At 70.1% G+C, this 57037-nt stretch carries 47 protein-coding genes (1 of these 47 cut by a window edge); 25 read left to right on the top strand and 22 right to left on the bottom strand.

The window, feature by feature from the left end:
- Positions 1-530 carry the 3' portion of an oxidoreductase gene (locus tag D7X96_RS18215; RefSeq protein WP_121770301.1) on the top strand. Its footprint begins 310 nt before the window's first position, so only the last 530 of its 840 coding nucleotides appear in the window; its start codon lies beyond the left edge, outside the window; it ends in the stop codon at positions 528-530.
- Here D7X96_RS18215 and D7X96_RS18210 read toward each other — a convergent pair.
- The 3 genes from D7X96_RS18210 to D7X96_RS18200 form a co-directional block, all read right to left on the bottom strand.
- Positions 469-1521, bottom strand: a complete 1053-nt coding sequence (locus tag D7X96_RS18210) for a FadR/GntR family transcriptional regulator (protein ID WP_233610097.1) — start codon at positions 1519-1521, stop codon at positions 469-471. The genes D7X96_RS18215 and D7X96_RS18210 overlap by 62 nt on opposite strands.
- Before the next feature lie 314 nt (positions 1522-1835).
- Positions 1836-2288, bottom strand: coding sequence for a DUF2381 family protein (locus D7X96_RS18205; protein WP_158616325.1), 453 nt, complete (start codon positions 2286-2288; stop codon positions 1836-1838).
- A gap of 8 nt (positions 2289-2296) precedes the next feature.
- On the bottom strand, positions 2297-4072 hold the full coding sequence (locus D7X96_RS18200; RefSeq protein ID WP_158626432.1) for a serine/threonine protein kinase: 1776 nt from the start codon (positions 4070-4072) through the stop codon (positions 2297-2299).
- A gap of 257 nt (positions 4073-4329) precedes the next feature.
- Here D7X96_RS18200 and D7X96_RS18195 point away from each other — a divergent pair, with 257 nt between their 5' ends.
- The 3 genes from D7X96_RS18195 (at position 4330) to map (ending at position 6759) form a co-directional block, all read left to right on the top strand.
- On the top strand, positions 4330-5361 hold the full coding sequence (locus D7X96_RS18195; protein WP_120552756.1) for a helix-hairpin-helix domain-containing protein: 1032 nt from the start codon (positions 4330-4332) through the stop codon (positions 5359-5361).
- 160 nt (positions 5362-5521) lie between these two features.
- Positions 5522-5761: a hypothetical protein gene (locus tag D7X96_RS18190; RefSeq protein WP_120552755.1), complete on the top strand. Its 240-nt coding sequence runs from the start codon at positions 5522-5524 to the stop codon at positions 5759-5761.
- Positions 5758-6759 carry a type I methionyl aminopeptidase gene (gene map, locus D7X96_RS18185; RefSeq protein ID WP_121770299.1) on the top strand — a complete coding sequence of 334 codons (1002 nt, stop codon included), beginning with the start codon at positions 5758-5760 and terminating at the stop codon, positions 6757-6759. Before D7X96_RS18190 ends, map begins: the two co-directional genes overlap by 4 nt.
- A gap of 83 nt (positions 6760-6842) precedes the next feature.
- Here the strand turns inward: map and pulA are convergent, their stop codons facing one another.
- Complete coding sequence (pulA, locus tag D7X96_RS18180; protein ID WP_121770298.1) at positions 6843-10301, bottom strand: pullulanase-type alpha-1,6-glucosidase; 3459 nt, start codon at positions 10299-10301, stop codon at positions 6843-6845.
- Positions 10302-10719: 418 nt separating this feature from the next.
- Between pulA and D7X96_RS18175 the strand changes: the two genes are divergently transcribed.
- From D7X96_RS18175 to D7X96_RS18130, 10 genes are all read left to right on the top strand, one after another.
- Positions 10720-12297 carry an alpha-amylase family glycosyl hydrolase gene (locus D7X96_RS18175; protein ID WP_120548893.1) on the top strand — a complete coding sequence of 526 codons (1578 nt, stop codon included), beginning with the start codon at positions 10720-10722 and terminating at the stop codon, positions 12295-12297.
- 82 nt (positions 12298-12379) lie between these two features.
- Positions 12380-13474 (top strand): ABC transporter ATP-binding protein, encoded by a 1095-nt coding sequence (locus tag D7X96_RS18170; protein WP_121770297.1) that lies wholly within the window; start codon positions 12380-12382, stop codon positions 13472-13474.
- A 20-nt stretch (positions 13475-13494) separates the two neighbouring features.
- A complete protein-coding gene (locus D7X96_RS18165; RefSeq protein WP_121770296.1) occupies positions 13495-14718 on the top strand; it encodes an extracellular solute-binding protein in 1224 nt (407 codons plus the stop codon).
- A 13-nt stretch (positions 14719-14731) separates the two neighbouring features.
- Positions 14732-16780, top strand: coding sequence for a carbohydrate ABC transporter permease (locus tag D7X96_RS18160; protein WP_121770295.1), 2049 nt, complete (start codon positions 14732-14734; stop codon positions 16778-16780).
- A 3-nt stretch (positions 16781-16783) separates the two neighbouring features.
- A complete protein-coding gene (locus D7X96_RS18155; RefSeq protein WP_121722852.1) occupies positions 16784-17671 on the top strand; it encodes a sugar ABC transporter permease in 888 nt (295 codons plus the stop codon).
- A 44-nt stretch (positions 17672-17715) separates the two neighbouring features.
- Positions 17716-18690 (top strand): glucodextranase DOMON-like domain-containing protein, encoded by a 975-nt coding sequence (locus D7X96_RS18150; protein ID WP_121770294.1) that lies wholly within the window; start codon positions 17716-17718, stop codon positions 18688-18690.
- A gap of 143 nt (positions 18691-18833) precedes the next feature.
- The gene (locus D7X96_RS18145; RefSeq protein ID WP_121770293.1) at positions 18834-21035 is read left to right on the top strand and encodes a hypothetical protein; all 2202 of its coding nucleotides are present in this window, start codon (positions 18834-18836) and stop codon (positions 21033-21035) included.
- Positions 21036-21181: 146 nt separating this feature from the next.
- Positions 21182-22219 carry a glucodextranase DOMON-like domain-containing protein gene (locus D7X96_RS18140; protein ID WP_158616226.1) on the top strand — a complete coding sequence of 346 codons (1038 nt, stop codon included), beginning with the start codon at positions 21182-21184 and terminating at the stop codon, positions 22217-22219.
- A gap of 81 nt (positions 22220-22300) precedes the next feature.
- Positions 22301-23599: an AHH domain-containing protein gene (locus D7X96_RS18135; protein ID WP_121770304.1), complete on the top strand. Its 1299-nt coding sequence runs from the start codon at positions 22301-22303 to the stop codon at positions 23597-23599.
- A 21-nt stretch (positions 23600-23620) separates the two neighbouring features.
- Complete coding sequence (locus D7X96_RS18130; RefSeq protein ID WP_121770292.1) at positions 23621-24865, top strand: imm11 family protein; 1245 nt, start codon at positions 23621-23623, stop codon at positions 24863-24865.
- Here D7X96_RS18130 and D7X96_RS18125 read toward each other — a convergent pair.
- Positions 24862-26526, bottom strand: a complete 1665-nt coding sequence (locus D7X96_RS18125; RefSeq protein ID WP_121770291.1) for an alpha-amylase family glycosyl hydrolase — start codon at positions 26524-26526, stop codon at positions 24862-24864. The two genes, D7X96_RS18130 and D7X96_RS18125, sit on opposite strands and share 4 nt — an antisense overlap.
- A gap of 79 nt (positions 26527-26605) precedes the next feature.
- On the opposite strand from D7X96_RS18125, the gene D7X96_RS18120 reads away from it, so the two are divergent.
- Both D7X96_RS18120 and D7X96_RS18115 read left to right on the top strand, forming a co-directional pair.
- On the top strand, positions 26606-27892 hold the full coding sequence (locus D7X96_RS18120; RefSeq protein WP_120548885.1) for a DUF4032 domain-containing protein: 1287 nt from the start codon (positions 26606-26608) through the stop codon (positions 27890-27892).
- Positions 27893-28049: 157 nt separating this feature from the next.
- Positions 28050-28877, top strand: coding sequence for a hypothetical protein (locus D7X96_RS18115; RefSeq protein WP_120548884.1), 828 nt, complete (start codon positions 28050-28052; stop codon positions 28875-28877).
- A gap of 44 nt (positions 28878-28921) precedes the next feature.
- On the opposite strand, the gene D7X96_RS18110 is transcribed toward D7X96_RS18115, so the two are convergent.
- Entirely contained in the window at positions 28922-30754 is a 1833-nt protein-coding gene (locus tag D7X96_RS18110; RefSeq protein ID WP_208647336.1) for a metallophosphoesterase, read from the bottom strand.
- 150 nt (positions 30755-30904) lie between these two features.
- Between D7X96_RS18110 and D7X96_RS18105 the strand changes: the two genes are divergently transcribed.
- Together D7X96_RS18105 and D7X96_RS18100 are read left to right on the top strand one after the other, a co-directional pair.
- On the top strand, positions 30905-31360 hold the full coding sequence (locus D7X96_RS18105; RefSeq protein ID WP_121770290.1) for an acyl-CoA thioesterase: 456 nt from the start codon (positions 30905-30907) through the stop codon (positions 31358-31360).
- Between the two features lie 91 nt (positions 31361-31451).
- On the top strand, positions 31452-32669 hold the full coding sequence (locus tag D7X96_RS18100) for a GAF domain-containing sensor histidine kinase (RefSeq protein ID WP_120548882.1): 1218 nt from the start codon (positions 31452-31454) through the stop codon (positions 32667-32669).
- Here D7X96_RS18100 and pfkB read toward each other — a convergent pair whose 3' ends face one another.
- A complete protein-coding gene (gene pfkB, locus D7X96_RS18095; RefSeq protein ID WP_120548881.1) occupies positions 32670-33626 on the bottom strand; it encodes a 1-phosphofructokinase in 957 nt (318 codons plus the stop codon). It abuts the gene before it with no gap.
- Positions 33623-36112, bottom strand: a complete 2490-nt coding sequence (gene ptsP, locus D7X96_RS18090) for a phosphoenolpyruvate--protein phosphotransferase (RefSeq protein WP_121770289.1) — start codon at positions 36110-36112, stop codon at positions 33623-33625. The genes pfkB and ptsP overlap by 4 nt, the downstream gene beginning before the upstream one ends.
- 228 nt (positions 36113-36340) lie before the next feature.
- Here ptsP and D7X96_RS18085 point away from each other — a divergent pair, with 228 nt between their 5' ends.
- Positions 36341-37111, top strand: a complete 771-nt coding sequence (locus D7X96_RS18085) for a class I SAM-dependent methyltransferase (protein WP_121722860.1) — start codon at positions 36341-36343, stop codon at positions 37109-37111.
- Between the two features lie 117 nt (positions 37112-37228).
- Here D7X96_RS18085 and D7X96_RS18080 read toward each other — a convergent pair whose 3' ends face one another.
- Positions 37229-37954, bottom strand: a complete 726-nt coding sequence (locus D7X96_RS18080; protein WP_244219629.1) for a hypothetical protein — start codon at positions 37952-37954, stop codon at positions 37229-37231.
- A 6-nt stretch (positions 37955-37960) separates the two neighbouring features.
- Positions 37961-38995 carry a hypothetical protein gene (locus D7X96_RS18075; protein ID WP_208647335.1) on the bottom strand — a complete coding sequence of 345 codons (1035 nt, stop codon included), beginning with the start codon at positions 38993-38995 and terminating at the stop codon, positions 37961-37963.
- Between the two features lie 229 nt (positions 38996-39224).
- Here D7X96_RS18075 and D7X96_RS18070 point away from each other — a divergent pair, with 229 nt between their 5' ends.
- A complete protein-coding gene (locus D7X96_RS18070; protein WP_121722863.1) occupies positions 39225-39599 on the top strand; it encodes an Mpo1-like protein in 375 nt (124 codons plus the stop codon).
- A gap of 1 nt (position 39600) precedes the next feature.
- On the opposite strand, the gene D7X96_RS18065 is transcribed toward D7X96_RS18070, so the two are convergent.
- Together D7X96_RS18065 and D7X96_RS18060 are read right to left on the bottom strand one after the other, a co-directional pair.
- Positions 39601-40464: a pirin family protein gene (locus D7X96_RS18065; RefSeq protein ID WP_121770288.1), complete on the bottom strand. Its 864-nt coding sequence runs from the start codon at positions 40462-40464 to the stop codon at positions 39601-39603.
- A gap of 21 nt (positions 40465-40485) precedes the next feature.
- Positions 40486-41574 carry an alkene reductase gene (locus D7X96_RS18060; RefSeq protein WP_121770287.1) on the bottom strand — a complete coding sequence of 363 codons (1089 nt, stop codon included), beginning with the start codon at positions 41572-41574 and terminating at the stop codon, positions 40486-40488.
- 55 nt (positions 41575-41629) lie between these two features.
- On the opposite strand from D7X96_RS18060, the gene D7X96_RS18055 reads away from it, so the two are divergent.
- Positions 41630-42598 (top strand): AraC family transcriptional regulator, encoded by a 969-nt coding sequence (locus tag D7X96_RS18055; RefSeq protein WP_244219628.1) that lies wholly within the window; start codon positions 41630-41632, stop codon positions 42596-42598.
- A 69-nt stretch (positions 42599-42667) separates the two neighbouring features.
- Here D7X96_RS18055 and msrA read toward each other — a convergent pair whose 3' ends face one another.
- A complete protein-coding gene (msrA, locus tag D7X96_RS18050) occupies positions 42668-43324 on the bottom strand; it encodes a peptide-methionine (S)-S-oxide reductase MsrA (RefSeq protein WP_120548864.1) in 657 nt (218 codons plus the stop codon).
- A 112-nt stretch (positions 43325-43436) separates the two neighbouring features.
- Between msrA and D7X96_RS18045 the strand changes: the two genes are divergently transcribed.
- Positions 43437-45047, top strand: a complete 1611-nt coding sequence (locus D7X96_RS18045) for a Sapep family Mn(2+)-dependent dipeptidase (RefSeq protein ID WP_121770285.1) — start codon at positions 43437-43439, stop codon at positions 45045-45047.
- A gap of 7 nt (positions 45048-45054) precedes the next feature.
- Here D7X96_RS18045 and D7X96_RS18040 read toward each other — a convergent pair whose 3' ends face one another.
- Complete coding sequence (locus tag D7X96_RS18040) at positions 45055-47088, bottom strand: sensor histidine kinase (RefSeq protein ID WP_244219627.1); 2034 nt, start codon at positions 47086-47088, stop codon at positions 45055-45057.
- Positions 47089-47355: 267 nt separating this feature from the next.
- On the opposite strand from D7X96_RS18040, the gene D7X96_RS18035 reads away from it, so the two are divergent.
- Positions 47356-48318: an ornithine cyclodeaminase family protein gene (locus D7X96_RS18035; RefSeq protein ID WP_120552478.1), complete on the top strand. Its 963-nt coding sequence runs from the start codon at positions 47356-47358 to the stop codon at positions 48316-48318.
- A 26-nt stretch (positions 48319-48344) separates the two neighbouring features.
- Here D7X96_RS18035 and D7X96_RS18030 read toward each other — a convergent pair whose 3' ends face one another.
- The 3 genes from D7X96_RS18030 to D7X96_RS18020 form a co-directional block, all read right to left on the bottom strand.
- The gene (locus tag D7X96_RS18030; protein ID WP_120552479.1) at positions 48345-49532 is read right to left on the bottom strand and encodes a tetratricopeptide repeat protein; all 1188 of its coding nucleotides are present in this window, start codon (positions 49530-49532) and stop codon (positions 48345-48347) included.
- A gap of 113 nt (positions 49533-49645) precedes the next feature.
- Entirely contained in the window at positions 49646-50563 is a 918-nt protein-coding gene (locus D7X96_RS18025; RefSeq protein ID WP_120552480.1) for a hypothetical protein, read from the bottom strand.
- Positions 50564-50680: 117 nt separating this feature from the next.
- A complete protein-coding gene (locus D7X96_RS18020; RefSeq protein ID WP_121770283.1) occupies positions 50681-52210 on the bottom strand; it encodes an FAD-binding oxidoreductase in 1530 nt (509 codons plus the stop codon).
- Positions 52211-52359: 149 nt separating this feature from the next.
- On the opposite strand from D7X96_RS18020, the gene D7X96_RS18015 reads away from it, so the two are divergent.
- Positions 52360-52659: a hypothetical protein gene (locus tag D7X96_RS18015; protein ID WP_199747298.1), complete on the top strand. Its 300-nt coding sequence runs from the start codon at positions 52360-52362 to the stop codon at positions 52657-52659.
- On the opposite strand, the gene D7X96_RS18010 is transcribed toward D7X96_RS18015, so the two are convergent.
- Together D7X96_RS18010 and D7X96_RS18005 are read right to left on the bottom strand one after the other, a co-directional pair.
- Positions 52660-53382 carry a putative periplasmic lipoprotein gene (locus D7X96_RS18010; protein ID WP_233610267.1) on the bottom strand — a complete coding sequence of 241 codons (723 nt, stop codon included), beginning with the start codon at positions 53380-53382 and terminating at the stop codon, positions 52660-52662.
- A gap of 100 nt (positions 53383-53482) precedes the next feature.
- Positions 53483-54409, bottom strand: a complete 927-nt coding sequence (locus D7X96_RS18005; RefSeq protein WP_199747299.1) for an NmrA/HSCARG family protein — start codon at positions 54407-54409, stop codon at positions 53483-53485.
- A gap of 159 nt (positions 54410-54568) precedes the next feature.
- Here D7X96_RS18005 and D7X96_RS18000 point away from each other — a divergent pair, with 159 nt between their 5' ends.
- Positions 54569-55174, top strand: coding sequence for a hypothetical protein (locus D7X96_RS18000; protein ID WP_121770282.1), 606 nt, complete (start codon positions 54569-54571; stop codon positions 55172-55174).
- A 9-nt stretch (positions 55175-55183) separates the two neighbouring features.
- Here D7X96_RS18000 and D7X96_RS17995 read toward each other — a convergent pair whose 3' ends face one another.
- The 3 genes from D7X96_RS17995 to D7X96_RS17985 all read right to left on the bottom strand — a co-directional run.
- Positions 55184-55588 carry a DUF2203 domain-containing protein gene (locus D7X96_RS17995; protein ID WP_120552485.1) on the bottom strand — a complete coding sequence of 135 codons (405 nt, stop codon included), beginning with the start codon at positions 55586-55588 and terminating at the stop codon, positions 55184-55186.
- 97 nt (positions 55589-55685) lie between these two features.
- Positions 55686-56438, bottom strand: a complete 753-nt coding sequence (locus D7X96_RS17990; protein WP_120552488.1) for a hypothetical protein — start codon at positions 56436-56438, stop codon at positions 55686-55688.
- A gap of 145 nt (positions 56439-56583) precedes the next feature.
- The coding region (locus D7X96_RS17985) for a response regulator (RefSeq protein ID WP_147468343.1) at positions 56584-57037 on the bottom strand (454 nt) is incomplete at its 5' end.

Raw genomic sequence — 57037 nt, 5'->3', positions numbered from 1 at the left:
AGCTGCGCGCGGTGTTCGAGCCGCTCTTCTTCGGAGCGGTGGAGATGACGCGAGCGGTGCTGCCGCACCTGCGCGAGCGGCGGACGGGCATCATCGTGCAGGTCTCGAGTCTGACCGGACTGGTCGGGTACCCGGGTGCGGGGGCGTACAGCGCGGCGAAGCACGCGCTGGAAGGCATCTCCGAAGCGCTGGCGAAGGAGGTCGCGCCCTTCGGAGTGAAGGTGCTCCTCGTGGAGCCGGGCATGTTCCGCACGAAGCTGCTGGACACCGGCTTCCGGTCGATGCCGGAGCTGCCTGCCTACGCGGAGTCGATGGGCCCCACGCGAGCCTGGGTGGCGCAGTCCGCCGGCACGCAGCCCGGGGACCCCGTGAAGGCCGCGAAGGCCATCGTGGACGCGGTGGCCGCCGGAGCCCCGACGCTGCGCCTGTTCCTGGGGCCGGACGCCCCGGCGCCCATCCGCGAAAAGCTCACGCAGGTGACGGAGGACCTGAACCGCACGGAGCGGATCGCACTGTCGACCGGCTTCTGAAGAAGACCCGAAGAGCCCAGCCGCTCACGAGTCCCCAGATGCCACGAAGCATCCCACCCTCCTTGAGATTCACAGCATGGTCGCAGGCAGTCGGCTCCGCGGGCTGAAGGCCCTTCTCCGCGCATGTCTCACCGGATTCGGATGGGACGTGCTCCGGGATGGCCTGCGTCTCAGGGCAAGGAGGGTTCCCAGAGTCAGGCGCAAGGACCTCAAGTCCACGCTCCTCCGAGCAGGGGCGTGCCTCCTGGGCGCGATGAACCTCGGGAGCGGCAGGCTCCTTGGGACCAGGAGCAAAGGCATCCAGCACACGGTCATCGTGTGCCTTCATCAGCACCGGCAGGTCGTTCTGGATGGCCCGTGTATCGCGATCATGCAGGGCATCCTTCGCGCAGTTCACCCACTGGCGCAGCGGCTCACCTCCCAGGAGGGGCAGCAGTTGGGCCGCGCCGACCATGAAGGCCCGCTGAAGGGATTGCACGAGAAGCACGTGCCCGGGCCGGTCCGCCACCCGGGCCGCCAGCCGCAGCAACTCGAACTCCACCTGGGCGCAGGAAGCCCCCGACCCCCAGCGCGCCGCGTCCCAGAGTCCGAAGCAGATGCTCCCCAGTTGGTCCAGGTCCCGCTTGGATGCCCGTGCGCAGCAGTCGGACAGGAGTTCCACCAGCACCTGCCGCCGGAGGCTGAAGTAGCCCTCCAAGAGCCATCGGGCTTGCGCGGAGCGCACGTCATGCAGCGCCAGCCCCAGGTTCTCCAGCGTCAGCGACTCATCCAACGGCACCGCGCGCGTCTTGCGTCCAGGCCGCTGCACCACCACGCCCCGCGCCGCCAGCCGCCGCAGCGCCTCACGGATGGTGCCCCGGCAGACGTCATAGTGACGCGCCAGCTTCGCCTCCGAGCCGAACTGCCCGCTCGGGTGAATCCGTCCCAGCGCGATGTCGCGCTCAATCTGTGCTTCCACGTACGCCACGAGCCCACCGTGTCCCATCCCCATTCCCCTTCCTCGTTCCAGCATCGCCATCCAACCACAGGGGTCTGACACGGACGCGTGAGGGCCCCCCTCCGAAGCCGGACGAAAAAAACCTGTCCGACTGTCGGACAAGTTCGAGGGGACGGGCCCCATGCGGCGAAACCAGTCGGACAGGTTCCCGGGCTCGGGCCTTGGGTCGCGTAAACCTGTCCGACTGTCGGACAGGTTTTTTGCAATCGCGCCCGGCGGGCGGCTGCTGCCCGCCGCGTTGCCTCTGCGTTCATTGACGAGAGCGGGTCGCGGACGCTTCCGTCAGCCGCTGGGTCGGCGTGGATGGATCAGATGGAGGGGAACCGCACTCCTGGCAGGACGAGCAGCTGGGTTCCTTCCGCGTCCTGGAGCTCCAGTGTGTGGATGCCTCGGGCTTCCCGGGGCTGGGCTTCGGCTTCCACGATGATCCGGGCAGGTCCGCCTTCGGAGTCGGGGGCTGCCTCAATCACTTCCACGACCTTCAGGAGTTGCTGATTCGGTCCACGGAGGACCGCATGGGTGACGCTGCCGGAGAGTGGCACCCCTCCTGCGAATTCCAAGAGCACGGCGACCCGGCGCATGGAGCGGAAGCTCCTGAACCGTAACCCCGTGACGGGATCATCCATGTCCAACGTCTGGACTCCTCCTTGCCCCAGGGTCTTCTCGGAGAGGAGTACCGCCAGTCCCACGTCGGGACAGGCCTGCTTGTCGGACACGCCGCCATCCGCGGCTGCAAGAAACGGAAGCAGGAACAGGAGCACGCATCCTCCTATTCGTCGTACCGCCACACGCCCTTCACGGACATCAGGTTGGGAACGATGGCGGTGTTCTCGTCTCCCCCTTCACTGCGAGGAACGCCCCTCGTGTGGTCCGGGTTGAACCAGAGCTCGACACAGACAGGGAATGTTTCACCGGTCTTTTCCTGACGCAGTTGGGTGAAACGGCCGTAGACCCGTTTGGAGCCCACGTAGAGCGTGCCCGTCAGCATGGAGTTGTGCCTGACGCGCCCCTCGAACATATGCGTGTACACCGCGGCACGTCCCTCGCGGACGGTCACGAGCCCGGTCCTATTCGGGTCGAACTTGGCGGCCCACTGGATGCCTTCGATTTCCAGCTTCTGCATGGCCTCCTGCGCATCCAGGGGACAGTCCTCGGCGGGGGGCGTGGGCCGGTCCACCAGGGGCGCGCTGGCGCAGGCCATGCCCGCCACGCAGGACGCGAGCGTCGCGGCCTTGAGCGCACGCGCGGGTTTCGGAGACGGCGGAACAGGGGGCTTGGTCGTCACGGGAACGTGTTCCTCTTTCTGTGCCACCACGGGGGCGGCGACGGGAACACTGTGCGGGCGGTCCGGCGGGATCTCCAGTTTATGACCAAGTGGGGCGGAAACGCTCTCAGGGACCTGTGGGGTTGTATGGCGCGTCCAGCCCCGGAACAGGACCTCCCAGGTCCCGGGTCCCGCCAGCAGCAATCCCAGGCATGCCGCCACGCCCAGCCACCCCCAGGCCGGGAACCGGCGCGGGGCCGCCGGCTCGGGAGCGGGCCGGGGTCTGGGCGCGGGCGTCAGGTACGGCTGCGCCGGCCAGGACGGACGGCGGATCTGGTTCGGCGTGCCGGGGATCTCGTCGAAGAGGTGCGCCTCGAACGCCGCCGCTCCTCCGGACAGCAGCCCCCGCATCAGCTCCGAGTGCGCCGCCTCCCCCGTGCGCGGCCGCTGCTCCGGCTCCTTCTCCAGGAGCCGCAGGATGGCCCTCGACAGGGGCTCCGGCACCTGCGGGTTGATGTCCCGGGGCGTCGGCGGCAGCCGCTCCGTGATGGCCACCGCCAGGAGCTCCGGCTCCTGCCCCGGCGGGAACGGGAAGTGCCCCGTGACGGCCCGGTACAGGCACACGCCCAGGGCATACAGGTCGTCCGCCTCCCGGTACGGATAGCGCAGCTCCGGCTGCCTCCAGTGGCGCTGCTGGAAGCGGATGGCCTCCGGGCTGCGCAGGTGCAGCGTCCCCGGGGGCAGGGTGGTGGTCGTGAGCGTCGCGGCCCCCGTCTGGTCCCCGGCCCCGAAGTCGATGAGCACCGGCACCTGCTCCCTCGCGCGGACCAGGATGTGCTCCGGCTTCAGGTCGCGGTGCAACACGCCTCGCGCATGCAGCACCCCCAGCGTCATCGCCACCGAGCCCCCCACCATGGCCACCTGCCGGAACGTGGGGTTGACCGTCTCCGTCCAGGTGTGGAGCGCCAGCCCCTCCACGCAGTCCATGACGAAGTACGGCAGCCCCTCCACCGGATCCGGCCACCGCCCCGTGGCATGCACCCGCACCACGTTCGGATGCCACGCCCGGTCCAGCAGCAGCGCCATCTCCCGCAGCGCCCGGGCCGGGTCCGGATGCAGCGACAGCTTGAGCGCGAAGCTCCGCCCTGGCGCGTCCAGCGGCTCCACCTTGTAGACCGCGCCGTAGCCGCCCACGCCCAGCGTCCCCAGCACGCGCCAGCGCCCCACCACCGCGCCGGGCTGGAGCGCCCCCGGGAACACCTGTGACCCTTCCTGACCCATGAACCTCCAGGGTCGCATGAAGGGCACTCAACCTGGAAGGTCATCCGGGATGGGGTGCCGGAGCCAACCCTGGGCCGTGTGTTCCCAGGTCAGGAAGTCTCGCCTCGTGGAGCCCAGAGGAATGCTCCCAGCGGAACAGAGGGACGGTGACCGAAATGTGACATGAACGATGCGCGTATCAGCCCGGTGCTGTCAGACGGATTTGATGTATTAAGCCGCGTCTCATCGCAGCTCCCCCCCTCATCCAGGAGTTCCTGATGCGTCGTCTTGGCTCAGCCCTTCTCGCCGTGGGCATGCTCGTTGGTTGCGGTCCTGGTACCCAGGCGGAGACTCCCCCCGAGTCCGCTCCGTCCGCCGAGCAGCAGCAGCAGGCCCCCATCCTCACGACGACGAACGTCGACGTGGCCATCGAGTGCTCCGGCATCCTCGAGTTCGCGAACACGGCGTCGTACACGCTGCTCGACCGCTACCTGCCCAGCAACGTGGTCACCAACATCGTGAACCGCCGCGCCACCGCGCCGTTCACGTCGCTGGCGGACCTGTCCTCCGTGCCGCTCGTCGGCCCGACCCGGCTCAAGCAGCTGGAGGGCGGCGCCCGGACGATGGACTTCATCGACGCGGACTGTGTCGGCATCCTGGATGGCATCGCCATCTCGCGTGACGACCAGACCGCCATCGTCAACCTGGTGAACACCATTGATGACTCGGAGCTGCACGACGTCCTGCCGGACGCGTGGAACGGCGCCGTCAACCTGCTCAACACGCGCCCCTTCACCACCGCGCAGCAGATCGCCGACACGGCGGGCATCGGTGACGTGAGCTTCCGCAACATCCGCAACTCCGCCACCCTGAGCCGTCCGCTGGAGGCGCTCTTCACCGCCATCAACGCCATCCCCAGCAACGGCTCCTATGGCGCCACCACGCTGCGCCACTTCGACTGGTGGAACATCGCGTCCGCCAACCACTACTACCGTGACCAGAAGGAGTGCTTCGGCCTGGAGCCCACCAGCGTCCCGTACGGCGCCTCCATCCGCCCGAACCTGGCCAACGCCGCCGAGGTGCGCGCCGAGGTCCAGCGCGCCTTCGACTACGTCGGCGGTAATACCAAGGTCTCCGCCGCGGTCCGCGACGCGGGCTTCGCGAACCTGGACGCGCTGATCCAGGGCCGGTCCTTCAAGGGCTGCATCCTCACCTACGAGAACGACCCCTGGAGCCGCAACACCGTCCACATCTACGTGGACACCGTGAACGGCTTCAGCGTGATGACCGAGACCTGGTGGGCGGAGTAGTCCCCACCCCCTGACGTCCCGAAGCCCCGGTCTCCTCCCTGGGAGTCCGGGGCTTTTTCATGTCCGGAAGCAGGCAGGGCCCTGGCGGGCAGGCCGCCCTACCCCGTGGCGGGGAAGGAAACCGTGCATCCCCGCGTGTCTATGGGTATAGACACGCCCCATGTGCCCCCTGGTGAACACGAAGGACCTGATTGACGCCCAGGAGGTGGCGGGCCTGTTGCGCCTGGCCCACCCCAACAGCGTCAGCACGTACCTGCGCCGTTATCCGGACATGCCCCGTCCGGTGCTCGACCTGGGCGCCGGGCGCCCGCGCCTCTGGCTCAAACCCCAGATGCTCCGCTGGGCCCGCGCCCGCCAGGCCGCCGCCAACACCGACACAAGCTCCCGAGGCTCCCGATGACCACCGCCACCCCCCGAACCGCCCCCGCCGTGCTCCCCGGGCCCAACGACGCCTGCTGGTGCGGCAGTGGCTCCAAGTACAAGAAGTGCCACCGTGGCGCGGACACCGTGGAGGCCCGCAAGAAGGGCACGGACACCAACCGCAAGGGCATCCGCCCCGGCATCGTCAGCCCCCGCCGCGTGGTGCCGCTCACCATCGCGCGGCCGGACTACGCGGACTCCATGGCGGGCCGTCCCTCGCGCTCGCGCAACGAGCCGGACGTGAAGTCGCCGGACGTCATCGCCCGCATGCGCCGCGCCTGCCAGGCCGCCGCGCAGGTGCTGGTGGAGACCGCGCAGCACGTGCGCGTGGGCATCACCACGGATGAGCTGGACGCCATCGCGCACGAGGCCTACCTCAAGCGCGGCGGCTACCCCAGCACGCTCAACTACCACAAGTTCCCCAAGTCGCTCTGCACCTCCGTCAACGAGGTCATCTGCCACGGCATCCCGGACAGCCGCGCGCTGGAGGACGGCGACATCGTCAACCTGGACATCACCATCTACCTGGATGGCGTCCACGGCGACTGCTCGGCCACGTACCTGGTGGGCAACGTGGAGCCGCAGCACCAGCGCCTGGTGCAGATCGCGAAGGAGTGCCTGGACATCGGCATCGCCGCGGTGAAGCCCGGCCGGCCCATCAGCGACATTGGCCGCGCGGTGGAGGCCCACGCCGTGAAGAACGGCACCAGCGTGGTGCGCGCGTACTGCGGCCACGGCATTGGTGAGACGTTCCACACCGCGCTCCAGGTTCCGCACTACTACGAGCCGGAAGCCGACACGATCATGCAGCCCGGGATGATCTTCACCGTGGAGCCCATGATCAACCAGGGCCACTGGGACCACCGCACGTGGAACGACGACTGGACCGTCGTCACCGCGGACGGCCTGCGCAGCGCGCAGTTCGAGCACACCCTGCTCGTCACCGACACGGGCGCGGAGATCCTCACCGTCCCCTGAGCGCTTCCCGCTCCTGAAAACACCACGGGCCCCGGACGCGTACCGCGCATCCGGGGCCCGCTTCATTTCCAGGCGGTGACGGCTTATGCCCGGCGGCGGCGCAGCTTCAGCGCCAGGCCGCAGAGCATCAGCAGGCTGGTGGCGCCCAGCGGGCCGGGCACCGTGCTCTGGCAGTTGCAGCCGTCGGACTCGTCCGGGTCCTGGGGATCCTGCGGATCACCCGGGTCCTGCGGATCCGGATCCGGATCCGGGTCCACCACGGCGTCGTCGGTGACGAACACGGCGGTGCTGCGCGCCGGGACCGTGAAGCCGCCCGTGGCCGCGTCGTACGCGGACGTGCGCACCACCGGGTCCGTGGACGCCTGGAGCACCGGGTGCAGCTTGAGCTTCAGGGACTTGTACCCATCCGACTTGAACGTCTGCGCGTCGTCCGTGCCGTTGAACAGCACGATGGCGCGCTTGCCCTCCGCGTTCGTGCCGTGGTCCTGCATGGCCATCACGATGAGGCCCGGGATCTGGTCCGGACCGGTGTTCTCGAAGCGCACCAGCTGCTTCACCTCGTCACCGGTGCGCAGGCGGAACAGCCGCGAGCTCTTGCGGATGGTCAGCATCTCCTCGAAGTGGTCGCGCGCGCGGAGAATGTCCGCGTTCGCCGGCTTGAGCGCCGGGTCCGCCAGCATGGGCCCGAAGAGCGGCCAGTTGCCGTTGTTCTCCGGGGCCGGAGGCAGGCCCACGCCCCAGTTGTTGGACTGGTAGGTCCAGTCCACCTTGTTGAACCAGTCACCGGAGTTGTAGCTGTTGCGGTCCAGCGACTTGGAGCGCAGCAGCTCATCACCCGCGTGGAAGAACGGGATGCCCTGGCCCAGCGCCACCAGCGACATGCCCAGGTTGTGCATGCGCACGCGCTCGGCCATGGGCAGGTCGCGCCGTGCCTTCAACTGGACCGCGTCGAACAGCGTCTCGTTGTCGTGCGCGGAGACGTAGGTGATGACCTCCTGCGGGTCCAGCGTGTAGCCCACGGGGGCCCCGCCGTTGTACTTCACCTCCTCGCCCTTCACGGACTTGCCGGTGGCGTCCACCAGCGGGTAGTCCTTCAGGTTGCCGGTGAGGCCCACGCGGATCCAATCGCCGTAGAGCAGCAGCCGGGCCTTCTGATCCGCCTCCGTGCCCTGGTTGGTGCTGTTGGGGTCGGACAGGAGGCCGCTGATGAAGCCCTGGTCCTGCAAGCCGCTGAAGGGGCCACCGCCGCGGGCCGCGTCGCGCAGGCGGTCGTTGAACGTGCCAATGCCCGTGCCCGCCATGTTGAGCTGCGTGGCGTTCTCTCCGCGCGCCTTGTTCTGCACCTCGCCGAAGTCCCAGCCCTCGCCGTAGACGTAGATGGCCTTGCCGTCCACGCCGTCCTTCTCCACGGTGAGCGCGTCCAGCGTGGCGCGCAGCTTCACCATGTTGGATTTCATGTGGTGGCCCATCAGGTCGAAGCGGAAGCCGTCCACCTTGTACGCCTTGGCCCACGTCACCACGGAGTCGATGAGCAGCTTCTCCATCATCGCGTTCTCCGACGCGGTGTTCTGGCAGCAGGTGCTCGTCTCCACGTTCCCGTCGTCGCTGAGGCGGTGGTAGTAGCCGGGGACGATGCGGTCCAGGACGCTCTTGGCGTCCTGCCCGGAGGAGTTGGTGTGGTTGTAGACCACGTCCATCACCACGCGCAGGCCGTGCTGGTTGAGCGACTGCACCATCTCCCGGAACTCCACCGTGCGCGTCGTGCCCTGCGCGTTGGTGGAGTAGCTGCCCTCCGGCACCGTGTAGTGGTACGGGTCATAGCCCCAGTTGAAGCCGTCCAGGTCCGCCACGGCCTTCACCGCCGCCTGCTGCTGATCCGAGTCCGGCGGCAGCGACACCAGGTCGCCCTGCGGGTGCTTCTGCCCCGCGCGGTCCTCGTTGATGGTCGCGATGTCGAACACCGGCAGCAGGTGCACGTGCGTCAGGCCCGCCTTCGCCAGCCGGGTCAGGTGCTTCATGCCGTCCGAGTCCCGGGTGAACGCCTTGAACGTGCCGCGCTCGTTCTCCGGCACCGTCAGGTCGTTGATGCTGAAGTCGCGCGCGTGCAGCTCGTAGAGGACGATGTCCTCCGGCGCCTCCAGCGCGGGCTTCGCCAGCGTGCTCCAGCCCTGCGGCGCGAGCGTGGGGTCCGCCAGGTCGACAATCTGGCTCAGCTCGCTGTTGATGGAGAGGGCCACGGAGTAGGGGTCCGTGACGCGGTTGGTGACGACCTTGCCCTCCTTGCGGGCGTAGACCTCCACCTCGTAGAGGAAGAAGCGGTTCTTCCACGACGCGTCGCCCGTGACGCTCCAGACGCCCTTGGCGCCGGCCGTCATGGGCACGCGGGTGGTGGTGGACGTGGGGGTGCCGTCCGCGAACAGGAGCAGGTTCACGCTCTTGGCCGTGGGGGCCCAGACGCGCAGCGTGGGGATGCCGTTCTCGAACGTGGCGCCCAGCGGGCCGTCATACGCGTCCAGGTCGTCCAGCACGCCCGCGAACTGCGCGCTGGTGGCGTCCAGCATCACGCCCGCCGCGTTCGTCGCGGACAGGGCCACCTGGCCCTTGAGCCACGTGGCCGCGTTGGCCACGTCCGCCTCGGCCAGCTTCAGCACCGTGCGGCCCTGGAGGTTCTTGAAGCGGTCCGCCTGCGCGGGGGTGAGGCCCGAGGGATCCACCGTCAGCGTCACCGCGCTGCCACCCTGCACGCCGGTGCTGCTCAACGTCATGCCGCCCGTGGGCGCCGTGTGCAGCTTGAACACCGTGCCCGCGGGGGCCGCGACCTCCGGGGTCCACACCAGCGTGTCGCGCGCAATCCAGTGCGCCCGAGCCAGCAGCAGGTTGCCCGCCGGAGCGTCCGCGGCCCGGATGGTCACCTTCTTGGACGCACCGGAGTCGAAGGTGAAGATCATCTCCTGGCCATCCCTCTCCACCTCGAACGCAGCGTTGCTGCCGGGGTAGGCGGTGGCCCACTGCTCGTCGAGCGCGACCTTGCACTCGTAGTTGCCTGCGGCCAGCGCCTTCGTGGTGAAGGTGTAGATGCCGTCGCCGTCCGGGTCCTGCATCATCGAAGCCAGACAGTCCGGCTGCCAGTCACCCGGACAGCCCAGCTCGCTCTGGAACGAGCCCGCCACCGTGGCGATGGTGCCGGAGCGGTTGCTCGTCACGTACAGCGTGTTCGCGTCGAAGTAGAACTTCACCGCGCCCGCCGTCGTCTGGTTCAGCACCACGTCCGCGCCGCCGGGGCCGCCGTGCGTCTGCGACAGCGAGCCGTCCAGCGCGACCTTGAAGTGCCAGGTGCCCACCGGCACGTTGAACGAGCCCTGCCACTTGTCGTCGTTCGTGTCGTACGCCAGCGCCGTCTGCGCGCAGGTGGGGTCGTTGTCCGCGGCACAGCCCGCTTCGCTCTGCAGATCGCCAATGACAGTCACGGACGTGGGCGCCGCCAGCGACGACAGCGGGGCGAGCGCGGTCATCAGCCCGCCCAACGCGAGCGCTCGCGTCAAACGGGGTCCTGCGAATGGAACTCTCAGGGGAAACCTCCAGGGGGGGTGTAAATCCCGGGCACGGTACCAGCCGCTCCTGTCCCGGGAGACCCTTGGGCCGTTTTCACGGTTTGCGTGACCCACTGGATGATCCGAGCCGGAGCCCGCGCATCCACCCCGTGACGTCGGATGGAAAAGGGCGTCCAACCGAGACGCAGTGCGGCAGGAACCGCGCGCTCCGTTGAGTCCGCTCGCGCCATGCGTCACACGGATGTGCAGAGGAAGACATCCGGGACGTGCCGCGTTGCGGCATCAGCCGATTGTCCCGACGGCCCTTCACCCCTTTCCAGACTGTTGGATACAGTGCCGCGCCCAGATGTCCTCCAGTCTCCCCTGCCCACAACCGAACGCTGTCTCCCACCCCGGTCGGTGGCGCCCGATGCTCCAGGGCCTCGTCGCCCTGTGTCTGGCGGGGTGCGCCACGGCCCCCACGCCGACCCAGCCCGCGCAGGAGCCCGCCGCGACGCAGCCGGCCGCTCCGGCAGCCCCCGCTCCCGAACCCGTGAAGGAGGCCGCTCCGGCCCCGGCCCAGGCTCCCTCCCAGGCTCCGGCGACGAAGGAGCCCGCGCGGCCCTGGGCGGACGAGGTGCTGTACTTCGTGGTGGTGGACCGCTTCGCGGACGGCGACCCCTCCAACAACGAGAAGGGGGACGTGAAGGCGCCGGGCACCTTCCACGGCGGGGACCTGAAGGGGCTCACCGCGAACCTGGATGAGCTGTCCTCGCTGGGCGTGACGGCGCTGTGGGTGACGCCGCTGCTCAAGCAGATCCCGGGCTTCGTCACCGGCTCCGGCTTCCCGGACTGGGGCTACCACGGCTACTGGGCGGACGACTTCCACTCGCTGGATCCGCGCTTCGGCACGGAAGAGGACTTCAAGGCGCTGGTGGACGCGGCGCACGCGCGCGGCATCCGCGTGCTGCTGGACGTCGTCTACAACCACCCGGGCTACAACTCCCGGTACCTGAAGGACCACCCGGACTGGCTGCGCTCGGAAGACAAGGGCACCTGCGGCTCGGATGATCTGACGTCGTGCGTGGCGGGCCTGCCGGACTTCAAGACGGAGCGGCCGGAGGTGGCGAAGTACCTGCTGGACGCGCAGATCGACTGGGCGAAGCGCTCCGGCGTGGACGGCTTCCGGCTGGACACCGTGAAGCACGTGTCCCACGACTTCTGGAAGGAGCACCGCCGCCGCACGCGCGCGGAGATCTCCCCGGACTTCTTCCTCCTGGGCGAGCTGTGGGGCGGCGACGTCGAGGGGCTGGCGCCGTACTTCACCCCGGATGAGATGGACGCCGGGTTCGACTTCGCCTTCCAGGGCAACGCGCTGGGCTTCGTGCAGGGGCGCGGCCGCGCGGTGGCGTTCGACCGCTATCTCCAGTCCCGCTCGAAGGTGACGCCGGGCCACCACCTGTCGCACTTCCTGTCGTCGCACGACGTGGACGGGGCGCTGCACCAGCTTCAGGGCAACGTGCCGCTCTTCCGTCTGGCCGCCACGCTGCAGCTCACCACCAGCGGCATCCCCGTCATCTACTACGGCGAAGAGGTGGGCCGCGCCGGCGGTGACTGGCCCGCGAACCGCAGCGACATGCCGTGGGGCAAGCAGGCGGTGAAGCCTGGCGCGGGAAAGAAACGCGACGAGGCCTTGCGCGAGTATTACAAGCGCCTCATCGCCATCCGCCGCGCGCACCCGGCCCTGTCGCGCGGCACGCACGCGCCGCTCAACACGGAAGGCGATGTGTATGTCTTCCAGCGCAAGGACGAGGCGTCCGGCGACACGGTGGTGGTGGCGGTGAACCGCGGCAAGACGAAGGGCACGGCTTCAGTGCCGTGGCCGGAAGCGTGGGCGGGCGTCGGCGAGGTGGAGGATTTGCTGAACGGAGGGCGGACGAAGGCTGGCGCCACGCTGGACCTGGCGCTCCCGCCGCTGTCCGCGCGCATCCTCGGGCGCGTGCCGTGAGGCACCCGGCGGGGCGTGCGCAGAACCAGACCCGCACGTGCTGTTGTCACCGGCGCGAGCGGGGCTCTTGCTGGAGGGCCTGATGGCCGGCGTGTCGTTCAAGGACGTGGCGAAGCGTTACGGAGACGTGTCGGTCATCGAGGGGCTCAACCTCGATATCCGCGACCATGAGTTCATGGTCCTCGTGGGGCCGTCCGGTTGCGGCAAGTCCACGGCGCTCCGGATGATCGCCGGCCTGGAGGAGATTTCAGGGGGCACCATCTCCATCGGTGAGCGCGCGGTGAACGCGCTGCCGCCGAAGGACCGGGACGTCTCCATGGTGTTCCAGAACTACGCGCTCTATCCGCACATGTCCGTGCGGCAGAACCTGGAGTTCGGCCTCAAGATCCGCAAGACGCCCAAGCCGGAGATGGACAAGCTGGTGGACGAGGCGGCGGAAATCCTCGGCATCTCGCACCTGCTGGACCGCAAGCCCAAGGCGCTCTCCGGCGGTCAGCGCCAGCGCGTGGCCCTGGGCCGCGCCATCGTGCGCAAGCCGGCGGTGTTCCTCTTCGACGAGCCCCTGTCCAACCTGGACGCGAAGCTGCGCGTGCAGATGCGCTCGGAGATCAAGAAGCTGCAGCACCGGCTGCAGGTCACGTCCGTCTACGTCACGCACGACCAGATCGAAGCGATGACCATGGGCCACCGCATCGCGGTGATGAAGGACGGCAAGCTCCAGCAGCTGGGCACCCCGCTGGAGGTCTACGAGAAGCCGGTCAACGTGTTCGTGGCGCAGTTCATCGGCACGCCGCCCATCAACATGCTCACCGCCACGCTGGACGCGGACGGCGCGTCGCTCACCGGTGACGGCTTCAATCTGCCGGTGCCGCAGAAGCTGCGCCCGGCGACGGCGGGGAAGGGCGGCCGCAAGGTGAAGCTGGGCCTGCGCCCGGACAACATCCTGCCGGCGGGCAGCGCCGCGCGCGGTGAGTCCGCGCCCGCGGAGGCGCGCGTGGAGCTGGTGGAGCCGCTGGGCAACGAACTCATCGTGCACGCCCGCCTGGGAGACAACCCGCTGGTCTTCCGCCTGCCCCCTCAAGCGACCCCGGAGCCCGGCGCCTCCATCCCCGTGACGGTGGAGCTGGAGTCCCTGCATCTCTTCGACGCTGAATCCGAGCTTCGGCTTTCCGTTTGATACCCCGGAGGATTTTCCCAATGACGCACCTGCGAACGTTGCTCGCGGCCTTCTGTCTGTGCGCAGTCGGCCTGTTGCCCGTCCCGTCCTTCGCCGCCACGGAGCTGGTGCTCTGGCACGCCTACCGCGCGGAGGAGAAGGCCGCGCTGGAGAAGGTGGTCGCCGAGTACAACAAGGCCAACGAAGGCAAGGTGAAGGTCACCACGCTGGCGGTGCCGTACGACGCCTACGCGGACAAGATCTCCGCCACCGTGCCGCGCGGCAAGGGGCCGGACCTCTTCATCTTCGCGCAGGACCGCCTGGGCGGCTGGATTGAAGCGGGCAACACGGTGGAGCCCATCGACTTCTTCCTGGATGACGCGACGAAGAAGCGCTTCATCCCCACGACGATGGAGGCGATGACCTACCGCGGGACGGCGTACGGCCTGCCGCTGAACTACAAGGTCATCACGCTCATCTACAACAAGAAGCTGGTCCCCACGCCGCCCAAGACGTCCGGCGAGATGGTGACGATGGCCAAGAAGCTCACCGACGCGAAGGCGGGCCGCTTCGGTCTGGCCTACGCGTACAACGACTTCTACTACCACGCGGCGGTGATGAACGGCTTTGGCGGCGGCGTGTTCGACGCGAAGAACGCCCCCACGATGAACTCGCCCGCCAACGTGAAGTCGGTGGAGCAGGTCCTCAAGTGGAAGAACAAGGACGGCATCCTCCCCGCGGAGCCGTCCAGCGCGCTCATCACCTCGCTCTTCAACGAGGGCAAGGCCGCGATGGTGTTCTCCGGCCCGTGGTTCCTGGGCGAGGTGGCCAAGAACGTGGAGTACGGCCTGGCCCGGCTGCCCACGCTGGATGAGAACAAGGGCACGCCGATGAAGCCCTGGATGACGGTGGAGGGCGTGTACGTGGCCGCCCCGTCGAAGAACAAGGAAGCGGCGTACGACTTCGCGAAGTTCCTCACCGACGCGGGCCCCGGCAAGACGCTGGCCCTGGAGGGCCGCCAGAGCCCCGCGAACCAGGCGGTGTACCAGGACGCGAAGGTGTCCGCGGATCCGCTGCTCAAGGCGATGAAGGACCAGGTGGACGTGGCGGTGCCCATGCCCAACCTGCCGGAGATGTCCATGGTCTGGACCCCCGCCACCAGCGCGATGAACACCGTGTTCAAGAACACCGCCACCCCCAAGGCGGCCCTGGACGCGGCCCAGAAGAGCGTGGCGAAGGACGTCGCCGGCCTGCGCAAGAAGTAAGTGAGGAGCTGAAGTGAGCCAGAACGCCCCCCAGCAGCCCCCTTCCGCGGCCGGCGCCCCCACGCCGGCCCGCGTCTCCCCGAGCGGTACAGCGCCGGACCCTTCGACTCCGGGGTCCGCTGGCCGTGCGGGCGGATACCGGGGGCGCGTGCTGGTGGGGCTTGGCCTGGCCCTGGGCGTGTCCCTGTTCCTGGCGCACGGCCTGCTCGCGCGCGCCAACCAGGAGCGCGCGGCGGAGCGTGAGCAGCGCACGGCCACCGTGTCCCTGTTGGGGCTGGCGGACCTGGTGCAGCGCGCGGGCGGCACGGGCGACGGCGTGAAGGCCGTGGTGGCGGGTTGGCCCGGCGTGCCGGGCAGCTCCGTGCGCGTCATCGCCTTCAGCGGCATCAAGCTGGAGGCGTCCACCTTCCCGGAGGACACCGGGGACAAGGCGGCGCCGCGCCGGCTGTCGCGCGAGGAGAAGCCGCTGTACGACCGCGGCCAGCGCCTGCGCGCCGCGGTGGAGACGAACCGCGAGGAGGGCAGCGCGCGCAAGCCGGAGGTGGAGTCCGAGCTGCTGGACAACGGCGCCACGCGCCTGCTGTCCGCGCCGGTGGAGGTGGACGGGCAGGTGGTGGGCTCCGTGGAGTCCCGCACCCCGGTGGTGGTGAAGGGCGAGACGCCTTCGTGGACGCCGGTGCTGCTGGCGTTCCTCCTGCCGCTGGCGGCGTGCGCGGCGGCGGTGTTCGCGCTGTCGCGCCAGGGCGTGCGCGTGGCGGTGGCGGCGGTGCTGTTCCTGGTGGGGCTGGGCAGCTACACCGTCTACTCGCTGCGCGCGCTGGACGCGGAGCTGCGCGAGACGGAGGACGCGGTCAGCGCGGAGCTGCGCACGCGCGGTGAGAAGGCGCAGGCGCTGATCTCCGCCAACAACCTCAATGCCGAACCCGCGCTGAAGCCCGGCGCGTGGGACGCGGACGCCATGCGCCGCCCGCTGGGCCGGCTGACGGAGTCCGGTGCGCCGGACGCGGCCAAGCTGGCGGCGGCGGGCGCGCAGGTGCGCGGCAACGCGACGAAGGCGCTGGGCGCGCTGGGCGTGCTGGGGCTGGCGGTGCTGCTGTTCATTGGCCTGGGCGCGCTGCACCGCGCGGCGGCCACGGCGGTGGAGCACCGGCAGGCGTACGCATACATCCTGCCCGCCATGCTGGGCATGGTGGTGCTGGTGTTCTTCCCCTTTGCCTACGGCATCACGCTGTCGTTCACGGACGCCAACCTCTACAACAGCAGCCAGCCGCTGTCGGAGTTGTGGGTGGGCTTCCGCAACTACGTGGACATCCTGGGCGACTTCAGCTTCGCGAAGACGGCGGCGGACGGAACGCTGGTCTTCAACTACCTGAACTTCTATTACACGCTGCTCTTCACCATCGTGTGGACGGTCACCAACGTGACCATCGGCGTGACGGTGGGCCTGCTGCTGGCGCTGGCGCTCAACGTGCCGAATCTGAAGATGCGGCCGGTGTACCGCGTGCTGCTCATCCTGCCGTGGGCCATGCCCAACTACATCACCGCGCTCATCTGGAAGGGCATGTTCCACCAGCAGTTCGGCGTGGTGAACCACGTCATCCGGATGTTCGGTGGGGAGGGCCTGGCGTGGTTCGACTCACCGCTCACGTCGTTCTTCACGGCGCTGGCCACCAACGGCTGGCTGTCCTTCCCGTTCATGATGGTGGTGTCGCTGGGCGCGCTCCAGTCCATCCCGGGTGAGCTCTACGAAGCGGCGCGCGTGGACGGCGCCAACCGGTGGCAGCAGTTCACCGCCATCACGTTGCCCGCGCTGAAGCCCGCGCTGGTGCCGGCGGTCATCCTGTCGGTGGTGTGGACCTTCAACATGTTCAACATCATCTTCCTGGTGACGGGCGGCGACCCGGGCGGCTCCACCGAAATCCTGGTCACCCAGGCGTACAAGTTCGCCTTCGAGCGCTACCGCCACGGCTACGCGGCGGCGTACTCCACCGTCATCTTCGGCATCCTGCTCATCTACAGCATGGTGCAGAACCGCATGAGCCGCGCCACGGAGGCCGCGTAACCCATGGCGCTCTTCTCCGAACGTCGTGAAGGCATCCCCCACCTGCCGCTGCACGCGGTGCTGATTGCCTTCACCCTCTTCACCATCTACCCCATCCTCTGGGTGGTGAGCCTGGCCTTCTCCGGCAAGCAGAGCCTGGCCATCGCCACGCTGCCGGAGAACCCCACCTTCTGGGACCGGCTGCGCGCGGTGACGCCGTGGCCAGAGTCCTTCAGCGTCTCCAACTTCGTGTCGGTGATGTCCGACCAGCCGTTCGCGAAGTGGATGCTCAACAGCGCCATCGTGGCCATTGGCACCACGGTGCTGGGCGTCTTCATGGCGTGCACGGCGGCGTATGCCTTCAGCCGCTTCAAGTTCCCCGGCCAGCGCGCGGGCATGATGGCGTTCCTCGTGTCCCAGATGTTCCCGGGCACGCTGATGCTCATCCCGCTCTACATCATCCTGGTGCAGTGGCTGGGCCTGGGCAGCAGCCGGCTGGGCCTCATCATCGTGTATGCCACCACGTCCATCCCGTTCAGCGTGTGGATGCTCAAGGGCTACTTCGACACCATCCCCAAGGACCTGGAGGAGGCGGCGCTGATGGACGGCGCGTCTCCGGGGCGCATCTTCTGGAGCATCATCCTGCCTCTGGCCAAGCCCGCGGTGGCGGTGACGGCGCTGTTCAGCTTCATGACGGCGTGGAACGAGTTCATCCTCGCGGCGACGTTCATGGACCAGGAAGCCATGTACACGGCGCCGGTGGGCCTGCGCTTCTTCGTGGGCGGCTTCAGCCAGCAGTGGGGCTACTTCGCGGCCGGCTCCATCATCGTGTCCGTGCCCGTCGTGTTCCTCTTCCTCTTTTTGCAGAAGTACCTCGTCTCCGGGCTCACCGCCGGTGGCGTGAAGGGTTAGTCCGCAGTCCTTTTCGTCTGTCGTTGCAAGGAGCAAACACCCCCATGATCAACCCCCGCATTGCAGTCCTCACCCTGGCCGCCTCGCTGTCCGCGGCGCCGGCCCTGGCCGAGAAGGTGTCGTTCAAGGACCCCACCGGCGACGACAAGGGCCCCGGCAAGTACACCTACCCGACGGACCCCGTGTACAAGCCGGGCTCGTTCGACCTGACCGGCTTCAAGCTGGACCAGGGCGGCAACAAGACGGACGTGGAGATCCAGCTGAAGGCCTCGCTGGAGAACCCCTGGAAGATGGCGGACGGCTTCTCCGTGCAGGAGGTCTTCATCTTCATCGACACGGACCACAAGGCCGGCAGCGGCTTCACGGACAGCCCCCCGGGCCTGAACGTCTCCTTCGCGCCGGAAGACGCGTGGGACAAGGTCATCATCATCTCGCCGCAGGGCTCCTCCCGCGTGCGCGCGGAGGCCAACAACAAGGCCGGCGCCATGAAGGGCGCCGTCGTGGTGCCCACCAAGGTGCGCGCCTCCGGCAACAAGATCACCGCCACGGTCATGAACGCGGACCTGGGCGCCGGTAACCCCTCCACCTGGGGCTACCAGGTCGTGATGCAGTCCAACGAGGGCTTCCCCGCGGACAACGACCTGCTCACCCGCCGCGTCAACGAGTACGAGGGCCAGCACCGCTTCGGCGGCGGCTCCGACTTCAACTGCGATCCGCACGTCATCGACGTGCTCGCGGGTCAGGGCAAGGGCGACAGCTCTGAAATCAAGGCTCAGTACGACATGCTGGCCTACGAGTGCGCGGGTGACGGTTCCGCCACGAAGAAGGCCACGCTGAAGATGGTCTCCGGCGAGAAGCGCCCGGCGGCGCAGGGTGGCGCGGCGGCGGCCCCGGCCCAGGCTCCGGCCGCTCCGGCTGCCCCGGCGGCTCCTCCGGCCCCGGCTCCGGCGCCCACGCCGGCCGCTCCGGCTGGAACGACGGTCGCTCCGGCGCCGACGACGGCCACGCCCACGAAGTAGTGGGTGGCGGACTGTTCAAAACAGTCCGTTTCAAGGTTTGATGCAACACGGGGAGGGCTGCCGTGGTGACCCCGCGGCGGCCCGGGAGAGGGGATGACCCCCCTCTGATTCAAAGGCTTTCTGAAAAGGGTTTTCCGGACATCATGAAGAATCGCAAGAACGTGGTGCGGGGAGCGTGTGCGCTCACCGTTGCGGTCGGCCTCATTCCCGGGGCGGCCATGGCGCAGGACAGCGGCCCCAAGCTCACCATTGGCGGCACGACCTATACGAAGTACCTCTGGGGCACGCAGCGCGACCAGGGCGCGATGTACAACTTCACCACGGTGCCCGGTGAAGGCTACGGCGACAACGGCATCGGCACGGAGCTGGAGCTGTTGCTGAACGCGAAGATCTCCCCGCAGGTGGAGGTCAACGGCCGCATCCACAGCCGCTTCAACCAGAACTTCTGGACGAACTTCGGCGGCTTCGGCGGCCGCAACCCGCCGACGAACTGCACCGCGGGCGACTGCGGCGAGTTCGACCCGCGCTCCAACCAGTACATCAAGCTGCGTGGCATGTCCGTGACGCTGCGTCCGGGCTACCTCATCGACTCGGCGCTCATCGGCGCGACGGACCTGGGCCAGTTCGACCCGTTCGTCATCGGCCGCGTCCGTTACATCGACCGCGACAACGCGGCGGCCATCATGCTGCAGGGCTCCAACTTCGACCGGAAGCTCACGTGGGACGCGGCGCGCATCTCGCTGCCCCGCTTGTGGGCGGGCCCGAACTTCAGCACGGGCGCCTTCCACGCGCGTGACGCGGCGTACGGCTTCCAGGCGAAGTTCACCCCGAACGAGCTCTTCGACGTGGGCGGCATCTTCCAGTACGCCAACGACCAGGAGATCAACCCGGAGGACACGAACCTCGACGACGGCCGTGACCTGACCCCGCGCTACCGCAACGGCGTGGGCGGCCTGAAGGCGGGCCTGCACATGGGCTCGTGGCTGGACGTGCGCGGCGCCGTGTACACGTCGTACTCCAACGCGGACCCCGTGCTGTCGCCGGCGAACTTCGGCGGCATCGGTGGCTACAGCGCGGTGCTGGCCGGTCACCACACGGACCAGACGTACATGCTGAACGCGTCCCTCAACGACCCGCTGGACGTGGGCCTGTCATTCAACTTCCAGCTGTTCAGCATCGGCGCGGACTACGTGGCCGTGATGGCCAGCCGCCGGGAGGCGGACGTGCTGCTCACGGAAGGCCACGACGGCAGCTTCGCGTTCCCGGGCCCGTCCAACGCGTCCTACGGCATCTACAAGGGCAACCCCACCCGCATCGGTTACGGCGGCTGGACGAGCGAGGCCCAGCAGGTCGCGACCATCAACGTGGACAACGACTTCACGGACTTCGACGAGCCCATGGCGGAGACGGCCATCGGTTGGAAGGGCGTGACGGCGAACCCGGTCTACACGAACGGCGCGCTGGAGCTGGGTGGTGAGTACTCGTTCATCACGTACAACACCAACTGGCAGGCGTACGGCAACGACCGCGAGTCGCTGAACAACAGCCAGTACCCGGGCACGGAGCTGGACTCCGGCGTGGGCCACAACTTCCGCACGGCCTACCAGCCCTTCCAGGACAAGCGGACGCACCTGGTCGCGCTGCGCGCCAAGTACGTGGTGGACGTGCTGAAGGGCATCGATGTGTTCGGCAAGTTCAAGTACATCCACGAGTCGGACAAGCGCCTGAACGACCCGCGCTTCCTGCCCTACCAGGCGGGTGCGTGCCCGGGTGGCGCGGCGGCGTGCGACAACTCGCTCATCAACGAGTACAGCCCCGGCAACAGCACGTCCGGCCTCTACCGCAACCCGGACGTCATCACGAACAGCCAGGGTGACACGGGCTACGAGTTCAAGCCGTTCGACAACATCGCGGACGACGACCGCCTGCTGGACTACACGACGTTCACGGCTGGCGCGGGCTACCAGTTCACGGACGACCTGTACGTGTCCGCCAGCTACTCCAAGTTCTTCGCGGACCTGCTGGATGGCAACACGGCGTTCCAGGCATACAACAACCACGAGATGGCGTCCGGTAAGCACAACAAGAACCAGGTGCTGGTGAAGGCGCGCTACATCCTGTCCGGCGTGGAGTTCGGCCTGGAGGGCCAGTACGCGTTCGGCACGTTCCGTCCGGACTTCGGCGACGGCTTCGTGGTGCAGTACGCGGATGAGACCATCGCGGCCGACCACGGCGTGGCGGTGGGTTCGCGCGGATTCATCAACCGCAACAAGGGTTGGAACAGCCTGGAGGAGCGCAACTTCGACCACATGCGCGTCAAGGCGTTCATGAAGGCGCAGTTCTAGTCACCGCGCGCCCTGCTCGCGGCGGGGCCTGCGGTTGATGCGAGAGGAGCCCGGGGCGCCTGTGAAGGCACTCCGGGCTCCTTGCGTTTGGGGCACCGCGCGGTACACCTGGACGGGCCGTCCCTTCGTGCATGAGGTGCCCTTCCATGTTCGTGCGTTCCCGCGTGTCCGCGCTCCTGCTCGCTTCCTCCCTGGCCGCGTGTTCCGGCGGAAAGACGCGCGAGGACGCGCTGCTGTTCCGGCTGACGGATCCGGTGGGGGATGACCACGGCGACGGCGAGCTGGTGTATCCGCGCCGCACGGACCTGGGGCGCGGGGACCTGGACGTGGTGGCGGTGGCGGCGTTCGCGGACGACCAGGCGACGCGGTTCGAGGTGACGTTCGCGCACCCCATCACGAGGCCGTCGCGCGCGCAGTCGGTGGACCTGGAGGGGGCGACGATCGCGGAGCGCGCGCGGCACGGCTTCTACACGTTCAACGTGGACCTGTACGTGGATCAGGACCGGAAGCCCGGCTCCGGGCGCACGGACACGCTGCCGGGGCGGGGGCTCACGCTGGCGGCGGATTCAGGGTGGGAGAAGGCGGTGGTGCTGACGCCGCGCCCCTATGAGGCGCGCGAGGCGCTGCGCAAGAGCTGGCGGCAGGCGGCCCTGGACGCGTACGAGAAGAAGTCGGGAGGCATTGGCGGCAAGGTGGAGTCGGAGCTGAACGCGGCCACGGAGCAGGAGCTGGAGGCGCGCGTGTTCTTCCCCACCATCATCCAGGTGAGCGGCCGCACCGTGAGCTTCCTGGTGCCGGACCGCTTCCTGGGCGGACACGCGAGCGCGGACTGGGGCTATGGCGTGGCGGTGACGGGCGCGACCCTGGAGCGGCGCGTGGCGCTGGGCGGGATGTTTGGTGGGGACACGAACGCGAACCCGCGGTTGATGGCGATGGGCATCATGCCCGGCGAGCCGGTCAACGACCGCTTCGGTGGCGGGCGCAAGGGAGACCCGTCGCAGTCGCCGGTGGTGGACCTGCTGGTGGCACCGGGCACGACGCAGGAAGAGATCCTGGGGCCCACGCGGCCTGGGTGGAGTGTGGTGGTGCCTTCGGGGAAGACCGTGGCTCCGGTGGAGGATGCCGGGGTGCCCGAGGACATGCCGGACGCGGGGAGCGTGGGTCCTTCGTCGCCCGCCCCGTGACGGTTGGCTCCCGCGTTGTGCGTGGGAGGTCCTGGTTGAGGTGAGTCCGCGCGGTCGAGGATGGAGGCCTTGGAGGCATCCATGTCCTCGTGTCCGAGCTGGGTGGTCGCGGTGCTGCTGCTGTTGCTGGGCACGGGGTGTTCAGCGACGCGTGGCGTCCGGCTGAAGACGGGGCGGGAGGCTCCGGTCGTCCATGTGCCTCGGGCGGAGGTCGCGCCCGTGGAGTTGGGCGAGGACACGTTCCAGGAGGCGGTGCGGACGCTGGCTGCGTCGCCGGGCTCCATGGGGGCTTACGCGCATGTGCGCGGGCGGCTGGGGCTGGTCTCCGTGGAGGAGCCTGCTCGGGCCCGGTTGCTGGGGGATGACCTGGCGAGCGCCTATGGCCGGTGGTGCCAGCGCAAGCAGACGCCGGGGGACTGTCTTCAACTGTTGGATCACGGTCCCACGCTGGATGAGGACGGACGGCGTTCTCTGGCGTTCGCCATCGCGTTGGACTCGGTGTGGGACGAGACGTCGGAAGCGCTGGTGGGGATGACGGACCGGCGCGCGGTGCTCACCACGATTGTCGCGACGGGCACCGTGTATCTGGCGCTGTGGTTGCTGCCGGAGCCTGTGTCGAAGGGCCTCGCGGCGACGATGACGGTGGTGCTCATCGCCTATCTGGGCATCGACACGGTGTGGAACCTCATCCAGGGGTGGATTGAGTTGTCCGAACAGGCCCGGGTGGCCCGGACGTTCGATGAGCTTCGTGATGCAGGGGAGGAGTACGGCGAGGTGATGGGGAAGAACGCCGCGCGGGCGTTCGTGATGCTGGCGCTGGCGGCGGTGGGGAGCACGGCGGAGACGTTCGCCGCGAAGGTCGCGACGCTCCCGGGTTCAGGGCAGGCCTCGCTGGTGGCCGCGGAGATGGGCGGCTTCCGGCTGGCCGCGGCGGCGCAGGTGGAGTCCGCGGCCGTGTCCTCCGAGGGGGTCGTCACGTTGGTGCTGGCGCCGAACGCGGTGGCGATGTCCGCGCGGGAAGACAAGGGGCCTGTCGCGAGTGGCGCGGATGTGGATGGGCCTGAGCACCACATCGCGTCCAACAAGTTCTGGAACGCCACGAATCGCGGTGGCCCGTGGTCACCGCAGTTCCAGAAGATCTTCGACAAGGCTGGGATGTCGCTCGACGACCCCGCAAACAAGGTCCGCGTGCCAGGGCATAAGGGGCCGCATCCGGAGGCGTACCACAGGAAGATATTTGCTGTTCTGGATAGAGCGACGGGGCAATGCAGGTCCATGCAAGAGTGCAGGACTGTGTTGACGAGAGAGTTGCGAAATCTCGCGAGGATGATCAGCGAGCAAGGTACTGACCTGAATCGATGGGTCACCGGTATTGAGTGATTCAGGAGCTTCACCGCGGCGATGAGATACTTCGAGCTTTCAGATCAGGTCGCAGAGGGAATCTGGTTCCTGGGGCACCCCCTTGATGCTCAAGGTCAGGAACTCGACGACCCCTGGCAATTCAGAGTGGGCGTGCCTGCCCACTTCAAGGGGCAGGTCAGATTCCCGGTGGACGTGAAGGGAGAAGCCCGTGACTACTCTCACGCGGCGTTCAGCACCCCGGTCGTCAATGCGAAGCTAGCGGCTCTTTTCCAGGAGTTGGCCCCAAATGATGTGGAGTTGATTCCCGTCGAAGTCGATTCCTGCGTAGGGCCATACTTCATCCTCAATGCCATCCGCGCCATTCCATGTGTCGACGCCGAGGAGTCGTCGGAAGTGGCGTATTGGACCGAAGAGGACGGGATTCCGGAGAAGGTTGGCACTCTCAGCTTCATCTCTGGAATGCGCATTGACCCATCGAAGGTGGGTGGCGCCAAGGTGTTTCGCCCTTCGGAGTGGGAGGTCTCACTCATCGTCTCAGAGGACATCAAGGACGCGATGGAGCGCGCGGGCATCACGGGCGCGGTGTTCGAAGCGGTCACGGGCCCACCAACTTTCGATCCGGTTCGCCGCGCGGAAACGAAGAGGCGTGGCGAGTTGTGGAACCAGGCTCGCTATGCCCGTGCGGCCGTGTGGCGCGGGCTCGGCACCCTGTCTGACGACTTCTACATCCCTCCCGTCGTGGGCGGCCCATGGCCCGCCAAGAGCCAGCACTGGATCGCCATACGCCGTCCTGACGGCCACATGCTCATCGTGACCGATGGGCTGTCCGATCCCTTCTCCGACGTCCTGGACCGGCCCACCGCGGGCTTCGGACTCGAACTCGCCATCGAGACCCCGGAGCCACTGGGGGAGGTGTGGAAGAGCTGGCCGGTGCACCTGCTCGAACGCGTTGCCTACGAGGTCGCTGAGTTCGAGAAGCTCCGTGTCACCCTGGCCAACGGCACGCTGTCCATGGAGGTGGACGGCGTGGGCATGCCCGAAACCCTCGTCACCTCCGAGGGCCGTGTGGCCGTGCTCATCGGCATGGAGACGGACTCACTGCCCTCGCGCTTCACGCTTCCGGGTGGCGAGGTCCGGCTCCTCACCGTGAAGGTGCTGATGCCCGCGGAGCTGACGTGGCTGCTCCGTCAGGGCAGGGGCGCGGCGGCGGAGCTCATCCGCCACTTCAAGGCCGCGGGAGAGGGCCACCTCTCCCGTTCGTGGCGCCAGCCCGTCGTCAGCTAGCGCAGCCGCCAGATGCCCGTGGAGCGCCCGGGGATGCTCGTCTTCCACGCTCCCGTGGCTCCAGTGAGCGGCGCCACTCCGTTGTCCAGGAACAGCGGCTCCGCCGTCGTGGCCTCCACGTTGAACGGCCCCACGGACTCCTGCGCGGTGGAGAAGTTGTGGACCACCAGCACCTGCTCGTCGTCCAGCGTCCTCACGAACGCCAGCGTGCGTGAGACTCCCGTCGTTGGCGTGAAGAGCCGCAGGCCTCCGTTGCGCAGCGCCTCCGAACCCTGGCGCGCGTGGATGAGGTTCCGGTAACGCGACAGGAGCGAACCCGGGTTGCGCCGCTGCGCCTCCACGTTCGCTGTCTCCCGGCCGCTGGAGAACGCGTACCACGGGGAACCCGTCGTGAAGCCTCCGCCCGCGGCCGCGCTCCAGGGCATCGGCGTGCGCTTGGACTCGTCGTTGTTGGCGTTGCCGTTCCCCAGGCCCACCTCCTCGCCGTAGTAGAGGAACGGCGCCCCCGGCAATGTCAGCAGCACCGCCGCCGCCAGCCCCAGCTTCGCTCCGTCGTTGGCGAACTGCGTCGCCAGCCGCACCTGGTCGTGGTTGGTGAGGAAGGGCGCGTCCGCCACTCCAGCCGGGTACTGGTTCTTCATCTCCAACAGCTTCGCCGCCACGCCGCCGCTGTTGCCGGAGGTGATGGCCTCCAGCACCCGCGCGGACATGGGGAAGTTGAAGTTGAGCGGCAGCTCGTCCCCGCCCGGCACCGTCGCCGTGGAGCCGTAGTACTTGGCCACCGACGGCGTCTCGCTCCAGGCCTCGCCCACCAGCACCGCGTCCGGCTTCACCGAACGCACGTGCGCGGCGAACTCCCTCCAGAAGGCGTGCGTCTCCGGCGTGTCCGCCTGGCCCGCGCCGCTGCCCGTCTCGATGAGGTAGCGCGCGGCGTCCAGCCGGAAGCCGTCCACGCCGCGCTGGAGCCACAGCGTCGCCAGGCGCTTCACCTCTTCACGCACCGCGGGCGTCTGGAGGTTCAGGTCCGGCATGCCGCCCCAGAACGCGCCGTAGTACCAGCCGCTGTCCTGCGGGTGCCACGTGTTGGTCTGCGAGTACATGTCCCACGGCTGCGCCCAGCCCGGGTTGTTCCCGCGCCACTGATACCAATCCCGCTTCGGCGACTGCGCCGACGACGCCGAGTCCACGAACCACGGATGCTGCGAGCTGGTGTGGTTGATGACGAAGTCCAGGATGACGCGCATGCCCCGGCGGTGCGCTTCGTCACACAACCGCTGCAGGTCCTCCAGCGAGCCGTAGGCGGACTGGATGCGCTCGTAATCCGTCACGTCGTAACCGTGGTAGCTGGGTGACGCGAACACCGGCATCAGCCACAGCGCGTCCACGCCCAGGTCGTCCGTCGTCGCCGGGTTGCCGTCGTTCAGGTAGTCCAGCCGCGAGATGAGCCCCGGCAGGTCTCCCACGCCGTCGCCGTTGGAGTCCTGGAAGCTGCGGACGAACACCTCGTAGAACACCGCGCCCCGGTACCACCCGTCCCCCGCGGGCGCGGCGAGCGTGATGTTTCCAGTGCCACTCGGGGTCGGCGTGGGGGAGGGCGAGGAACCGGCGCAGGCCCACAGCAGGGCCGCGCCGCAGAGGGAGAGTCCACGGAGGGGGCGCATGGCTTCTTCCTCTAACAGCGAACGTTCCACGCGGGCCAGCGGGCGGCCCGGATGCCACGCGAGTAGGCTTGGGGCCAACATGTCTCACCCCGCGCGCCGTCTTCATTCCCTGCATATCCGGCAGGGGCACCCGGACTTCCTCGACCTTCCCTGGGAGCTGCCGCTGGAGGCGTGGACCGAGCGTTCACCGCGCGTGGTGGAGGTGCCGCGCGGCCTGTCCCGGCACGTCGTGGTCTTCGTCAGCTATGGCGCCACCATCTACGCCTTCAAGGAGACCCCCGCGCGCGTGGCGCAGCGCGAGTACGACCTCCTGCGCGGCCTGGAGGACCGCCGGCTGCCGTCGGTGTGCCCCGTGGGCATCGCCGTCCAGACGGAGGAGGGGACGGACTCCGCGCCCGGGGACAGGCCCGGACTGCTGATCACGCAGTATCTCGCGTCGTCGCTGCCGTACCGCGCGCTGTTCATGCACCAGGGCCTGGAGCGCTACCGGTCCCGGCTGTTGGACGCGATGGCGGGCCTGCTGGTGCGGCTGCACCTGGGCGGCTTCTTCTGGGGCGACTGCTCGCTGTCCAACGTGCTCTTCCGCCGCGACGCGGGCGAGCTGCAGGCGTACGCGGTGGACGCGGAGACGTCCGAGCTGCACGAACAGCTCTCCGCCGGCCAGCGGGAGATGGACCTCCAAATCATGGAGGAGAACGTCGCCGGAGGCCTGGCGGACCTGGCCGCTCGCGTGGAGCTGGCGGAGGAATTGCCGCAGGAGCTGGAGGCCTGGCAGGAGACGGCGGCCAGCATCCGCCAGCGCTACGAGCGGCTGTGGGCTGAAATCAACCGCGAGCTCATCCTCCAGCCGCACGAGAGCTACCGCATCCACGAGCGGATCCGCACGCTCAACGACCTGGGCTTCTCCGTGGGCGAGGTGGAGCTGCTGGCGAGCGGGCAGGGCAGCCAGCTGCGCATGCGCACCATCGTCACGGACCGTGAGTACCACCGGCACCAGCTGCACTCGCTCACCGGCATCGTCGCGGAGGAGCGCCAGGCGAGCCTGCTGCTCAACGAGATGCAGGAGATGAAGGCCACGCTCACGCGCAAGCTGGACCGCAGCGTGCCCCTGAGCGTGGCCGCGTTCCGCTGGCTGGACGAGCGCTACCACCCCACGCTGTCACGCCTGCAGAAGGAGCTGGGCCGCGCGGCCGACACCGCGGAGCTCTACTGCCAGGTGCTGGAGCACAAGTGGTTCCTGTCCGAGCGCGCGAAGCGCGACGTGGGCCTGGACGCGGCCGTGCAGGACTACGTGGCCCTCAGCCGCAAGCAGCCCGGCATCGCGCCGCTGCTCGAGGACGCGGCGCGGGACCCGAAGGCGCTGTAACCCCTCGCGCCACAGGACACCAAGGGACTGTGACAGCCAGTGCCACACATTCCTTCTGGGGACCGGGATCCTGCGCGGAGAGTCATTGGCATGACGGGTGAATGCGGGCGCTGGCCATCTTCCCGGGATTTTCCCCGGGATCTGACAGGAGTCCCCCATGCGTCTGTTCCGCCGTCTTGCCCACTCCAGCCTCGCCACGCTGTTCGTCCTGGCCCTTCCGCTCGCGCAGGCGCAGGCGCAGGACTGTGTCCAGTTCTCCGGGATGAAGCACTGTGCGACGGGCGCCGCGAAGCTGGTGGTGGATGGCAAGGAGCTGCTCGTCCAGTCCGCTGACGCGTCCGGCAACGACGGCGTGGTCGTGGACACCGCGCAGGCCAAGGGCTGGAGCGCGGGGCTGGCCCACGAGCCCTCCGGCGAGGCCCGGGAGACGACCGTCAAGACGGTCATCTCGGACGGCAAGGTGGTCGCCGCCTCGGTCGTCACGGAGACGTCTGAAGGGCAGGAGTTCGCGGCGAGCTTCGTGGACGCGAACGGCAAGCCGGCCACCTACTCGGCGATGGTGTTCCGCGAGGGCCAGCTCGTGGCCTCCGTGAGCGGAATCTCCAGCGGCTCCGTGGGCGCCAGGTCCGTCGCGGGGCTCGGCAAGAAGAGCTGCACCACCCTGACCTACAAGGCGTGCATGAAGCTGTGTCTGGACGGTCCCATCGGATGCGCCTACTGCAAGGTCCCGTGCATCGGCAGCGTGAACCAGGAGGAGTGGGTGCTCAGCAACGGCAAGTATCCCTACCTCGACTTCTCGCTCCAGTCGCCCTTCGGCGCCTTCTCCGTGGGTGACGCCGCCAAGGCGGCTCCGCAGATCGTCGTGGGGGACCAGCTGGTGCTCATCTCCGACGTGCCGAGCGAGGGCGCCCAGGGCATCGACCAGGTCGTCGTGCAGAGCACGGCGAAGACGGTGTCGCTCTCCAACGAGACCGTGTCCCGCTGACCCGCTGACCCGGAGGTCCTCCCGCCATGCCCGGCGGGAGGGCGTCAGCGGCAGACGCGGATGGGCGGCTCGATGAGGAACGGCTCGGTGGCGTCCGGGTCGTCCGGGTCGAACGCGGGCGACAGCGGCCCCGCGCCGGTGGGCTTCCACTTGCGTGGCACACGCTCGATGCCCACCGGGTAGATGGTCAGCGCTCCGTCCTTCCCGATGCGCATGCGCAGGAAGTTCTTCCAGTCCGGCAGCGCGAGCGACCCGAAGGCCTCGTTGGAGTGCGCGCCGAAGGTGTTCACGCACAGCCAGAGGTACAGGCCGGTGATGAACGGGCCCACGAGGAAGCCGCCCACGAAGGTGAACGCGCTGGAGAAGAAGAACTTGCCCGCCAGGTGCAGCCAGCCGTCCGCGCAGTGCGCGCCATCCGCCGTCAGCACCGGACACACGCCCAGCTGGCTCACCGTGAAGTACGTCGCGCCCCAGGCGACGAAGAACGCCGCCACGATGTGCGCCACGCCGTGCAGGCTGCCCAGCAGCGCGCGCCACTTCCCGAGCGCCGCGTCCGCCAGCCCCGCGAGTCCCCCCACCGTCACCATGCCGAGGATGAGCGTCCACGGCCGGTTGACCATGCTGTTGGCCACCGCCGTCACCACCTCCGGCAGGCGGGAGAGGCCCAGCGAGCCCACCTCCGCGTAGGCCGCCAGCGCGAGCAGCAGGTACCACAGGCCGGTGATGAGCCCGAACAGCGGGCTGTAGCGGATGAGCAGCAGGTTCTTGCGCGCGAGCTTTCGCGACGTGGACTCGTCCGGGAAGCTCTTGCGCAGCGTGGAGCCGTCGCGCAGCACCGGTGCGGCGGGCGCGTGCGTGGGGTGCATGAAGGCGCCGCCTCCGCCCGCGGTGATGCGGTGCTGGCCGGTGTCGTCCTCGTGCCGGCGGTAGTGGTGCAGGTCTCCCGCGAGGAAGACGGCGATGCGCCGCCCGAGCACCTTCTCCTCCAGGTACTCCAGGTTGTTCTCCAGGTAGCTGCCCTTGGCCCTGCGCGCGGCCGCGGCCAGCACCCACGCGGGCTCCGCGTTGCAGAGGATGACGCGGTCGTCGGGGCCCATCTGCTCCGCGACGTGGCGGAAGTACTCCACCTGCGGCACGTCGATGTCGCTGTTGAGCTGCACGTCCGTGCCGATGAGCCACCAGTTCTTCGGCAGCTTCAGCGCGAAGTAGCTGCGGCTCTGCTTCGTGCGCCGCCCCGCCACCCAGCGCTGCGCGCAGAACAGCCGCATGAAGGCGGAGAGGCCGTCGTACCAGTCGTGGTTGCCCGGGATGACGAACAGGTCCGGGTGGGGCGCCTGCGAGCGGCGCATGGCGGCCTCGTAGGGCTGCACCGTGCGCTCCTCGTACGTCTCACGGCTGGCGCCGGGGTAGACCTCGTCCCCGCCGAACACCAGCACGCGGCCTCGCGGCGTGACGTGGGACGTCTTGCCGTCCTCCTCCGGCAGCTTGAGCTCCGGCAGCGCCAGCAGACGCGCCACCGCGTAGGTGGAGTCCCAGCCGTCGCCAATGTCGGAGACGTAGTCGAGCCAGAAGTCGCCGTCCGCGCCCGTCTCCTGCGAATAGTCGAAGTAGGGCTGCTGAGGACGCACCACCGCTTCGATGAGCCGGTGGTCCGCGCGCGCGCCGAACACCGTGGCCACCACCGCGTCCAGGCCCGTACGCAGCACCTGCCCGGGGTGGAGCCAGCGCACCATGTCCGCGTGCTTCTGGGGCTTGGTGGCGGTGGCGCTGCCGCGCTCGCGCACCAGGTGCGGCGGGGGCGTGGGGCCCTGTTCCTCCCAGGGCGCGGGCGGGTCGTAGCGGCGGTCCCCCTCGGGCCGCGTGGGCTCACCGGCCATCGCGAGGACCCGGGATGGAGAGAGGGGACGAAGCGGCGGTGGACCGGAGAGCCATGGACCCCTGGCTTAGCATGCCTGTACGGGACTCCTGGAGGGCAGGCAGGCGTGGTTTCCGTTCCCTGGCGGGATGGTCCCTGCGACCCTGGGGGCATGTCGAACGCGGCCCTGAAGGACTTCCCCGTCGTCGTGCCCTTCCCCGTGCATTGGAGCGAGATGGACGCGTACGGACACGTCAACAACGCGCGCACGTTCACCTGGTTCGAGTCCGCGCGCATCGCGTACATGGCCCGCGTTGGACTGGTGGGCCCCTCCGCCGCGGGCGCGGACTCGACGTCCGCGGACGGGGTGGGGCCCATCCTGGCGAACACGCACGCGGACTACCTCAAGCCGGTGGTATTCCCCGTGAACCTGGTGGCGGGCGCGCGCGTCACGCGCGTGGGCACTTCCTCCATCACCTTCGAGCACGCGGTCGCGGGCGCGGACGACGGCGTGCTCTACACGCGCGGCGGTTCCATCATCGTGACGCTGCGCTACGCCACGCATGAGAAGGTGCCGGTTCCACCGGCGGTGCGGGCTGCCATCGAAAAGCTGGAGGGGCGGGTCTAGACCGGGAGTATGGGACCGTGCCCGTTTGTCTTGTTCCAGGGTCCAACAGCGCCGAGCCTTGCGCCGCGCATAACCTGAAGCGGTGCAATTCATGTCCCCATTCCTCTCCGCGAACCCGCACCTACGTGCCGCCAATCCCCTGCTGGCGGACGTGGAGGCCGTGAGCCGCATCGACGCGGTGAAGACGGTGCTGCGGGTGCTGACGCGCACCACGGGGCTGCGCCTGGCGGTGGTGGCGCGCGTGACGCCGGAGTCGTGGACGTGCTGCGCGGTGCTGGACGAGATGGGCTTCGGGCTGAAGGCCGGAGACACGCTGGCCGTCAGCACGACGTTCTGCAACACGGTGCGGACCCTGAAGGGGCCGCTGCTCGTGAACCACGCGAGCGAGGATCCGCGCTTCCGGAACCACCCCGCGCCGAAGATGTACAACGTGGAGAGCTACATCGCGGTGCCGCTGTACCGGCGCAACGGGGAGTTCTTCGGCGTGATGTGCGCGCTGGACTCGAAGGCAGCGAACCTCACCGAGGACGTGCTGGAGACGTTCCGCCACCTGGGTGACCTGGTGGGCCACCAGCTGGAGCAGGAGGATGCGCTGTCGGATCGCGACTCGCAGCTGCTGGGGGCGCACGAGGCGTCGGTGCTGCGCGAGCAGCTGATCGGCATCGTCAGCCACGACCTGCGAAACCCCCTCAACGCCATCTCGCTGGCGGCGGCGACGCTGATGCGCAGGGCGGACCTGGATGACCGGGCCCGGCGGGGGCTGCGGCGCATCCTCGACTCGTCGGACCGGGCGAACCGGCTCATCCGCGACCTGCTGGACTTCACCCACGTGCGCACGGGCATGGCCCTGCCGGTGAAGCCCCAGCCCATGAACCTGCATGAGCTGGCGGAGCAGGTGGTGGACGAGGTGCGGCTCACGGCGCCGGAACGCACGCTGGTCCTGGTGTGCGAGGGCAGCGGGCGGGGGACCTGGGATCCGGATCGCATCGCGCAGGTGTTGACCAACCTGCTCACCAACGCCGTGCAGTACAGCGCGCAGGACGCGCACATCCGCGTGGAGACGCGCGGGGACGAGCGGGAGGTGGTGCTGTCCGTGTCGAACCCGGGGGCGCCCATCCCGGCGGCGCTGCTGCCCGTGCTCTTCGAGCCGATGACCCGAGGCACCACCGAGGGCAGCGAGCACCGCAGCGTGGGGCTGGGGCTCTTCATCGTGAATGAGATCGTCCGCGCGCACGGCGGCGCGGTGGACGTGGTGTCCACGGAGGAAGCGGGCACCACGTTCCGGGTGCACCTGCCGCGCGGCTGCTAGTCAGCCCGTGCCCAGCGGGTGCATCCGCACGGCACAGAGCAGCTCCGCGACGCGCTCGGGGGCCGGTGGCACCGGGCCCACCTTCGCGAGCTTTCCCGCCGCGAAGGCCGTGCTCCTCCGGGCGCAGGTCTCCAGGTCGTGGCCCTCCAGCCTCGACGCCAGCACTCCCGCCACCAGCGCGTCGCCCGCGCCCACGGTGCTCGCCACTTCGACAGGCGGCGGCAGGGCCCGCCAGGCGCCGTCGCCGGAGACGAACAGGGCGCCCTCCGCTCCCAGCGACACCACCACCAGCCCGATGCCTGACGCGTGCAGGTCCCTGGCGGCTCGCGCCACTTCGCCCGCGTTCTTGAGCGGCCTTCCGACCAGCGCTTCCAGTTCGCGTGCGTTCGGCTTCACGAAGTCCGGCTTCGCGGTGATGGCATGGCGCAGGGGTTCTCCGCTCGTGTCCACCGCCACCCGCGCGCCCTTCGCCCGCAGGCGCTCCGTCAACATGGCGTAGAGGGTCGCGGGCACTCCCGCGGGCACGCTGCCTGACAGCACGAAGCAGCCGTTCTCCTCCGCCAGCGCATCCAGCGTCGTGGTCAGCGCGTCCAGTGCTTCCTCCGGGATGCTCAGGCCCGGGAGGTTCAGGTCCGTCACCGCGCTGCTCGTGCGGTCCACGACCTTGATGTTCACCCGGCTGGAGCCCGGCAGCCGCAGACACCGGTCGTGGATGCCCCGCTCGTGGAACAGCGCTTCGAACAACGGCGCCGAGTCCGCGCCCAGGAAGCCCGCGGCCGTCACGGGCCGGGTGCCTCCCGCGAGGAACGCCGCCACGTTGATGCCCTTGCCTCCGGGCGTGCGCGTCTCCGCCACCACGCGGTTCACCTCGCCCGCCGTGAACCCCGGACACTCCAGCGTCTGGTCGATGGCCGCGTTCAACGTCACCGTCACCACGCCCGGCTTCGTGGGCCTCACGCCTTGGCTCCCTTTCGCGCCAGCAGGCCTCGCACCAGGCCGCGGACCTCGCCCGCGTTGCCGCACTCCAGCGCGGCCCGGGCCACGTCCTCCGCGTCCGCCATGGAGAGGCCTCGCAGCAGCGCCTTCACCGCCGGGATGCTGGGGATGGCCACGCTCAGCTCCGTGACGCCCAGTCCGGACAGCACCACCGCGCCGCTCGGGTCTCCCGCGATGCCTCCGCACGCTCCCACCCAGATGCCTGCCTTCCTCGCCGCCTTCACCGTGAGGTCCACCATGCGCAACACCGCCGGATGCAGTCCGTCCGCCTTGGGCGCGAGCACCGGATGCTGCCGGTCCATCGCGAGCACGTACTGCGTCAGGTCGTTGGTCCCGATGGAGAAGAACGACACGTCCCGCGCCAGCTGCTCCGCCATCATCACCGCCGAGGGCACTTCGATCATGATGCCCGTCTCCACCGGAGCCACGCCCACCTCGCGGCGCACGGACTCGGTGATGGCGCGGGCCTTCGCCAGCTCCTCGGGCATCGCGACCATCGGATACATGATGCGGATGGGACCCTCCTTCGACGCTCGCAGGATGGCGCGCAGCTGCGTGCGGAACAGGTCCTCCCGTTCGAAGCACAGCCGGATGCCTCGCACGCCCAGGAACGGGTTCGCCTCCGCGGGCAGCGACAGGTAGGGCACGTGCTTGTCCCCTCCAATGTCCAGCGTGCGCAGGATGAGCGGCAGGCCGTTCAGCTCGCGCACCATGGTGCGGTACGCCTGGAACTGCTCCTCCTCGCCGGGCGGCTCGTCTCGCTTGAGGAAGAGGAACTCCGTGCGCATCAGGCCCACGCCCTCTCCGCCCGCTTCCACGGCCTTGGCCGCGTCGTCCGCCCCGCTGATGTTCGCGGCCACCTCCACGCGCCGGCCGTCCAGCGTGATGGCGGGCTGATAGCGCTCCAGCTTCTCCTCCTCGCGCCGGGCGTGGATCCGCTCACGCTGGTGCGCGGCCTTCGCCCGGTCCCGCTCCGAGGGTCCCATGACGAGCACGCCCGCGTCCCCGTCCAGGATGCAGTGCTGCCCGTCGCGCAGGTCCAGCACCGAAGGCCCCACCGCCACCACCGCCGGCAAATCGAGCGAGCGCGCGATGATGGCCGTGTGCGACGTGGTGCCGCCGCCCGCCGTGCACAGGCCCAGCACCATGGCGGGGTCCAGCTTCGCGGTGTCCGACGGCGCCAGGTCCTCCGCCAGCAGCACCACCGGGTGGTCCGGGAAGACGGGCTCGCCCTCCAGCACCCGGGCCAGGGGCCTCAGCACGCGCCGGCCCACGTCCAGCAGGTCCGCGGCCCGAGCGGCCATCAGCGGTGCGTCCAGCGCGGCCAGCCCCTGCGCGCGGTCCTCGAAGACGCGGCGCCAGGACTCGCCCGCGCTCAGGCCGGTGTCGATGAGGCCATGCGACTCCATCAACATCTCCGGGTCGTCGAGCAGCTCCAGGTGCGCCTTGAAGATGGCGGCCCGCTGCGCTCCGGCCTTCAACAGGAAGCCGTCGTGCAGCTGGCGCAGCTCCGCCGCCGCTCCGGCGAGGGCTGCCTCCAGCAGCTGGTGTTCCCGCACGGCGTCGGCGGCCTGCTCCTCCACCACCAGCTGTTCGCGCTGGAAGGTCCACACGGGCCCCGCCGCGATGCCCGGCGACGCGGACAGGCCCGCGACCAGCGTCCCCTCGTAGTCGAGCACGGCGGTGGGCTCGGGCTCCGGTGTCAGCGCGCCCGGGGGCGCGGGCGTTTCGCCCAGGCCCGCGTCGAAGGCGTCGCGCAGCGCGAGGAGCACCGCCTCCGCGTCGGCTCCCGCCGCGGTGAGCGTCAGGGGCGTGCCGGCGCGCGCCCCCAGGCGCAGCAGCGACAGGACGCTGCGGGCGTTCGCCTGACGCCCCTCGTGGTGGACGGTGACGTCCGCGCGGAAGCGGCGCACCACCTCCACCAGTACGGTGGCGGGGCGCGCGTGCAGACCGTACGGCGAAGGGGACAGCACCCGGAGCGACGGGCCTCCGGGCTCGGGCTCCGCTGGCGTCTCCGGCGCGGCGCTGGTGAGCACCTGGATGATGGTGGCCGCATCCAGCGTGGAGGCCAGGGCCAGGGCCAGGGCCTCGTCGTCCAGCACGCCGGTGAGGTTGGCGAGCACCTGGAGGTGTTCGTCGGACCGGGCCGCGATGCCGACGACCAGGTGCGCGTGGCCGTCCTCGCTCCAGACGACACCGGCGGGGAACTGCACCACGACGACGCCCGTCTGGCGCACGAGGTGGCGCGCCTCCGGCAGGCCGTGCGGAATGGCGATGCCGTGGCCGAGGAACGTGGCGGACACCTGCTCGCGCTTGAGCATGCTGTCGACGTAGGCGGGCGAGATGAAGCCGGCCTCCACCATCAACTGTCCGACCAGGCGGATGGCCTCCGCCTTGTTCGCGGCGGCCCATCCCAGGCGGACCTGCGATGGCGTCAACGACAGCATCCGGGCTCCTTGCTTCAGGTGCGTGAGCGCTTCACGCGGAGGAACGACGGTGCATCCTGCCCGGTGTCCGCCCATGCCCGCGCGGGCTGCCCGAGCCCCGTCTTCCGGGTAACAACCCACGGAGGCGAAGACCTCCCGGCCCTGACATGGCCTCGACATGACGGGCAGGCGACGTCCGGTGTCCTCGCGCGTGACGGCCCGCATGGGGGTGTTAAAGGGGAGGCCGTCATGTCTGACAGCGTCCTGGACTTCTACGAAGGGCTGGCCGAGGAGTACCACCTGCTCTTCGCGGACTGGGAGCAGTCGGTGGACCGGCAGGGCGCGGTGCTGGACGCGCTCCTGCGCCGCTCGGGCATGCCGCCGCCGCGCCGGGTGCTGGACTGCGCGTGCGGCATTGGCACGCAGGCGCTGGGGCTGGCGTCGCGCGGCTACGCCGTGCACGCCACGGACCTGAGTCCTTCCGCGGTGGCGCGCGCGGAGCGGGAAGCCCGAGCCATGCACGTGAGCATCACCACCGGCGTGGCGGACATGCGGATGCTGGACTGGCAGGTGCCGGGCACCTTCCACGTGGTGATGTCCTGCGACAACGCGGTGGCGCACCTGCTGGAGGACTCGGACCTGGAGGACGCCGCGAACGCGATGGCGTCACGCCTGGTGCCCGGGGGCCTGCTGGTGGCGAGCCTGCGGGACCATTCCGCGCTGCTGGAGAAGCGGCCGCGCTTCACGGCGGAGCGCGTGCTGGACACGCCGCTGGGCCGGCGCGTGCTGTTCCAGGTCTGGGATTGGGCGGTGGATGAAAGGCAATACACCGTGCGCCAGTTCATCCTGCGCCAGGAGTCCGGCATCTGGCACACCACCGAGCACACCGGCGTCTACCGGCTGCTGCAACCCGTGGAGCTGGAGCAGGCGCTCACCCGGGCAGGGCTGGTGGATCCGCGCTGGTACACGCCGGAGGAGACGGGCTTCAATCAGCCGCTCATCACCGCGCGGAAGCCTTGAACACCTTGTCGCGGGGCAGGGCCCAGACGTCTTCCGTGGGCCGGTAGGCGCGGGAGTCCTTGCCGGCGGTGCCGTGGGCCTTGGTGTCGAGCAGTCCCGCGTGCCAGAGGTTCTGCTTCAGCTTGAAGACGGTGGACGGGTTGATGTCCGGTCGAGCGTGGGCTTCCAGTCCAGGTCCAGGAGCCCGAGCGTGTTGGCGCCCGTGGCCGCGTGACGCCGGGAGCTGTCGCTTCCCAGGTCCTTCCAGTGCGCGGCGAGCGATTGGAGCAGCGACCCCGAAGGTGCGCCCCGGTCCGCGAGGAACGCGGCCGCGAGGTAGTTGAGCGGATGGTTGAGCTGGAGGCTGCGCGCGGCGGGCACGCCTTCGAGCAGCGACGAGGCCTGGCTGACGGCGCGCGGCAGCGGGGTGGGGTCCGCGGGCGCGACGACCTCCACCCAGTGCTTCGCGTCCCGCGCGAGGAGGCCGATGCCGTTGCCTCGGGCCTGGTTCACGGTGGTGGCGCGCAGGTCGGCGGCGAGCGTTGGGAGTGCGAGGTAGGCGTGATGGACGCTCGGGCGGTAGCTGAGGGCCTGTCCCAGGCCGTGCGCCCAATCCTTGTCGGACGCCTTCACCTCGATGCCCGTGACGAGGACACCTTCCGGCTGCGCCACGCTGCACAGGATGTCCGGCCGCGTGCCCTCCAGCATGAGCCGCGTCATGGGCTCCAGGTCCCGCGCGACCGGGCTGTGGACGTACGACGGATGCGCGTCCACCAGCAGGTGCAGCACGCGCGACCTGCGCAGCCCATGCTCGAGCAGGTGTTGCTTCAGCGAGTGGACGACCCTGGCCTCTTCGTGGGGCATGCGGCTTCAGGCGCGCTTCGCGTCCGCGGGCGCGTTGGGGTGGCGCGCGAGCATCATGCGCAGCTGCGGCTGACGGCGGACCAGCTCCTGCTTGAGCAGGTGCGCGATGAGCGCGGGCGGCGCGGCGCTCCAGCGCGCGATGTTCTGCACCAGCATGGGCGAGCGGTACGTGCGCCCGCACAACAGCGACGTCGTCTTGCCGTCCACCGGCATGCCCACGAGCGCGCCCAGCGCACGGCCCTCCGTGTTGAGGATGAGCTCCACCTTCTCCTCGGACGGGCCGGTGGAGAAGCGCTGGCGCAGCAACTCTCGCGCGGCGCGGCGGGTCTGCTCCGGGACGTCCCGGTCCACCGTGAGCTTGTGGTGCTCCATCAGGCGGCGCATCGCCCACAGGCGGCGGAACACCGCCACCGGCAGCTGCGGATTGCGGACCAGGAAGCGGCGCACGCCCGTGTCGGACGCGAAGGCCGCCCGGGCCACCAGCCCCTCCAGGCCCACGGGGTTCCGGTGATGCCTGGCGATGAGCCGCGCGTGCGCGAGCCCCACCCGCGTGTTCTCCAGCACGGCCTTGATGACGGCGGGCACCGGGTCGAAGCACAGCGCGGACAGCTCCGGGTCCTCCGCCCCCTTCGCCAGCGCCACCCGCTGGTCCTCCGGCAGCCCGTGCAGCCGCGTCTCGAAGAGCTTGCGGAAGTCGCCAAGCAAGGACTCCGGTACTTCGTCCTCGGGAGGCGCTTCGTCGTCCGAGGCCTCGGCCTCCGGCAGCGGCTCCGTGTCGCTCGCGTCGAGCTCCGGCGCGCGCGGCTCCACGGTGGGGGGAACGACGGTGTTCACGGCCTCCGTGCCCGGCAGCAGCGCTCCCTGCGACACCAGCCTCGCGAGGATGTCCCGCAGCTTGTCCGGGGGAAACCCCGTGAGCGCGGGCAGGTCCTTCTCACGCGTGTGGCCGTCCAGCCGCGACAGCACGAAGCCTTCCTCCGCGTTCAGCGGAAGCCGCCGCAGGTCCACCGTGGGGTTCAGCTTGGGCGTCCAGTCACTCATGCGCGCCCCCGAGTCTTTCACGACACGCGCGGTTCGCGCCTCTTCGCAGTCAGCGCCGTCCTCACCGGATTGTTCCCGGCCGGCCTGAAAACGGCGGGCCGCGTCGAGGACCGCCTGGCTGCCCTCCTGCCCACGGTCCACGCCCCCGGGGCCAAGGGGGGTCGCGACCGGCACGAAGAGGGCCCGCATGGGTTGACGAGAGGCGGGCAGCTGGACACAACTTCACTTCATGTCCGACCGCATCCAGACCTATGGCGAGTTCTGGCCGTTCTATCTGCGCGAGCACTCGCAGGCGTCGACACGCTGGCTGCACTTCGCCGGCACCAGCCTGGGTGTGGGCCTGGGAATCACCGCCGCCGTCACCGGACGCGGCGCCCTGATTCCCGCCGCGCTGGTGTGCGCCTACGGCTTCGCGTGGGCCAGCCACTTCAAGATCGAGCACAACCGCCCCGCGACCTTCAAGTACCCGCTCTGGTCGCTCATCTCCGACTTCCGCATGGCCGCGCTGATGCTCACCGGCCAGCTGGGTCCGCACCTGGAGCGCGCCAACTCCGGCGCGACGGCCGCCGCCACCCTGGCGCCGGCCCCCGTCCAGAGCCGCTGAGCTACCTCGGCGGCGGTGGGCCGAAGCGGCCCGCGCTGTACCCCTCGATGGACCTCAGGATGTCCGCCTGGGTGTCCCCGATGAACGGCCCGTGGCTCACCAGCGGGTCCCGCTGCGGCTGGCCCGCGTACAGCAACACGCGCGCTCGCGTCGTCCCGGTGACGCGGACCGTGCTGGCACCTCCCGACACCGGACGGTCCAGCCAGCCCACCTGACCGGGCTTGAGCGACTGCCCATCCGGCCCCACCGCGACCTCGCCCTCCAGCACCAGGAAGAAGCCGTTGTACGACGCAGGCAGGTCCTGCGCGACGGACGCGCCCGCCTCCAGCCGGAGCTCCGCCAGCGTGACGGGCACGTAGTTCTTCGTGGGCGAGCGCACGCCGCCCGACGAGCCGCTGTACACGCGCACCTCCACTCCCGGCTCGCGCCGCACCGGCAGCTGCGCGTACGCCAGGTCCTGGTAGCCCGCGGGCACCCAGCGCTGTGCCTTGGGCAGCGTGAGCCAGAGCTGGAGGATGCGCGCCTGGCCCAGGTCTCCCTCCAGCCCCTCGCCGTGGATGACGCCACTGCCGGCCGTCATCCACTGCACGTCGCCCTCGCCCAGCGTGCCGCTGTCGTGGGTCATGCCGCCCTTCACCACGAGGGTCACCGTCTCGAAGCCCGCGTGCGGATGCGGCCCGCCAATCGGCTTGCCGTCGATGCGGTCGTCCATCAGCAGGATGAACGGATCCGACCGCGCGTAGTCCTCCGGTGAGATGACCGGCACCACCGTGTGCGCCGGGCCGAACTGCCCCTGCGTGGGTTCGGGCAGGTCGATGATCCGCTCCAGCCGTCGTTCCAGGACATCCACTCGTTGCGTGCTCATGACGGTTGCCTCCTTCTGGATTCAGCCCAGCGCCGGGTAGCTGGTGAAGCCCTGCTCCTCGCCCTGGAAGAACGTCGCCGCGTCCGGCGTGTTGAGCGGCGCGGACCGGCGGAAGCGCTCCGGCAGGTCCGGGTTCGCGAGGAACGGCACGCCGTACGCCACGAGGTCCGCCTCTCCGCGAGCCAGCACCGCTTCACCGGCCTGCGCGTCGTAGCCGCCATTGGCGATGATGGCGCCCGGGAAGACCTTGCGGATCGCCGGGGTGATGCGCTGCTCGGGGGCCGGGGCGGCGGGGCCCGTGACGAGCTCCGTCACGTGCAGGTAGCCCAGGCCCAGCTTGCCCAGCTCCCTCGCGATGTACGTGAAGGTCTCGGTGGGCGTGGAGTCGTGCATGCCCGTGTACGGGAAGTTCTGGGGGAAGAGCCGGTAGCCCACGCGGTCCGCGCCGAACACCTCCGCCACCGCCCGCGCCGCCTCCAGTGGCAGGCGCGCCCGGTTCTCGATGCTGCCGCCGTACTGATCCGTGCGCTGGTTGGAGCCGTCCCGCAGGAACTGATCCAACAGGTAGCCGTTGCTGCCGTGCAGCTCCGCACCGTCGAAGCCGGCCTCCTTCGCGTTGCGAGCGGCCTGGCGGAACTGCTCGACGACGCCGGGAAGCTCATGCGTCTCCAGGGCCCGGGGCGTCACCGCGGGCTTCTTGCCCTGGAACGTGAAGACCTCCTGCTCGACCTTGATGGCGGAGGGCGCCACCGGCAGCTCGCCCCCGTGGAAGTCCGGGTGCGAGACGCGCCCCACGTGCCACAGCTGCGCGAAGATGAGGCCGCCCGCCGCGTGGACCGCGTCCGTCACCTTCTTCCAGCCCGCCACCTGCTCCGGCGAGTGGATGCCCGGTGTGCGGATGTACCCGACGCCCTGGGGGCTGACCTGGGTGCCCTCGGAGACGATGAGGCCCGCGGACGCCCGCTGGGCGTAATAGGTCACCGCGAGAGGGTTGGGGACGTTGCCGTCCACCAGCGCCCGGCTGCGGGTCATGGGGGCCATCACCAGCCGGTTCTTCAGTTCGAGCCGGCCCAGACGGAAGGGGGAGAGGAGCTGGAGTGTATTTGCCATGGCCGTTGAATGCTCCAGGCGCTATGGACGTGCCATGGCATCCAGTCCAAACAAATTGACCGATCGTCCAGAGACTCTGGAGGGACAGGGTGCTGATGTCCTGGCGGACGTCCTGGACACGCTGCGCCTGTCCACCCGGATGCACGGCCGTTTCGAGCTGTTCGCCCCCTGGGGGCTCCAGTTCGGGACGGCGCCGGGGGCTCACATCGTCCTCGTCGCGCGCGGTGGCGCCCGGCTGGAGGTGGAGGGCGTTCCGGGCGCCCTGGAGCTGTGCGCGGGGGACCTGGCGGTGCTGCCGCACGGCGGAGGCCACACGCTGCGCGACGCGGAGGGCAGTCCCGTTCATGTCCTGGAGCGTGGAGCCTGCGCGAGCGCTCGCGGCAAGGGCTCCATCCGGCTGGGCGGCGACGGCGAGCGGACGACGCTGGTGGCGGCGTCGTTCCAGCTGGGGGTCGCGCCGCGCACGCTGCTCTTCAAGGAGCTGCCCCACGTCATCCACCTGGCCGCGGACGACGCGGCGACGGCGCCGTCACTGGCGTCCACGGTGCAGTTGCTGCTGACGGAGAGCGCGTCGTCGCACCCGGGAGCCACCGTCATCATGAGCCGGCTCGCGGACATCCTGCTGGTGCAGGCGCTGCGGGCGCACATCATGAAGTCCGAGGGCTCGTGCCGGGAGGCCGGTATGCGGGCGCTGGGGGACCCGCAGATTGGCAAGGCGCTAGCGCTCATCCACGAGCGCCCCCAGGAGCCCTGGACCGTGGAGAGCCTGGCGTCCGCGGTGGCCATGTCCCGGTCCGGCTTCGCCGCGCGCTTCAGTGAACTCGTGGGAGAGCCGCCGCTGGAGTACCTGGTGGGGTGGCGGATGATCAAGGCCGCCCAGCTCCTGCGCGAAAGCGAGCTGCCCCTGAGCGAGGTCGCTCCGGCCATCGGCTACCAGAGCGAGGCGTCCTTCAACCGCGCCTTCAAGCGCTGGGATGGGACAGCTCCCGGCGCGTACCGGCGCAACCACCGCCGGGCGTCGTGAGGCTTCAGCCCTCTTCCTGGGGAAGCACGGCCCGTGTCCGGAAGACAGCGGGCCCCGCGAGGCGAAACGTCAGGCGCTGACGCCCACGCCGATGGGGCAGCTCACGCCGGTGCCGCCGACGCCGCAGTAGCCGCCCGGGTTCTTCTGCAGGTACTGCTGGTGGTAGTCCTCGGCGTAATAGAAGGCCGGGGCCGGGAGGATCTCCGTGGTGATGTCGCTCAGGCCCTTCGCGTTGAGCGCGCCCTGGTACGCCTGGCGCGTCTCCTCCGCGGCGCGCTTCTGCGCGTCGTTCGCGTAGTAGATGCCGGAGCGGTACTGGGTGCCCGCGTCGTTGCCCTGGCGCATGCCCTGCGTCGGGTCGTGGTTCTCCCAGAAGACCTTCAACAGCTGCGCGTACGTGACCTTCTTCGGGTCGTACACCACGCGCACCACCTCGTTGTGGCCGGTGAGGCCGGAGCAGACCTCCTCGTACGTGGGGTTCGGCGTCAGCCCGCCCGCGTAGCCCACCGCGGTGGAGTACACACCCGGCACCTGCCAGAACTTGCGCTCCACCCCCCAGAAGCAGCCCATGCCGAAGATGGCCGTCTCGAAACCCTCCGGCACCGGCCCCTTCAGCGGGGTGCCCAGCACGGTGTGCTTCTGCGGAACCGGCATCTCCTGCGGACGGCCCGGCAGCGCCTCCTGCGGAGTGGGGAGCCTCAACTTCTTCGGGGACGTGAAGAACATGCTCTAGCTTTAGCTCCGGGCCCCCCGATTTTCACGCCCGCCGCACGGCCGGCCACCCGCCCTCCGTCCCACCAGGAATGCCTCGCCTTCCCGACGGTTTCCCAGGACTCCCATGCGCACCCGCCTCCTCGCCGCCCTCTGCCTCCTGGCGCCCGCCGCCGCCCTCGCCGCCAAGGACCCCCGCTGCGCCGGCAAGCCCGCCGCCCGCGCCGCCCGCTTCTCCGACACTGCCCTGAAGGGCACCTCCGCCGCGGAGCGTTACGCCGCCTACGTGCAGGCCTGTGCGCTGGACGACGTGGTGGCCCTCACCCAGACGCTCGTCCGCTTCAAGACCGTGAGCAGCGAGGCGCCCGCCGCGAAGAACCCGGAGGTGGCCGCCATGGGCCGCGCCCTGGAGGCCTGGGCGAAGGCGCACGGCTTCGGCTTCCGCACCGTGGGCGACAACGACGTCTTCGAGCTGTCCTGGGGCGAGGGCGAGCCGCTGCTGGGCCTGGTGTTCCACGGCGACGTCGTGCCCGCGCCCGCGCATGAGTGGAAGCGCGCGCCCTTCAAGCCCGTGGTGGAGAAGGGCCGCCTGTACGGCCGGGGCGTGGAGGACGACAAGGGCCCCATCGCCTCCGGGCTCGTCGCGCTGGCCATGGCCAAGGACCTGGGCCTCAAGCCCCAGGGCAAGGTGCTGATCATCATCGGCAACGGCGAGGAGAGTGACTGGAACGGCATGAAGAACTACGCGGACACGCAGCCCAAGCCCACGCACGTCATCTCCGTGGACTCCGGCTACCCGGTGATGGCCGCGCAGTCCGGCTTCGTCGCGTGGACGCTGGAGGCGCCCGTGGGCACGGCCCTCGCCACGCCGAAGGAGGGCATCGTCGCGCGCGCCGTGGACGTGAGCGCGGGCGAGTTCCTCACCCAGGTGCCCGGCGCCGCCACGCTGAAGCTCGCGCCCGTGAAGGGCCAGACGCCGGAGACGGTGCTCGCCGCGGTGAAGGCCGCCATCGCCCAGGAGTCCCCCGCGCGCAAGGACCTGAAGGCGCAGGTGAAGCGAGAGGGCGACACCGTGGTGCTCACCACGCACGGCGTGGCGGTGCACTCGTCCACCGCGGATGAGGGCCACAACGCGCTCTGGGACCTGTCCGCCGTGGCCTCGCGTCTGTCATTGGAGGACAACGGCATCGCGGCGCTCTTGCGCGTGGTGGCGAAGCGCTTCGACGGCGACCACCACGGCGACAAGCTGGGCCTGAAGTACGAGGACGCGCTGATGGGCCCGCTGCTCGTCGCGCCCACCGTGCTGCGCGTGAAGGACGGCAGCGTGTCCCTGGGCGTCAACATGCGCCGGCCGCAGGGCAGGGACGCGGCCGCGTTCAACGCGTCGCTGGACGCCGCCGCGAAGCGCGTGGGCGAGGACTCCGGTGGCCAGGTGAAGGAGGGCACCGGCCGCTACCTGGGTGACCCGCACGTGGCGGACACGTCCGGCCCGCTGGTGAAGACGCTGATGGGCATCTACCAGCGGCAGCGCAAGGCGCCGGACGCGGTGCCCGGCTCCATCCGGGGCGGCACCTACGCGCGGCTGTTCCCCCGCGCCGTGGACTTCGGGCCCGCCTTCCCCAACGAGCCCTACACCGGCCACGCCCCGGATGAGTCCATCGCGCTGGAGACGCTGGATTTGAGCACGCGCATGCTCGCGGAGGCCGTGCACACGCTGGCCATCGCGCCCGCGCCGTGACGGTGGCTCACGGCGGCAGGTCGCCCCTGGGCGGGGGGACGCGGGGCCAGCGGATGGTGAAGGTCGTGCCATCCCCATCGCCGGTCTCCACGCGGACGGTGCCCTGGTGCGCCTGGACCAGCTCGCCGACGATGTAGAGCCCCAACCCCAGGCTGCGCTGCTTGTTGCCTGGATCCTGCTGCGGACGCGACTGCTTGAACGGGTCGAACAGGTGCGGCAGCACCTCCGGGGGAATGGGGTCGCCCTCGTTGCAGACGCGCATCACCACGTCCATGGGCTCGCCGGTGAGCTGGGTGACCACGGGTGAGTCGTTCCTCGCGTGTTGCAGCGCGTTCACCACCAGGTTGCCCAGCACCTGCGTCACGCGGTCCGGGTCCCACTCTCCCCACAGGTCGCCCCCATGCACCTCCAGCGTGAGGGGCCGCTCCGGGTAGACGACCTGCAGTTCGTCCAGCACGCCCTGGCACAGCTCCAACATGTTGACGCGCTGGCGCGTGACCGGGATGCCTCCGCCCAGGCGGCTGCGGGCGAAGTCGAGGATGTCGTTGATCATCCGCGTCATCCGCGCGGTGGCCTTGCGGATGCGGTCCACGGAGCGGCGCGCGCCCGTGTCCAGGTCCGGGACGTTGCCCAGCATGAAGGCGGACGCGTTCACCGCGTGCAGGGGGTTGCGCAGGTCGTGGCCCAGGACGGCGATGAGTTCTTCCCGGAAGTCGATGGCCTGCTGGAGCGCGGCCTCCGCGTGCTTGAAGTCGCTGACGTCCACCACCGTGTTGCCCACCCCCAGGAGCACGCCGTCCGGGGTGCGCACCGGGAAGTAGTCCACGCGCCAGAACCCTGGACGGCCCCGCACAGGATCCGGCCCCTGGATGAGCACGTCCCGCAGGGGCTGCCCGGTCTCCAGCACCTGGCGCATCGGCCGCTCGACGGACGCCTGGAGGTCTTCCCGGACCATCTCGCGCACCGTGCGGCCCAGGTGCATCTCCACGGACTTGCTGTTGAGGCGCGCCATCGTGCTGTTGATGCGCAGGTGGCGCAGTTCCAGGTCCAGGAAGGCGATGCCCACGGGCGCCGACTCCAGCAGTGAGTCCAGCTGCGCCAGCGACCGCTCGGCCTCCCGGCGTGCCGCGTGCTCGCGCTCGTGCAGCTCCACCTGGGCGATGTGCGCGGACGCCCGCTCCGCGATGGCGTGGAAGAGCAGCACGTCCGAGTCGGAGAAGGCGAAGGCCGTGCGAGAGCCCATGTACGCCATGCCCAGCAGCTGCTCACCGTTCATGAGCGGCAGGCCGTACAGCGCGCGCAGCCCCGCGCGGCGCAGCGGCCCGAGGAGGACGCGCGGGTCGGTGGCGGCCGAGCGGACGAAGAAGGGCCGCCGCTCCAGCGCCGCCTGCCCGCTGACGCCCTGGCCCACCTGCACGCGCAGGCCCTTCACCTCGTCGGTGCCCAGGCCCACCGCGGCGCGCACCACCAGCGCGTCGCCCTCCAGCATCATCACCGCCGCCGTGTCCACGGTGAGCGCGGTCTCCATCAGCCGGGTGAGCAGGCGCTCCAGGAGCGTCTCCATGTCCGGGTCATCCAGCGTCGCCTCGGACATGCGGTCCAGCGTCTGCAACGTGCGCTGCTTCATGTCCCAGAAGAACGTCATCGTCCGGGTGACCACCCGGTCGAGCGTCTCCTCCAGCCGCGTGAGGTCCCCGGGCCGCAGCTGCTGCTCCTGGGTCTCCAGGCGGTGGAGGATGCAGCGGCGCAGGAGGGCGTACTCCTGGGCCACCTCGCCCAGGTTGAAGCCCGCGTCCATCCGGGCCGCGGCGTGCGCCGCCTCCAGGCGCTCGTCCAGGGCCTCTGGCCCCGCCTCCATCGCGTCCGCCAGCGTGGAGAGCAGCTCCGGCAGGTGGTCGATGAGCCAGGGCGGGTGCGCCGGCGCCTTCCCGCCCAGGTGCTTCATCACCTCCTGCTGCCACTCCGCCAGCAGCACGTCGTGGTTCGCGCGCAGGAACTCCGCCGCGCTGGGGCGGGGTCCGCCGCGCGCATGCTCGTCCACGGAGTGTGAATCCGGCCCCTGCATCGCCAGTCTCCCCAGGCCATCGCCCGGCCGCGCCGCCCCTCGCGCGAAGTCTGCGCATGGTGGCCCCGGCGTGCCTTGCCCTCGCGTCGGATGAAGGTCCTCCGCGAGCCCTCGGCCGCCGGTTCCAGGGAGGCCCCCGGACGCGGCGCCCGGTGCGCCGTTCACCTTCGTGCGCTCGGCCGGGCCGGGGGACGTTCGCGCCCCAGGGCGCGCGGGGGCTTGGGGTAGGGTGGCCGGCACAGCATGCCGACCCTCCTGCTCAACCGCTCCGCCGTGGCCCGCAACACCCAGGCGCTCCTGCTCCTGGACGACTTGCGCGAGGCCTTCCGCACCGACGCCCTGGCCCGCACGGTGGCCCCGCAGCGCGTGCGCGCGCCGCTGCACTCGGAGGGCACCGCGCTGGTGCTCTTCCCCGGCTCCGTGCCCGGCATCCCCGCGTACACGGTGAAGGTGCACGCGAAGTTCCCCGGGCAGACGCCCGCCATCCAGGGCGTGGTGCAGCTGCACGACCTGGTCACGGGAGGGCTGCTGGCGGTGATGGACTCCGGCCACCTCACGGCCGTGCGCACTGGCGTGGTGGGCGCGCTGGCCGCGGACGTGCTGGCCCGGCCGGACGCCTCACGCGTGGCGGTGATTGGCGCCGGCCGCCAGGGCGTGCTCCAGCTCAAGCAGCTGCGGCTGGTGCGCACGCTCACCCAGGTGCGCGTCTTCGACACGAACCTGGCGAACGCGAACGCCTACGCCACGCGCATGTACCAGGAGCTGAACCTGCCCGTGAGCGTGGAGACGTCCGTGGCGGACGCCGTCGCGGACGCGGACCTCGTGGTGACGGCCACGTGGAGCCACCACCCCTTCCTGCACGCGGGCATGGTGCGGCCGGGCACGCACATCACCGCGCTGGGCGCGGACGAGCCGGGCAAGGCGGAGCTGTCCAGGGATTTGCTGGAGCAGGCGCTCTTCGTCTGCGACCACCGGGGCTTGAGCGTGTCCACCGGCGCGGCGGGCGCGGTGGGGCTCACGGAGGCCTCCATCCACGCGGAGCTGGGCGAGGTCCTCGCGGGCCTCAAGCCCGGGCGCACGTCCCAGGAGCAGGTGACGGTGTTCGCCGGCGTGGGCCTGCCCTTCCAGGACCTGGCCACCGCCTGGCACGTGTACCAGGCGGCGACGGGCGACGAGGACGTGCCCACGCTCGACTTCAACGCCTAGAAGCTCAGGCGTTGCCCAGGCCTTGCTCAGGCCTTGGCGAGGGCCTGCGAGAGGCGCACGGCCTCCTCGTGCAGGTCGGTGTCCTCCGCCAGCGGCATGGCGAGCACCTTCTGCACCAGCTCCTTCGCCTTCGCCTCCTGGCCCAGGCGCGCCTGCGCGAGCGCCAGGTTGAGCAGCGGCTCCGGGCGGTCCGGGGCGCGGCGCACGGCCTCCTCCAGCACCGTCACGGCGCGCGGCAGGTGCGCGTTCGCGGGCTCGGCGGGCACGCGCAACAGCAGCTGGCCCAGGTTGTTCGCCGCGCGCCAGCCGTCCGGCGCCAGGCTCATGCCCTGCTCGTACGCGGCGATGGCCTTGTCGTACGCGGGCGGCTCCTGCGCCTCGAAGCAGGTGGCCTCCGCCATCTTCAGGGACTCGTTGGCCACGCCCAGCGACGCCATGGTCTGGCACAGGTGCCGGGCCTGCTCAATCTGACCGCGCGCCAGCATCAGCTGCGCGAGGTTCGCCTGGGCGTCCGCGTCCTTCGGGCGCTGGGCCGCGAGCGCGGAGGCCGCCTGGTAGGACGTGCGCAGGTCGCGCAGCGCCATGGACAGCACCGTCACGGACGCGAGCAGGCGCGGCTGGTTGGGCACCGCCTTGAGGCCCTGCTCCAGCACCTTGCGCGCGTCCACCAGCTTCTCCTGGGAGGACAGCGCGTGTGACAGGCTCAGGTACGCGGGCACGAAGCGCGGCGCCAGCGTGAGCACCTCGCGCAGCGTGGCCAGGCCCGCGTCCGTCTGGCCGGCCTCCAGCTGCACCTGGCCCAGGCGGTAGCGGAACACCGGGTTCTGGGGCGCGAGCTTCGCGGCCTGGGACAGGGCCTCCAGCGCCTGGGGCGCCTTGTCCTGTTTGATCAGCATCATGCCCTTGCCGAAGTGCGCCTCGGCGCGGTTCGGCTCCAGCGCGAGCACGCCCTGGTAGGCCTTGAGGGCGGCGTCCAGCTGGCCCTTCTGGGCGGCGATGTTCGCGCGCACCAGGCCCGTCTCCGCCGTGGCGCCCTGCGCTTCCGCCTTGGCGAGCAGCCCTTCGGCCTGGGGGACCTTGTTCTCCACCAGCGCCAGCTTGGCCATCACCACCAGTGCGTCGCGGTGGTTGGGGTTCTTCGCGAGGAGCTTCTCGGCCTCGGCCCTGGCCTGGGCGACCTGGCCCTGCGCGAGAAGGGTTTCCAGAGAGTTCATGAGGGAAAGTGTCCCCCAGGGGGCGGGGGCTGTCGAGCAACGGGGAAAAGGAAAGGGCCTCGCCCGGATGGACGAGGCCCTTGGGAAGAGCTTCGGGTGCGCGAGGCTGGGGACTACCAGTGGCTCAGCGCGTTCTTGATGCCCTCGCCGACGTTCTTGATGCCCTCGCCGACGTTCTGCACCGCGTTGCCCAGGCCCTCGGCGGCGCTCTTCGCCGCGTCGCCAATCTTGCCCACGTCGACGGAGAAGCCGAACTCGATGCTCGCGCCGATGCCCAGCGCCGCGCCCACGTCGAAGTTGGCGGACAGCTTGCCGTCCTTCAGGCCGACGTTGGCCTCGAACTCCACGCCGATGCCGGCGAAGGCCTCGGCGCCGGCCGTGACGGTCGCGGGGCCAATCTCCTGGCTGACCTCCGCGCTGGCGCGGGCGCCGGCGAAGGCCTCACCGTGGACGGAGGCCGCGGCCTGGCCGTGCAGCGGGTCCAGCACCACCTGGCCCGTGGCGGTCGCCTCGGCGCCCACGTTGCCCTCGGCGCCCCACTCGGAGCGGCCCAGCGCGCTGTCCGCGTGGCCTTCCACGGAGCCGCGCACCAGGTCGGCGCGCGCGTCCACGGAGCCCTGCGCGCCAATCTTGCCGTGCAGCGGGTCGATGGAGACGTTGCCCTGCGCGGCCACGTCCGCCGCCAGCACCTGGCCCTCCACCGTGTTGTGGAAGTTGCCGTTCACGTCACCAGAGGTGTGCGAGCCGGAGGCCGCGGAATAGCTCTTGTTCCACTCACCGGAGGCCACCGTCTGGTCGAAGCGGCTGGTCTCCAGCTGCTTCTGGATGTCCGTGGTGGTGTTGGGGTTGGCCTGGTTGCTGGTGGAGACGCGGTTGCCCTGAACGCCGCGGTTCAGGTTGATGGTCGCCTCGCCCTGCGCCCGGTTCTCCGTGTGGGCCTGGACCTCGCGCCGCACCTGCGTCCCGTTGGCCGGAGGGGTCGTCGTGGTGTTCCGGAACACGGGGCGGTAGCGGTTGGTCTCGATGGACATGGAAGCGGGCTCCGGCGGGCGCGAGGCGCGGTGGGAAAGCTTGTGACTTGAGAATTTATCGGCAGGGGCCCGAGAAAGTTTCCGCGTCTCTTTTTCTTTCTGATCCGCCCATGCCCCTCAGGGCTCGGATCTCCCGGGAGCCAGGATTCCCTGGGGATCGAACGCGTCCTTCAGCCGCCGGCGCACCGCCGTGGAGTCGTCCCGCACGGCCGGTACGGCTCCCTGCGCCTGGAGTCCGGCTCGGGTCAGGTGATACCCGGCATCCGCCAGTTCGCGGGTGAGGGCGCGGTAGCAGGCCTGGGCGCGGGTGTCCTCGCCCTTCGCGTCGCGGTCATAGGCGAGCGCGGTGATGAGGTAGACGCAGCGCGGGGAGAACGCGAGCAGGGCCAGGTTGGGCTCGAAGCCGAAGAGGCGGGGGACGCGGTCCGCGATGTCGGTGGCGCGCTTCGCGTCCTGTCCGGTGAAGGGGACGGCGACGCAGCACCAGATGAAGCCGCAGCGGTCGCGGTCCGGGTTGGGGTCCTCCGGCTGGGGCGTGCGCTTGCGCCAGTAGGTCATGGCGAGGTTGGCCTCGGAGGGCACGCCCTGGAAGCCGCCCTCGCCGTCCAGCACCTCCGGGCCGAAGGACAGCGGGCGGAAGGCGCCCTCCAGGGCCCGCGCGAGCCGCTTCTCCAGGAGCGCCCCGAACTCCGCGTCCGGGGCGGTGAGGGTGCCGCTGATGGCCCAGCGGCCGAAGCCCTCGCGGAACTTCTCCCGGGCCCAGTCCGGCAGGGGCGTGCGGCCCACGGCGGCGTAGGGGAACTGCTGGGTGACGCTGTAGGCCTTGATGTCGTTCCAGAAGAAGAAGCTGCCCTTGAGCGTGCCGTCCAGGGCCAGCGCCTGGAGCCGGTCCACGAAGGTCCACAGCTGCGCGTCGTCGTTCACGGCGCAGACGAACTCGCGCAGCCAGGGCTGCTTGCGCGCCAGCCAGAACGTCATCCGCGTCACCACGCCCAGGGACGACTGGCTGAACAGGCCGTCCAGCACCGGGCCCAGGCCCCAGCGGAAGACGGGCGCGGCGCGCGAGTCCGGGAATCTCGCGTGGCCCGTCTCGATGCGCTCGCCCGTGGGCAGCACGGCCTCCAGCGCGCACACGTGCTGGAAGATGTCCGCGTGGGGGCCGCGTCCGTCGCCGCGCTCCAGCGCGTTGCCCACCAGGCTCGCGTCCGGGGAGCCGCCGATGGTGGTGATGAAGTTGGAGGACTGGCGCTCGCGCAGGTACGCGGCGGCCTGGCGGAACGTCACGCCGGGCTCCACGGTGATGTACGCCAGCTGTTCGTCGTACGCGACGACGCGGTTCATGCGCCCCAGGTCCAAGAGCACGCTGCCGTCGCCCGGAGGCACGCGCGAGCCGTAGCCCCAGTTGCGGCCGGCGCTCACCGGGTACACCGGCACGCGGTGCGCGCTCGCGATGCGCAGGCACGCCTGCACCTGCGCGGTGTCCGCGGGCCGCACGATGGCGGGGATTGTCTGGGTGGTGGCGAAGGTGGCCGTCCGGGCGGCCTCCAGCGCTTCGGGGTCCACGACGACGTGCGCCTCGCCCACGGCCTCCCGCCACGCGGCCAGGGCCGCCTGGAGGTCCGGAGCCTTGCCTTCGGTCTCGCTCACGGCGCCGCAGTATGCCCGCGCGAGCGGCCCTGCGCTGACCCGCCGGGCGGCGAGCGGGCGGGCGGGCCCATGGGATGGAGGGTCGCCGGGTGGACACCGGCCGTGGTCGCCCCCTGGCGCGTGTTCATCTTCGGCGTGGGGAGGTGTTCATGGTCGGCTTCATCACGTCCCGCAACGGACGGTGGATTCGGATTCTGGCGGGCACGGGCATGGTCCTGGGTGGACTGGGCTCGGGCACGCCCCGGGGCGCGATGGTGGCGCTGGCGGGCCTGGGGCCGCTGTTGGCTGGCGCGCTGGACCTGTTCCTCCTGGGGCCGCTCCTGGGCCTGCCCGTGAAGGGCGCGGACGTGCGGCGCGCGCTGGGGGAGCCGGAGGACGCGCCGCTGCTCGACCTGGCGCACGACGGGGGGCGCTCTCCCTACGCGCCTCCCAGCACGCTCCTGCACTAGCTACTTCGTGCTCACCTGGAAGGGGATGCCGAGCGAACCGAACGGCTCCCCCGTCTCCGCGTCCACCAGCTTCACCTGGAGTGTCACCGCGTTCTCCCGGTGGGCCACGCCCTGGAAGTAGAGGAAGCCCTCCTGCGTGCCGCCGGGCTCCAGCGTGCCCTCCGGCAGCGCGTTGTTGAGCATGTCCTCCGTGGGCAGCGGCTGCTCGTAGTACGTGTAGGGGTACGGTCCGTAGAAGGGGCTGCCCCAGCCCCAGGGGCCAGGGCCGTACCAGCCCGGTCCCCAGCCGCGGTAGGGCCCGTAGCCATAGCCGCCGCCCACCCAGACCCGGCCTCGGGGCCCACTCGCCGGCAGGATGGTCGCCTGCGCCTCGGTGTCACGCGACGAGGTGGCCCGCCGCAGCGACAGGGGCGGCAGCGCGCTGTAGCGGAAGCGCGACTCCTGGCCCACGAGCGCGAAGTCCTTGTACTGGAGCCGCAGCGGGCGCTGCCCCTGGTTCTCCAGCCGGACGTAGACGGGGGTGACCCGGCGCTCCAGGTCGGACGGCGAGCCGTGCCACGCGGCGCCGTCGGCGGTGAGCCGCACCCCCTCTTGTTCGGTGATGGCGCTGCTCTTGTTGTCCTGGAGGATTCCCGCCTCCGGCGTGGGCCGCAGCTTCGTCTCCGCCGCGCAGCCCGCCATCAGCATCAACCCCAGGGCCCCCACTCCCAGTGCTCCACGCATCGCATGCCTCCTCACGCTTCAACGTAACGTCCGTGGCGTTGGATGGAGGACATGCCCCGTGCTCCACCCCGGAGAGCGGGCGTCCGGCCGGGGGGCGCGCTCAGGGCTGGGGCGTCACCGGCTCCGCGGCGGTGGCGGGCCAGGAGGGCGCCTTGACGAAGTCCCATTCCTGATGGCGCGCCCAGGACTCGAAGGTCTGCCAGTTCACGCGCGGGTAGCTGTTGCGCAGGGTGAGGATGTCCGCGTGGTAGCCCACGCGGTCCAGCCAGTCGAACATGGCGGCCAGGTCCTCGCTCTGCTGCTGGAGCTGATCGAGGGGCAGCTGTTCGAAGTGGATGCGGTGGCCGCTCACCATGGACAGCAGCGCGGCGGCCTGCTGGCCCGTCACCTCGTCGGAGGCGACTTCAATGCGCTCGCCGATGAAGCGCTCCGGGTCCCCCAGCACGTGCAGCGCGAAGCCGGCCAGGTCCTCCACCGCGACCATCTGGAGGCCGCGCGTCGCGGGCAGCGCCAGGGCCAGCTTCCCCTGCGCCAGCATGTCGCGCGTGGGCGGCTGGAGGAAGTTCTCCATGAAGAAGGTGGGCGCCAGGATGGTGAAGGGCATGTCGCGCCGCTTCAGGTACAGCTCCACGGTGTGCTTGCTGTCGAAGTGGGGGATGCCGGTGAGCTCGGACGCGCCCGCCACGGACGAGTACACGAAGTGCCGCACGTTGGAGCGCTTCGCCGCGTCCGCCAGGTTCTTGCCGTGCTGGACCTCCGCGTCCACGCCGCCCGCGCCAAAGGGCGTGGCCATGGCGTAGACGGCGTCCACGCCGCGCATGGCGCTCTCCAGGGAGACCGGGTCGTCGAAGTCGCCCTGGGCCAGGGTGACGCCGGGCCTGCGCAGGGCCTTGGCGCTGGCGGATTCCACGTCCCTCACCAGCGCCACCACGTGATGGCCCCGGTCGGCGAGCTTGCGGAGGACGGCCCCGCCCTGTTGGCCGGTGGCGCCAGTGACGAGCACGGTGATGGAGAAATCCACGGGCATGGGTTCAGACCTCCGGACGCGACGTGTCACGGCAAATTGGAGACGCCCCGTGACATTGGCGAGGCCTGGAGGCCGCACTGTCCTCCCCCGAGCACAGGCTCCCGAGGCAGGCAGGCGGCCGTGAGGGAGGGGCAGGCGGCGTGGCATCCTCCCGGCCCCATGAGCAAGCGTGACACGCCCCCGCCCTCCGAGCTGGTCTCCGCCGCCCAGGCGCTCGACGCCGAGCTGGTCCGCTTCGAGGCCCTGTCGGAACAGCTGAAGGAAGCGCCCCTGTCGTCGGAGAAGCAGCTGGAGCGCGCGTCGAAGATGCTCAAGGACCTGGCGGACCTGGACGACGCCTTGCGCATGCGCGTGGGCGCGCTGGTGCAGGCCATCACCGGGGTGCGCAACCGGCAGCAGGCGCAGGCGGACGCGGTCAACGTGCGCGCGCAGGACCTGCAGCAGCGCACGGAGATGTTCAAGGACCTGCTCACGCGCTACGGGGCGCTGGGGCAGAGCGCGGCGGACCTCAACGGGCGCATGCAGGAGTTCGCGTCCCTGCGCCAGCAGGCCACGCGCACGGCGGAGGAGGACGCGCGGCTCACGGAGGTCTTCACCGCGCTCCAGGACCGCATGGCGCAGGTGGCGGACGAAGCGGCCACGCTGACGAGCGCGGCGGAGGAGGCGAAGTTCACCGACATCGGCCGGCAGGCGGACTCGCTGCGCCAGCAGCTGCTCTCCGCGCGCAACAAGCTGGGCCTGCTGCACCAGAGCGCGGCGAAGTGAGGGCCGGCCTCAGCTGAGGTAGGTGGGCTCGAAGTCGTCCGGGCTGTCGATGGGGCGCCGCCCGGAGAAGCCGGTCTTCAGGTCGTGCCAGTGCGCCACGGCGTCCTCGCCGTAGCGCCAGCAGAGGTAGACGGGCTCCTCGCCGCGATGCGCGTGGAAGTCCACCAGGCCGTCCGCGCCCTTTATCTCCAGGCCCATCTCCTGGAGCGGGCCCAGCTCGACGCGGATTCGCTCCAGCAGCTCCTCGCGCTCCTCGCGCAGGGGGACCAGCGCGTCGGCTTCGCGTGGGGCCTCGGGGCCGTCCAGCACCTCCGCCAGCTTCTGCACGCGCTCCACCCACGGGCGCACGCGTCCGAAGGTCTTCGTCAGCAACGGCACCAGCCGGCTGGCCTCTTCCACGCTGAAAAAGCGCATTGGGGGGACAGCATGCAGTGTGCGCCCCCCGCCCGCCACCACCTTCCCGTGGGTGCGTCAGGGTGTGTCACGGCCGTGCCGGCATGTCTGGAACATGTCACCCGCGCCGCAGCGACGACAGGTTCTCCAGCAGCCAGCGCCAGGCGGCCTCGCGCAGGGGGAAGGCGGCCTCGCGCGCGAGGAAGGTGGGTGTGTGCTCCGCGGCGCAGCGGCCGGCGTCGTCGTGGACGTCGGCGTCGGGGCCGGCGAGGTCCGCGTGCAGCAGGGCGTGGAAGACGATGAAGTCCACGACGAAGGCGGGCACGGTGGGGCGGTCCAGCGCGGGGTGGACGCGCACCTCGCGCAGGCGGGCGTCGTAGCCGCCCAGGTGGATGGTGCGGCGGGTGCGCTGTCCGGGGCGGCGGGCCCAGCCCACCTCCACGGCGTGCACGCGCCCGTCGAAGTACGCCGCGTCCAGCCGGGCGTGCACGGCCTTGAGGTCGAAGCAGCGGCCGCGCGTGCGCAGGGGGGCGCCGGGCCTGCGCTCCCGGCGCACCTGGTCATGGTGCGCGTGGCTGAAGGCCTCCAGCACCTCGCGGGCGGCGGTGTCGCCGGCCACATAAAGGGCCAGGGCGCGCACCACGGCGTCGGGTGCGTCCAGGAAGAGGTGGTGCAGGCGCAGGCGCACGCCTTCGGGGAGGCGGCGGAAGCTCACCAGGGTGGCGCGGTTGTCCGTGAGGCGCAGATGCACGGGCCGGCCCAGCAGGGCGGACACGCGCCGGGCCAGTTCCGCGGCCCGGGGCAGCGCGTCCTCGCGCGAGGGCAGCCGCGAGCGCGCCGGCTCACGCCCGGGCGCCGGGGCGTCGAACATCGCCATTTGTCCGGGCGGCGGACGCATGAGGCAAAGGTAAGCCCTGCCCCCGCCCGCTGGCCAGGAGGATGCGCGCGGACGTGTCGGGCGTCCTGCTCGGGCCGGGCGCTGATCGGCCCCGGGTACTTCGGCCCGCCGGGGGCCGTCACGCCTTCGGCGGGGCGGGATACCGCTGCGCGAGCGACGCGATGACGGCGAGCAGCTCCCCGGGCTCCACGGGCTTGGGCACGTGGCTCTGGAAGCCGGCGCGCAGCACGCGGGTGCGGTCCTCCGAGCGGGCGTAGGCGGTGATGGCCACCGCCGGGATGCGGCCTCCCTGGTCCCCGGGCAGCGCGCGCACGCGCTCGATGAAGCCATAGCCGTCCGTGCCCGGCATGCCGATGTCGGAGACGAGCACGTCCGGATGCTCCGCCTGGAGCACCTGGAGTCCCTCCATCGCGGAGCCCGCGGTCACCACGTGGGCGCCGCTGTCCTCCAGGAGCGTGCGCAACAGCTCCCGGGCGTCCTCTTCGTCATCCACCACGAGCACGCGCACGCCGCCCAGCTCCGGAGCGGCCGTGGGCGCGCGCTCCGGCGCGGGGGGCCTGGGTGACGGGGGC

The sequence above is a fragment of the Corallococcus interemptor genome, assembly GCF_003668875.1.
Taxonomy (GTDB): domain Bacteria; phylum Myxococcota; class Myxococcia; order Myxococcales; family Myxococcaceae; genus Corallococcus; species Corallococcus interemptor.
Note: the sequence above shows the minus strand (reverse complement) of the source record. Positions and strands in the feature narration are given on the sequence as shown.

Coding starts and splice junctions, on each gene's coding strand:
- D7X96_RS18210 (WP_233610097.1), bottom strand. CDS start 1,521: ATGGGGATGGGACACGGTGGGCTCGTGGCGTACGTGGAAGCACAGATT.
- D7X96_RS18200 (WP_158626432.1), bottom strand. CDS start 4,072: ATGGGTCAGGAAGGGTCACAGGTGTTCCCGGGGGCGCTCCAGCCCGGC.
- D7X96_RS18195 (WP_120552756.1), top strand. CDS start 4,330: ATGCGTCGTCTTGGCTCAGCCCTTCTCGCCGTGGGCATGCTCGTTGGT.
- D7X96_RS18190 (WP_120552755.1), top strand. CDS start 5,522: ATGTGCCCCCTGGTGAACACGAAGGACCTGATTGACGCCCAGGAGGTG.
- map (WP_121770299.1), top strand. CDS start 5,758: ATGACCACCGCCACCCCCCGAACCGCCCCCGCCGTGCTCCCCGGGCCC.
- D7X96_RS18175 (WP_120548893.1), top strand. CDS start 10,720: ATGCTCCAGGGCCTCGTCGCCCTGTGTCTGGCGGGGTGCGCCACGGCC.
- D7X96_RS18170 (WP_121770297.1), top strand. CDS start 12,380: ATGGCCGGCGTGTCGTTCAAGGACGTGGCGAAGCGTTACGGAGACGTG.
- D7X96_RS18165 (WP_121770296.1), top strand. CDS start 13,495: ATGACGCACCTGCGAACGTTGCTCGCGGCCTTCTGTCTGTGCGCAGTC.
- D7X96_RS18155 (WP_121722852.1), top strand. CDS start 16,784: ATGGCGCTCTTCTCCGAACGTCGTGAAGGCATCCCCCACCTGCCGCTG.
- D7X96_RS18150 (WP_121770294.1), top strand. CDS start 17,716: ATGATCAACCCCCGCATTGCAGTCCTCACCCTGGCCGCCTCGCTGTCC.
- D7X96_RS18145 (WP_121770293.1), top strand. CDS start 18,834: ATGAAGAATCGCAAGAACGTGGTGCGGGGAGCGTGTGCGCTCACCGTT.
- D7X96_RS18140 (WP_158616226.1), top strand. CDS start 21,182: ATGTTCGTGCGTTCCCGCGTGTCCGCGCTCCTGCTCGCTTCCTCCCTG.
- D7X96_RS18135 (WP_121770304.1), top strand. CDS start 22,301: ATGTCCTCGTGTCCGAGCTGGGTGGTCGCGGTGCTGCTGCTGTTGCTG.
- D7X96_RS18130 (WP_121770292.1), top strand. CDS start 23,621: ATGAGATACTTCGAGCTTTCAGATCAGGTCGCAGAGGGAATCTGGTTC.
- D7X96_RS18125 (WP_121770291.1), bottom strand. CDS start 26,526: ATGCGCCCCCTCCGTGGACTCTCCCTCTGCGGCGCGGCCCTGCTGTGG.
- D7X96_RS18120 (WP_120548885.1), top strand. CDS start 26,606: ATGTCTCACCCCGCGCGCCGTCTTCATTCCCTGCATATCCGGCAGGGG.
- D7X96_RS18115 (WP_120548884.1), top strand. CDS start 28,050: ATGCGTCTGTTCCGCCGTCTTGCCCACTCCAGCCTCGCCACGCTGTTC.
- D7X96_RS18110 (WP_208647336.1), bottom strand. CDS start 30,754: ATGGCCGGTGAGCCCACGCGGCCCGAGGGGGACCGCCGCTACGACCCG.
- D7X96_RS18105 (WP_121770290.1), top strand. CDS start 30,905: ATGTCGAACGCGGCCCTGAAGGACTTCCCCGTCGTCGTGCCCTTCCCC.
- D7X96_RS18100 (WP_120548882.1), top strand. CDS start 31,452: ATGTCCCCATTCCTCTCCGCGAACCCGCACCTACGTGCCGCCAATCCC.
- ptsP (WP_121770289.1), bottom strand. CDS start 36,112: ATGCTGTCGTTGACGCCATCGCAGGTCCGCCTGGGATGGGCCGCCGCG.
- D7X96_RS18085 (WP_121722860.1), top strand. CDS start 36,341: ATGTCTGACAGCGTCCTGGACTTCTACGAAGGGCTGGCCGAGGAGTAC.
- D7X96_RS18080 (WP_244219629.1), bottom strand. CDS start 37,954: ATGCCCCACGAAGAGGCCAGGGTCGTCCACTCGCTGAAGCAACACCTG.
- D7X96_RS18075 (WP_208647335.1), bottom strand. CDS start 38,995: ATGAGTGACTGGACGCCCAAGCTGAACCCCACGGTGGACCTGCGGCGG.
- D7X96_RS18070 (WP_121722863.1), top strand. CDS start 39,225: ATGTCCGACCGCATCCAGACCTATGGCGAGTTCTGGCCGTTCTATCTG.
- D7X96_RS18065 (WP_121770288.1), bottom strand. CDS start 40,464: ATGAGCACGCAACGAGTGGATGTCCTGGAACGACGGCTGGAGCGGATC.
- D7X96_RS18060 (WP_121770287.1), bottom strand. CDS start 41,574: ATGGCAAATACACTCCAGCTCCTCTCCCCCTTCCGTCTGGGCCGGCTC.
- msrA (WP_120548864.1), bottom strand. CDS start 43,324: ATGTTCTTCACGTCCCCGAAGAAGTTGAGGCTCCCCACTCCGCAGGAG.
- D7X96_RS18045 (WP_121770285.1), top strand. CDS start 43,437: ATGCGCACCCGCCTCCTCGCCGCCCTCTGCCTCCTGGCGCCCGCCGCC.
- D7X96_RS18035 (WP_120552478.1), top strand. CDS start 47,356: ATGCCGACCCTCCTGCTCAACCGCTCCGCCGTGGCCCGCAACACCCAG.
- D7X96_RS18030 (WP_120552479.1), bottom strand. CDS start 49,532: ATGAACTCTCTGGAAACCCTTCTCGCGCAGGGCCAGGTCGCCCAGGCC.
- D7X96_RS18025 (WP_120552480.1), bottom strand. CDS start 50,563: ATGTCCATCGAGACCAACCGCTACCGCCCCGTGTTCCGGAACACCACG.
- D7X96_RS18015 (WP_199747298.1), top strand. CDS start 52,360: ATGGTCGGCTTCATCACGTCCCGCAACGGACGGTGGATTCGGATTCTG.
- D7X96_RS18010 (WP_233610267.1), bottom strand. CDS start 53,382: ATGCGTGGAGCACTGGGAGTGGGGGCCCTGGGGTTGATGCTGATGGCG.
- D7X96_RS18005 (WP_199747299.1), bottom strand. CDS start 54,409: ATGCCCGTGGATTTCTCCATCACCGTGCTCGTCACTGGCGCCACCGGC.
- D7X96_RS18000 (WP_121770282.1), top strand. CDS start 54,569: ATGAGCAAGCGTGACACGCCCCCGCCCTCCGAGCTGGTCTCCGCCGCC.
- D7X96_RS17995 (WP_120552485.1), bottom strand. CDS start 55,588: ATGCGCTTTTTCAGCGTGGAAGAGGCCAGCCGGCTGGTGCCGTTGCTG.
- D7X96_RS17990 (WP_120552488.1), bottom strand. CDS start 56,438: ATGTTCGACGCCCCGGCGCCCGGGCGTGAGCCGGCGCGCTCGCGGCTG.